This is a genomic window from Thermomonas sp. (assembly GCF_020850895.1).
GTDB lineage: Bacteria > Pseudomonadota > Gammaproteobacteria > Xanthomonadales > Xanthomonadaceae > Thermomonas.
This window is the reverse complement of record NZ_JADZDS010000060.1, coordinates 1-57671: the sequence shown is the minus strand read 5'-3', so window position 1 is coordinate 57671 and position 57671 is coordinate 1. Positions and strand designations below refer to the sequence as shown.

General features: G+C 64.3%; 47 protein-coding genes and 1 pseudogene (1 of these 48 running past the window's edge). 14 read left to right on the top strand and 34 right to left on the bottom strand.

The window, feature by feature from the left end; translation table 11 throughout:
* Positions 1–340: the beginning of an RluA family pseudouridine synthase gene (locus IT472_RS05795; protein ID WP_297179713.1), read on the bottom strand. 620 nt of this gene lie to the left of the window's left edge; 340 of the gene's 960 nt are visible here — the first part of the coding sequence; the start codon lies at positions 338–340; the stop codon falls past the left edge of the window.
* A 458-nt stretch (positions 341–798) separates the two neighbouring features.
* On the opposite strand from IT472_RS05795, the gene IT472_RS05790 reads away from it, so the two are divergent.
* Positions 799–3927: an Rne/Rng family ribonuclease gene (locus IT472_RS05790; RefSeq protein WP_297179752.1), complete on the top strand. Its 3129-nt coding sequence runs from the start codon at positions 799–801 to the stop codon at positions 3925–3927.
* 81 nt (positions 3928–4008) lie between these two features.
* Here IT472_RS05790 and IT472_RS05785 read toward each other — a convergent pair whose 3' ends face one another.
* From IT472_RS05785 to IT472_RS05775, 3 genes are all read right to left on the bottom strand, one after another.
* On the bottom strand, positions 4009–4662 hold the full coding sequence (locus IT472_RS05785) for a response regulator (protein ID WP_297179710.1): 654 nt from the start codon (positions 4660–4662) through the stop codon (positions 4009–4011).
* A gap of 111 nt (positions 4663–4773) precedes the next feature.
* Entirely contained in the window at positions 4774–8118 is a 3345-nt protein-coding gene (locus tag IT472_RS05780; RefSeq protein WP_297179707.1) for a PAS-domain containing protein, read from the bottom strand.
* A 126-nt stretch (positions 8119–8244) separates the two neighbouring features.
* Complete coding sequence (locus IT472_RS05775; protein WP_297179704.1) at positions 8245–10587, bottom strand: TonB-dependent receptor; 2343 nt, start codon at positions 10585–10587, stop codon at positions 8245–8247.
* Positions 10588–10747: 160 nt separating this feature from the next.
* On the opposite strand from IT472_RS05775, the gene IT472_RS05770 reads away from it, so the two are divergent.
* The 4 genes from IT472_RS05770 to IT472_RS05755 all read left to right on the top strand — a co-directional run bounded on the left by IT472_RS05770 (position 10748) and on the right by IT472_RS05755 (position 15928).
* Complete coding sequence (locus tag IT472_RS05770; protein WP_297179702.1) at positions 10748–12151, top strand: GntP family permease; 1404 nt, start codon at positions 10748–10750, stop codon at positions 12149–12151.
* 68 nt (positions 12152–12219) lie between these two features.
* Positions 12220–13494, top strand: coding sequence for a hypothetical protein (locus IT472_RS05765; RefSeq protein ID WP_297179699.1), 1275 nt, complete (start codon positions 12220–12222; stop codon positions 13492–13494).
* Positions 13494–14573 carry a DNA polymerase IV gene (gene dinB, locus IT472_RS05760; protein WP_297179697.1) on the top strand — a complete coding sequence of 360 codons (1080 nt, stop codon included), beginning with the start codon at positions 13494–13496 and terminating at the stop codon, positions 14571–14573. The genes IT472_RS05765 and dinB overlap by 1 nt, the downstream gene beginning before the upstream one ends.
* 56 nt (positions 14574–14629) lie before the next feature.
* Positions 14630–15928 carry an MFS transporter gene (locus IT472_RS05755; protein ID WP_297179693.1) on the top strand — a complete coding sequence of 433 codons (1299 nt, stop codon included), beginning with the start codon at positions 14630–14632 and terminating at the stop codon, positions 15926–15928.
* Between the two features lie 18 nt (positions 15929–15946).
* Here the strand turns inward: IT472_RS05755 and IT472_RS05750 are convergent, their stop codons facing one another.
* From IT472_RS05750 to IT472_RS05740, 3 genes are read right to left on the bottom strand one after another with little or no spacing between them, the layout of a single operon-like run.
* Complete coding sequence (locus tag IT472_RS05750) at positions 15947–17167, bottom strand: hypothetical protein (protein WP_297179690.1); 1221 nt, start codon at positions 17165–17167, stop codon at positions 15947–15949.
* Complete coding sequence (locus tag IT472_RS05745) at positions 17164–19542, bottom strand: EAL domain-containing protein (protein ID WP_297179687.1); 2379 nt, start codon at positions 19540–19542, stop codon at positions 17164–17166. Before IT472_RS05745 ends, IT472_RS05750 begins: the two co-directional genes overlap by 4 nt.
* A gap of 9 nt (positions 19543–19551) precedes the next feature.
* Positions 19552–20208, bottom strand: a complete 657-nt coding sequence (locus IT472_RS05740) for a hypothetical protein (RefSeq protein ID WP_297179684.1) — start codon at positions 20206–20208, stop codon at positions 19552–19554.
* A gap of 183 nt (positions 20209–20391) precedes the next feature.
* On the opposite strand from IT472_RS05740, the gene IT472_RS05735 reads away from it, so the two are divergent.
* Entirely contained in the window at positions 20392–20577 is a 186-nt protein-coding gene (locus tag IT472_RS05735) for an oxidoreductase-like domain-containing protein (RefSeq protein ID WP_297179681.1), read from the top strand.
* Positions 20578–20619: 42 nt separating this feature from the next.
* On the opposite strand, the gene IT472_RS05730 is transcribed toward IT472_RS05735, so the two are convergent.
* The 3 genes from IT472_RS05730 to clpS form a co-directional block, all read right to left on the bottom strand.
* A complete protein-coding gene (locus IT472_RS05730; RefSeq protein ID WP_297179679.1) occupies positions 20620–21300 on the bottom strand; it encodes a 4'-phosphopantetheinyl transferase superfamily protein in 681 nt (226 codons plus the stop codon).
* Between the two features lie 6 nt (positions 21301–21306).
* Complete coding sequence (clpA, locus tag IT472_RS05725; RefSeq protein ID WP_297179677.1) at positions 21307–23586, bottom strand: ATP-dependent Clp protease ATP-binding subunit ClpA; 2280 nt, start codon at positions 23584–23586, stop codon at positions 21307–21309.
* 155 nt (positions 23587–23741) lie between these two features.
* On the bottom strand, positions 23742–24065 hold the full coding sequence (clpS, locus tag IT472_RS05720) for an ATP-dependent Clp protease adapter ClpS (RefSeq protein WP_297179674.1): 324 nt from the start codon (positions 24063–24065) through the stop codon (positions 23742–23744).
* Positions 24066–24122: 57 nt separating this feature from the next.
* On the opposite strand from clpS, the gene IT472_RS05715 reads away from it, so the two are divergent.
* Genes IT472_RS05715 through hflD form a run of 4 tightly spaced genes read left to right on the top strand, consistent with a single transcriptional unit; the run spans position 24123 to position 26853 of the window.
* Positions 24123–24593, top strand: a complete 471-nt coding sequence (locus IT472_RS05715) for a hypothetical protein (RefSeq protein WP_297179671.1) — start codon at positions 24123–24125, stop codon at positions 24591–24593.
* Positions 24594–25124, top strand: a complete 531-nt coding sequence (locus IT472_RS05710; RefSeq protein WP_297179668.1) for an NUDIX hydrolase — start codon at positions 24594–24596, stop codon at positions 25122–25124. It begins immediately after the preceding gene.
* Entirely contained in the window at positions 25121–26242 is a 1122-nt protein-coding gene (gene mnmA, locus IT472_RS05705) for a tRNA 2-thiouridine(34) synthase MnmA (protein WP_297179664.1), read from the top strand. Before IT472_RS05710 ends, mnmA begins: the two co-directional genes overlap by 4 nt.
* Positions 26239–26853, top strand: a complete 615-nt coding sequence (hflD, locus tag IT472_RS05700) for a high frequency lysogenization protein HflD (protein ID WP_297179661.1) — start codon at positions 26239–26241, stop codon at positions 26851–26853. Before mnmA ends, hflD begins: the two co-directional genes overlap by 4 nt.
* A gap of 207 nt (positions 26854–27060) precedes the next feature.
* Here hflD and IT472_RS05695 read toward each other — a convergent pair whose 3' ends face one another.
* The 3 genes from IT472_RS05695 to IT472_RS05685 form a co-directional block, all read right to left on the bottom strand.
* The gene (locus IT472_RS05695; protein WP_297179658.1) at positions 27061–27402 is read right to left on the bottom strand and encodes a hypothetical protein; all 342 of its coding nucleotides are present in this window, start codon (positions 27400–27402) and stop codon (positions 27061–27063) included.
* A gap of 317 nt (positions 27403–27719) precedes the next feature.
* Positions 27720–28130, bottom strand: a complete 411-nt coding sequence (locus IT472_RS05690; protein ID WP_297179655.1) for a type II toxin-antitoxin system VapC family toxin — start codon at positions 28128–28130, stop codon at positions 27720–27722.
* The gene (locus tag IT472_RS05685) at positions 28127–28387 is read right to left on the bottom strand and encodes an AbrB/MazE/SpoVT family DNA-binding domain-containing protein (RefSeq protein ID WP_297179652.1); all 261 of its coding nucleotides are present in this window, start codon (positions 28385–28387) and stop codon (positions 28127–28129) included. The genes IT472_RS05690 and IT472_RS05685 overlap by 4 nt, the downstream gene beginning before the upstream one ends.
* Positions 28388–28541: 154 nt before the next feature.
* Here IT472_RS05685 and acnA point away from each other — a divergent pair, with 154 nt between their 5' ends.
* A complete protein-coding gene (gene acnA, locus IT472_RS05680; protein ID WP_297179649.1) occupies positions 28542–31295 on the top strand; it encodes an aconitate hydratase AcnA in 2754 nt (917 codons plus the stop codon).
* A 105-nt stretch (positions 31296–31400) separates the two neighbouring features.
* Here acnA and IT472_RS05675 read toward each other — a convergent pair whose 3' ends face one another.
* Complete coding sequence (locus IT472_RS05675) at positions 31401–31847, bottom strand: nuclear transport factor 2 family protein (RefSeq protein WP_297179646.1); 447 nt, start codon at positions 31845–31847, stop codon at positions 31401–31403.
* Positions 31848–31976: 129 nt separating this feature from the next.
* Here IT472_RS05675 and IT472_RS05670 point away from each other — a divergent pair, with 129 nt between their 5' ends.
* The gene (locus IT472_RS05670) at positions 31977–33656 is read left to right on the top strand and encodes an AMP-binding protein (protein WP_297179643.1); all 1680 of its coding nucleotides are present in this window, start codon (positions 31977–31979) and stop codon (positions 33654–33656) included.
* A gap of 63 nt (positions 33657–33719) precedes the next feature.
* Here the strand turns inward: IT472_RS05670 and lysS are convergent, their stop codons facing one another.
* Together lysS and prfB are read right to left on the bottom strand one after the other, a co-directional pair.
* A complete protein-coding gene (gene lysS, locus IT472_RS05665) occupies positions 33720–35246 on the bottom strand; it encodes a lysine--tRNA ligase (protein ID WP_297179640.1) in 1527 nt (508 codons plus the stop codon).
* A 54-nt stretch (positions 35247–35300) separates the two neighbouring features.
* A protein-coding gene (gene prfB / locus IT472_RS05660) for a peptide chain release factor 2 (RefSeq protein WP_297179637.1) occupies positions 35301–36429 on the bottom strand; the annotation gives its coding sequence in 2 pieces (ribosomal slippage) (positions 35301–36353 and positions 36355–36429; 1128 coding nt in all).
* A gap of 127 nt (positions 36430–36556) precedes the next feature.
* On the opposite strand from prfB, the gene IT472_RS05655 reads away from it, so the two are divergent.
* On the top strand, positions 36557–36769 hold the full coding sequence (locus IT472_RS05655) for a DUF2945 domain-containing protein (protein WP_343231811.1): 213 nt from the start codon (positions 36557–36559) through the stop codon (positions 36767–36769).
* Between the two features lie 28 nt (positions 36770–36797).
* On the opposite strand, the gene nuoN is transcribed toward IT472_RS05655, so the two are convergent.
* The 18 genes and pseudogenes from nuoN to ald form a co-directional block, all read right to left on the bottom strand.
* The gene (nuoN, locus tag IT472_RS05650) at positions 36798–38258 is read right to left on the bottom strand and encodes an NADH-quinone oxidoreductase subunit NuoN (protein WP_297179634.1); all 1461 of its coding nucleotides are present in this window, start codon (positions 38256–38258) and stop codon (positions 36798–36800) included.
* A 94-nt stretch (positions 38259–38352) separates the two neighbouring features.
* Entirely contained in the window at positions 38353–39867 is a 1515-nt protein-coding gene (locus IT472_RS05645) for an NADH-quinone oxidoreductase subunit M (protein ID WP_297179630.1), read from the bottom strand.
* A gap of 33 nt (positions 39868–39900) precedes the next feature.
* Positions 39901–41967: an NADH-quinone oxidoreductase subunit L gene (gene nuoL / locus IT472_RS05640; RefSeq protein WP_297179627.1), complete on the bottom strand. Its 2067-nt coding sequence runs from the start codon at positions 41965–41967 to the stop codon at positions 39901–39903.
* Between the two features lie 89 nt (positions 41968–42056).
* Positions 42057–42368, bottom strand: coding sequence for an NADH-quinone oxidoreductase subunit NuoK (gene nuoK, locus IT472_RS05635; protein ID WP_297179746.1), 312 nt, complete (start codon positions 42366–42368; stop codon positions 42057–42059).
* An 8-nt stretch (positions 42369–42376) separates the two neighbouring features.
* Entirely contained in the window at positions 42377–43024 is a 648-nt protein-coding gene (locus IT472_RS05630) for an NADH-quinone oxidoreductase subunit J (RefSeq protein ID WP_297179624.1), read from the bottom strand.
* Positions 43025–43035: 11 nt separating this feature from the next.
* Complete coding sequence (gene nuoI, locus IT472_RS05625; protein WP_297179621.1) at positions 43036–43527, bottom strand: NADH-quinone oxidoreductase subunit NuoI; 492 nt, start codon at positions 43525–43527, stop codon at positions 43036–43038.
* A 7-nt stretch (positions 43528–43534) separates the two neighbouring features.
* A complete protein-coding gene (gene nuoH / locus IT472_RS05620) occupies positions 43535–44611 on the bottom strand; it encodes an NADH-quinone oxidoreductase subunit NuoH (protein ID WP_297179618.1) in 1077 nt (358 codons plus the stop codon).
* 23 nt (positions 44612–44634) lie between these two features.
* Positions 44635–46854, bottom strand: a complete 2220-nt coding sequence (nuoG, locus tag IT472_RS05615) for an NADH-quinone oxidoreductase subunit NuoG (RefSeq protein ID WP_297179615.1) — start codon at positions 46852–46854, stop codon at positions 44635–44637.
* The gene (gene nuoF / locus IT472_RS05610) at positions 46851–48218 is read right to left on the bottom strand and encodes an NADH-quinone oxidoreductase subunit NuoF (protein ID WP_297179612.1); all 1368 of its coding nucleotides are present in this window, start codon (positions 48216–48218) and stop codon (positions 46851–46853) included. The genes nuoG and nuoF overlap by 4 nt, the downstream gene beginning before the upstream one ends.
* On the bottom strand, positions 48218–48745 hold the full coding sequence (gene nuoE / locus IT472_RS05605; RefSeq protein ID WP_297179608.1) for an NADH-quinone oxidoreductase subunit NuoE: 528 nt from the start codon (positions 48743–48745) through the stop codon (positions 48218–48220). The genes nuoF and nuoE overlap by 1 nt, the downstream gene beginning before the upstream one ends.
* Before the next feature lie 139 nt (positions 48746–48884).
* The gene (locus IT472_RS05600) at positions 48885–50195 is read right to left on the bottom strand and encodes an NADH-quinone oxidoreductase subunit D (protein WP_297179606.1); all 1311 of its coding nucleotides are present in this window, start codon (positions 50193–50195) and stop codon (positions 48885–48887) included.
* Positions 50192–50953 carry an NADH-quinone oxidoreductase subunit C gene (locus IT472_RS05595; protein ID WP_297179602.1) on the bottom strand — a complete coding sequence of 254 codons (762 nt, stop codon included), beginning with the start codon at positions 50951–50953 and terminating at the stop codon, positions 50192–50194. The genes IT472_RS05600 and IT472_RS05595 overlap by 4 nt, the downstream gene beginning before the upstream one ends.
* The gene (locus IT472_RS05590) at positions 50950–51540 is read right to left on the bottom strand and encodes an NADH-quinone oxidoreductase subunit B (protein ID WP_297179599.1); all 591 of its coding nucleotides are present in this window, start codon (positions 51538–51540) and stop codon (positions 50950–50952) included. The genes IT472_RS05595 and IT472_RS05590 overlap by 4 nt, the downstream gene beginning before the upstream one ends.
* Positions 51537–51893, bottom strand: a complete 357-nt coding sequence (ndhC, locus tag IT472_RS05585; protein ID WP_297179597.1) for an NADH-quinone oxidoreductase subunit A — start codon at positions 51891–51893, stop codon at positions 51537–51539. Before ndhC ends, IT472_RS05590 begins: the two co-directional genes overlap by 4 nt.
* Before the next feature lie 267 nt (positions 51894–52160).
* On the bottom strand, positions 52161–52778 hold the full coding sequence (lolA, locus tag IT472_RS05580; RefSeq protein ID WP_297179595.1) for an outer membrane lipoprotein chaperone LolA: 618 nt from the start codon (positions 52776–52778) through the stop codon (positions 52161–52163).
* Between the two features lie 136 nt (positions 52779–52914).
* A complete protein-coding gene (locus IT472_RS05575; RefSeq protein WP_297179593.1) occupies positions 52915–53379 on the bottom strand; it encodes a hypothetical protein in 465 nt (154 codons plus the stop codon).
* Between the two features lie 77 nt (positions 53380–53456).
* A pseudogene (locus IT472_RS05570) lies at positions 53457–55739 on the bottom strand (DNA translocase FtsK 4TM domain-containing protein); the annotation flags it as partial.
* 129 nt (positions 55740–55868) lie between these two features.
* A complete protein-coding gene (gene ald / locus IT472_RS05565) occupies positions 55869–56942 on the bottom strand; it encodes an alanine dehydrogenase (protein ID WP_297179591.1) in 1074 nt (357 codons plus the stop codon).
* A gap of 168 nt (positions 56943–57110) precedes the next feature.
* Here ald and IT472_RS05560 point away from each other — a divergent pair.
* Positions 57111–57671: FAD-dependent oxidoreductase (locus IT472_RS05560; RefSeq protein WP_297179589.1), on the top strand; the 561-nt coding region annotated here is incomplete at its 3' end.

Genomic DNA, 57671 nt, shown 5'->3' with positions numbered 1-57671 from the left:
CGCCGGAGGGTTTGTCGATGGCAAGCAGGCGCGCATCCTCGAAGACGATCGAAGCATCGAGCGCCTGCAGCAAGCTCTTCGGCGGCGAACGTCCGGCATCGTGCGGCGTTTCGAGCCGAACAGGCGGAATCCTGACCTCATCTCCCGCTTCCAACTTGCGCTCGGCCTTGGCCCGTCCGCCGTTGACCCGCACCTGCCCGCTGCGGACCAACTTGTAGACGAGGCTGCGCGGCGCACCCTTGAGCTGACCGAGCAGGAAGTTGTCGATGCGCTGGCCGGCGCGGTCTTCCGGCACGCGGACGATGCGGACACCGGGATTGGGCGGTTCGGGCTGTGTCATTGGAAGCTGATCTGCTACACTCGGGGGGCGATGCAACGGTTTGATTTCGCGGGAAGTACCGGGCGCAAGGTGCGCCCTTCGGCCGAAAGCCGGCCTTCCCGACGATCCCCGCCGCAGTGAGGTTGCCACCACCCTCGGGGTGGACATGTTAACGACTGCGCGGCAAGCCCGCCCATCACCGGCCTCAGGGTCGTGACTTTGCCGCTGAACAACGTCCCGCGCGACGCGCCCTGCCCAACCGGGCTTGGGCGGCAGTCGCCGGTCCTGCAACATACAACCAAGGAACAAGCGCTCCCGCGGTCCGCCGTGGTGTGGCAGCGCTGGAAAACTGGAAGGCTGTACGGTCCGCGCCTCGCGCGGCCGCTGCCCATGCGGTATCCAGCAGGCGAAAACGCCCGCGGCGTTCCGCTTCCCGTCCCACAGGACGAGGAGCGCCAAGGAACGCAACAATGAAGCGAATGCTCATCAACGCCACGCAGGCGGAAGAACTGCGGGTGGCCATCGTCGATGGCCAGAACCTGTACGACATCGACATCGAACAGCCGTCGAAAGACAACAAGAAATCCAATATCTACAAGGGCCGCATCACCCGGCTCGAACCGTCGCTGGAAGCCGCCTTCGTCGAATACGGCGCGGAACGCCACGGCTTCTTGCCGCTGAAGGAAATCTCCCGCGACTACTTCCAGGCCGGTGTGGACCCGCACAAGGCCAGCCTCAAGGAATTGCTCCGTGAAGGCCAGGAGGTCGTGGTCCAGGTCGACAAGGAAGAGCGCGGCAACAAGGGCGCGGCACTGACCACGTTCATCTCGCTGGCCGGCCGCTACATGGTGCTGATGCCGAACTCGCCGACCGCCGGCGGCGTCTCGCGCCGGATCGAGGGCGATGACCGCGCCGAGCTGAAGAAGGCGATGGACGCGCTGGCCATTCCCGACGACATGGGCGTGATTATCCGCACCGCCGGCGTCGGCCGCGATGCCGAAGAGCTGCAATGGGACCTGGACTACCTGCTGTCGATCTGGCGCGCGATCGCCGAAGCCGCGCTGTCCAAGCCCTCGCCGTTCCTGATCTATCAGGAAAGCCGGCTGATCGTGCGCGCCCTGCGCGACTACATGCGCTCGGACATCGGCGAAATCCTGGTCGATACCCCGGAGATGTACGCCGAGGCGCTGGAATTCGTCGAACAGGTGATGCCGCACAACAAGCGCAAGCTCAAGCACTACACTGACGACACCCCGCTGTTCAACCGCTTCCAGATCGAATCGCAGATCGAATCGGCCTACGAGCGCACGGTTCGGTTGCCGTCCGGTGGCGCGCTGGTAATCGACCAGACCGAAGCGCTGACCGCCATCGACGTCAACTCGGCGCGCGCCACCAAGGGCGGCGACATCGAGGAAACCGCCTTCAACACCAACCTCGAAGCGGCCGAGGAAGTGGCCCGCCAGCTGCGCCTGCGCGACCTCGGCGGGCTGGTGGTGATCGACTTCATCGACATGTCGTCGAACAAGCACCAGCGCGACGTCGAGAACAAGCTGCAGAACGCGCTGAAGTACGACCGCGCGCGCGTGCAGTTGGGCCGGATCAGCCGCTTCGGCCTGATGGAAATGAGTCGCCAGCGCCTGCGCCCCAGCCTCGGCGAAGCCAGCCAAATTGTTTGTCCGACCTGCGAAGGCCACGGCCGCATGCGCAGCATCGAATCGCTGTCGCTGTCGATCATCCGCGTCGCCGAAGAGCATGCGATGAAAGACAACACCGGCCAGGTGCTGGTGCAGGCGCCGGTGGAAATCGCCAATTTCCTGCTCAACGAGAAGCGCAGCGCACTGCGCGAGATCGAGGCGCGCCACGACGCGCCGATCGTGATCGTCGCCGATGAGCAGCTGCACAGCCCGCACTACGAAGTGACGCGGATCCGCAGCAACGAGATGGGCGAGGAAACCAGCAAGCCCAGCTACCAGCGCGGCACCCCACGCAAGCTCAACACGATTGCCCTGACCAAGGGCCAGCTCAACATCCCGCCGCCGGCCGTCACCAAGGTCAAGCCCACCCAGCCGGCGCCGCTGCGCGAGCCCAAGCCGATGCCGGTGATCCAGGAGACGCAGGAGACATCGGTACCGACAACACAGCGCGTCGTGCCGGACACGGCCATCCCCGCCCCTGCTGCTGAAAGCAGTGGCTTCTTCGGGTGGTTGCGCGGCTTGTTCGGCACCACTCCGGAGCAGACCACGGTTGTGGCCGAGGCGCCTTCGAATGCAGCAACATCGCCTTCAGGCGATCGTGACTTGCGCAATGACCCACGCCAGCGTCGCGAAGGCCGTGGCGAAGGCGGAGGAAGGTCACAGCGCCACGCCAGGGATCAGGGGCCGCAGAAACAACAACAGACCGGCCGTCAGGACCGGAAGCAGGATCGACAGGACAAGCCGGCAATGCCCGCAAGGCAAGAACGTGCAGACGCCGCGCCCAAGCAGGAGAAACCAGAGAATCGAGCCAAGCCGCCGCGGCAACATCGCAACGAACGCCCCGGCGTCGCTGGAGATGCTCCCACGACCACAACCGCCCCTGCTTCAGCACCTGTGCCACCCCGCGATGACGTCAGTCGCCAGCCGATTGCCGCCCTTGGCACAGTGGACGCACCCGCCGACGCTTCGCTCGTTGCCGCCACGCCCCCGGTTGCCCATCAACCGGACAATGACGCCAATGCAGCCGGTTCCGAGAGTGCCAACAAGCGCCGTCGTGGTCGTCGCGGTGGCCGGCGCCGTCGGCGCAGCGCGGAGAACGGGGCAGTTGAACACGCCAACGAGCATGACGATGCACTGGAAGTCGTGTTGGATGTGGAAGCTGCCCAACCGGAATTCGAATTCAGCGATCTGGGTGTCGATGCCCCAGTCGACCTCTCGGCAGAATCGCATTCCCAACCCACGAGCGAGCAACCGTTGCAACCCGCCTTCACCCTGCAGGGTGGGCCCGCTGCTGCTTCAGCCTCCGAGTCGACAGACCTGAGCAACGATGCGCATACCGTCGATGCGCATTCCGACCTTCCGACCGCGGAAAACACCCAGGCGGATGCCTTGGGACAGGCCCAGCCAGATCAAGTTCCCTCAGGCCGGGAGCACGCGCTTTCCCCGGCCGAAGCACCCGCTGCAGAAGCCAAGGACAGTGGTGGTGCGAACGCACACGAGGCAGTCACGGAATCTGCCGCGCAATTCGAGACCGCACATGCTGATCCGGATTCCGACAGTCACTCGGCAAATTCCACTGGCAATGGTGTCGTTCCAATCCAAGTCGCGGCGAGCGAACCACGGACAGCGCAGCTGGCGGCAGCGATTGCAACCGTGATCGCCACGACCCCGCCTACCGCGCCATCGGGCCTGCCTGCCGCGAGCGAATCAGAGGCGCCTCTTCCGCTGGCTACCAGTGCGCCATCCGGATCGCAGGACGCAGTTGCGGCAGCCGGACCCATCGACGAGGATGCAGCCCGCCTGCGCGCCGAGCAGCTGCGCATCCTGTTCGAATTGGCGCGACGCCCAGACTCCGCCCCCATTGCGCCGACACCACCGGGGGATACGCCACACTCCCCCGCCCAGGGCAGTTGAGGCAGTTGAGGCAGTTGAGGCAGTTGAGGCACTTGCGACTGCCTCATGCGGGCACCCTTGGTCACGGGGTGCCCGCGGTGGTCAATGCACGGCCCGCGCCGGATCCACCAGCCCGTACTGGGTCGCAAGTCGTGCCAATGCGATGCTGTCGTGGATCCCAAGCTTGTCGAACAGGTGGGTCTTGTGAGTATTGACGGTCTTGGCGCTCAGGTTCAGGCGCTTGGCAATCGCCTCCTGTCGCAACCCCTGGTTCAGCAGCAGGGCAATCTCCAGTTCCCTCGGTGTCAGGTCGTCGAACGGAGACACCGAATCTCCCTGCAATTGCGCTAGCGCCAAGCCCTGCGCCACGGCATTGGTCAGAAAGCGCTTGCCGCGCGCCACGTCGCGCACCGCCCGCAGCAATTCGGCCGCATCGCATCCCTTGCCGACATAGCCCTGTGCGCCCGCGTCCAGCAAGCGGCGCGGCATCGGGCCATCCTCCAGGACTGAAATCGCGATCACCCTGGTCCCGTGATCACCGCGTACGATGCGCTCGGTCAGCTCCAAGCCACTCAAGCCCGGCAAGTGCAGATCGCACAGCACCACCTCCGGCTTCAGGCGCCGGATTTCCGGCAGAGCGGCCTCAGCGCTCTCTGCTTCGCCAATGACCGAGATATCGTTCTCGGCTTCGAGAATCATTCGGAATCCGGCGCGCACCAGCGCATGGTCATCGACGATGTAAACCCTGATCGGCATGCTGCCACCCCCTGATTCCATAGCCATTGCCTAGCGACAAGGTAGCGCGTGTCGCAGGCATGTCCAAGCGGACAATCCCACGAAATCGTCTAGGAAAAATCCGATCGGGGTTCAACCATCGCCGCGTCCACGTGCCGAAAGCATACGGTCGAGCACCGATTTCAATGCCAGTGGCCGCAGCGGCTTGAGCAGCAGCGGTAGCCCGGCTTCCTGTGCCGCGATGCGGACGACCCCGGTCTGGTCTGCGCTCAGGATCAGGCAGGGCGCGAACCCGAATTCCGCGCCGAGGCGTGCACGCAGGGCAACCCCGGTATCCCCTGCATCAAGGTGGAAATCGAAGATCCACAGCTCAACGCAGCCATCGCTCAGGACGGCCCGGGCTTCCTCGCCGTTCACCGCCACCTGCGGTAAACAGCCCCAGCCGAGCAGCAAGGTCGCCAACGCGTTGCCAGCGGCTGCTTCGTTGTCGACGATCAACACCTTCAATCCGGACAGGCCACGCGCCGAATTCCGCGGTTGCTGGGCACTGGCGACGCATGGTGTTGTGATGGAAAAACAGCTGCCGCGCCCCATGACGCTGCGCAGGCCGACTTCGGTGCCCAGCAGTTCGGCGATTCGGCGCGCAATCGCCAACCCGAGGCCGAGCCCTTGTCCGCGTGCGTCATCGCCACGCTGGAATTCCTCGAATATCAGTTCACGCTTCGAAGGTGCGATTCCAGGCCCGGTGTCGTGCACTTCGATGCGCAACGATTCACCGCGCCTGCGCACGCCAAGCAGCACGCTGCCTTGGGCCGTGTAGCGCAGCGCATTGGCCAGGAAGTTCTGCAGCACGCGCCGCAGCAACTGGGGATCGCTGCGCACCCAGGCGCGGGTCGGCACGAACCGCAGGCGCAGGCCGCGCTCTGCGGCCAGCAAACGGAACTGCGTGACAAGGGGATCGAGCACATCGGCCAATGGGAAATCGCGGGGCTCCGGAACCAGCCCGCCCGCTTCCAGGCGCGACATGTCCAGCAGGGTTCCAAGCAAGTCGGTGGTCGAATCCAACGCGCTGCCAACCTGCCTCGCGAGCTCGCGCTGCGGGTCCGGTCCGTGTTGTTGCAGGGTGTCGACCAGCAAGTGCGCCGCATGCAACGGCTGCATCAGGTCGTGGCCGATCGCAGCGAGGAAGCGACTCTTGGCGTCATTGGCATGCTCGGCCTCGCGCTTGGCCGACTCCAGCAGCGCAGTCCGTTCGACCACGCGCCGCTCGAGCGTTTCGTTGCTTTGCTTCAGCTCGCTTTCGGCCTGGCGGAAAGCAGTGACGTCGGTGAACGTGGCCACGAAGCCACCGCCCGGCATCGGGTTGCCGCGGATTTCGACGATGTTGCCGTCCTTGAACACGCGTTCCGAGAGGTGCGGCGTGCCTGCACGCATGTGGTCCAGCCGACGCGAAAGCGCTTCAGTCGCATGATCAGGATCGATGCCGGCAACTTCACGCAAGGCCCAGTGCGACGCATCCGCAATCGGCATGCCCACCTTCAACATGCCAGGCGGATAACCCAGCAATTCCTCGTAACGGCGATTCCATGCCACCAGGCGCAGCTGCGCATCGACCACGCTGATGCCCTGGCTCATGTTTTCCAGCGCCGCCTCCAGCACGCGCTGGTTGAATCGCAGGTCCTGCGATGCTTCATCGACGATCGCCGCCACCGTTTCCAGGTCGGCTCCCTGCGCATCGCGCCGTGCCGCATCCAGCAGCAGGCGCGCCGAGGCGCTGCCAAGGACCGCGGCAAGTTCGTGTTCCAGGCGGGATTCGATGGCCGCCGCAACCGGCCCGACTGCGGGAGCCCCTTGCAACAGGACATCCACGCGTTCAGACGGCAAGAACCGGCGTCCGGCACTGCGTAGTGCAGCCAGGCCAGCGCCACGCATCTCCGATTTCACACGTCCATCCTGACGTGCGGACAACAACAGGGTCACCACGGTTCCGATGAACAAACTGACCCCGACCGCACGTCCAACCCGACTCCATCCGGTCAGGCCAAAGACAGCATCGGGAGCCAACCACTGCTGGCCGAACGGGCCGGCTTGCAGCCAGCCGGGATCTGCTCCTGCGCTGGCTGCCAGCAACGGCACCAACATTACCCACAGCCAAGCCACGAAACTGGCGAGGATGCCGACGCTCGCAGCCAGCGGCGGAGTCCGTGGACGCCAGACAGCGAACCCCAAGGCTGGAATCAGCGTGGCCAAGGCAGAAAAGGAGACCGCTCCGACATCGGCCAAGGCCTCGCTGCCGCTGACGAGTCGGGCATACGCCCAGCCCAGCAACATGATCGCCAGGATGCCGACGCGCCGCAGCAACAGCAGGCTGCTGCGGTGGTCGTCCCCGCCGCGACCGCTTGACCACGCGCTGCGCAACAAGCCAGGAGCAAACCAGTGGTTGCCGATCATCAGGCTCAGGGTCAAGGTCGCCACGATCACCATGCCGGTGGCCGCACTCAGGCCTCCGAGGAACACCAGCAAGGCCATCCCGGCATGGCCCTGCAACAGCGGCAGCGCCAGCGCGAACATATCGGAGGGCACGCGTTCACCCAGCAGCGCCGCACCTGCGCGCGCCGCCGGCAGGGTCGGAAGCGCAATCAGCAGCAGATACAACGGGAACTGCCAGCGTGCGGTGCGCACATCATGTTCGTCGCGACACTCCACCACCGCGACATGGAATTGGTGCGGCATCACGAACATCGCCATCGCACCGAGGATGACCAGCGGGACGAAGCCACCTGCAGCTTGCGTCGTGGGCATCGTCGCCTGCATGGGGACATCGCGTAGGCCGAACCACAGGAATCCACCCAGAGCCAACATCGCCACCAGCTTGAACAGCGAGTCGAACGCCAGTGCCAGCACCAAGCCACGGTTGTGTTCGGCGGCACTGACGCGGCGGGTGCCGAACAGGATTGCAAATGCGGCCATCGCCAGTGCGACGTACAACGCCCCGTCGCGCCAGAGGGGCGGTGCCCCGTCTTCAGCCGCATCAAAACCAATCGTCGCCGCAGTCAGGCTCAGGGTGATCGCCTGCAACTGCAGTGCGATGTAGGGGATCAGGCCAAGGACAGCCACCAGGGTCACCACGGCTGCCAGCCAGGGATCCTTGCCCAAGCGGGTGGCGATCAAGTCAGCAATCGAGGTGGCATTGCTGTCCCGCGCCAGCCGTACCAGCCGCATCATGAAGGCCAGCGCCAGCGTGTAAAACAGGATGGCGCCGATGAACGTCGGCGGCAGCGGCCAACCGTAGCGCGCGGCCTGGGTGACGGTGCCGTAGAAGGTCCACGAGGTGCAATGCACCGCCAGTGACAGCGCATAGACATGGCGCCATTGCCGGGACAGCACGCCCGGATGGCGTTCGGCATACAACGCGGTCCCGAACAACAACGCCAGCCACACCAGCGCCGCCACGACCACGACCGCGATGTTCAGCATCGCACGGGCCTCGGTCTGGAGCGTGGCAGGGCATCGTGTCCGTTCATCCGGGCCGAGGATAACGCGACGGCGGGCAGATGCCCGCCGTCGATTCGGACTGCACCGCGTTGAAGAGGCCGTTCAACCTCAGAAGTTGTAGCGAACCGAGAGGTACCAGTTGCGTGGCCAGCCGAAATACGCGGTCTGGATGTTGCCGACGCTGGAGAACTCCTGGCCTTCGGTCATGTAGGTCTTGTTGGTCAGGTTGCGCACACCGGCGCGCACCTGCCACGCCCCCTGCGGGGAATCCCATACGCCAAACAAGCCGACCAGCGCATAGGCGCTCTGGCGCAAGTTCGGCCGGTTGTCCACCGACAGCCAGGTTTCGCTGCGGTAAGAAACGTCACCGCCGATGCTCAGGATCGAACCATTGCCCATCTCGAAGCCATGTTGCAGCGCAATCTTGCCGGTGAATTCCGGCGAGAACGGCACATGGTCATGGATGTGCGGGTTATAGTCGGGACGCGTGGGATCGGTGACACGCAAGTCAACGAACTGCCGATAGCGAGCATTCATCCAGCTGAGCTGCCCACTCAGCATGGTGGATTTGCCCAGCAAGGTGCTGCCTTCGATCTCGAAGCCATCGATCGTCATGCGCGCTGCATTGAGCACCGGGAAGGCGAAGGTCGGGACGCCGCCACTCTGCACGACCTCGGACACGCGGGCCTGGAAGTCTCGGTAGTTGCTGTGGAACGCCGTGAGGTTGACCATCGACCGGTGGTCGGCCGATTGCACTTTCAGGCCGACCTCGTAGGTCCACACGAATTCCGGATCGAAAATCGGGTTGTTGGATTCGGCCTGGGAATTCGCGCGTCCGTTGAAGCCGCCGGACTTGAAGCCACGATTGGCGGACACATAGCCCATGACGTTGTCGCTGAACCTGTACTTCAGGCTGACCGACGGCGTGACGGCGCTCCAGCTGTGGCGAATGCCGGGAATCACCGCCTGCGGATCGGCACTGAACGCACCCAGTGGCGGCCCGAAGAAGGCGCTGGTGGTGCGGAAGTAGGACTTGCGGTCGCGCGACCAGCGCACGCCGGCGGCCAGCGACCACGCCTCGGTGATATCCCAGTCGATATTGGCGAACAGCGCCGTACTGGTGGTGCGCAGGTCATCGTCGATGGTACGCAGGAACGTGAATGGGACCCCCTTGTAGCGCAGGAGGTCGTCGGCATAGGCCTCCTGATGCGAGGGCAGGCGCTCATTGAGGTAATAGGCGCCGAGGATCGCCTTGATCGAATCACTGTGGTATTGCAGTTGCAGTTCCTGGCTCCATTGACGCTGATGGAGGCCGACGAACACGTCGCCAAGTTCGTACTGCGACGCATCGATATCGATGTACGACGCGGTATCGAGCTTGCGCCAGGCGGTAATGCTCTTGAGCAACCACGCATCATTGATGTTCCAGTTCATGACCAAGGACACACCCTTGTGGGTCATGTCCTGGCCCTTGTCCGGCCCGAACGAGGTGCGTGCGCGGAAGTTGAACCTGCCGGTGGGTGTCAGCAACAGCACATACGGGCCGTACCCTGGCCACATGTCCACCGCGACCAATGGCGCCGTCGGCCGACCGAGGGTCAGCGCTGCATCCTGGTGGGTGTAGTCGAACGAGATCGTTGCATCGAAGGCATCGCTGGGCCGGAACGCGAACTTGGCACGAAGCGCACGGGTGTCGTCGCCGTTGAAGTGGCGCCCGGTGATGGCATCGCGCACAAAGCCGTTGTTGCTGATCCAAGCACCGGCAATGCTGCCGGCCACGGTGTCGCTGAGTCTTCCACCCACGTAGAAACGGCCTTCGGCGCGGCCGTAGTTACCGAACGTTGCCTCGACGCTGCCCCCTTCGTAATCGAACGGGCTCTTGGTGCTCAGCTTGATCGCGCCGCCGGTCGAGTTCTTGCCGTACAGCGTTCCCTGCGGACCGCGCAAGACTTCGATCTGGTCGATGTCGAACAGCGAGAACATGGCGCCGTTGATGCGTGAGTAGTACACGTCGTCGACATACATGCCCACGCCCGGATCGAAGGTCTGCAGTGCATCCGGCTGGCCGATGCCACGAATGAACACGTTGATGCTGTTGGCCGATCCGCGTCCCTGAACGATATTGAGGTTGGGCACCGATCCCTGGATACCGTCAACGCCGGCCGCCTGCATGTCGCGTAATTGGGTTTCCCCGAACGCGGACACCGCCACCGGCACCTCCTGGATGGGCTCCGCGACTCGGCGCGCGGTAACGGTCACCGTCTCCAACTGGGTCGGCGTGGACGGGGCGGTGGCACTGGGCTTGGCGGTTTGGGGTTGGGCTTGCGTCTGCTCCTGCGCCCCGGGTTGACCCTGCGCAGCAACCGGTTCCACAGCCAATGCCGGCGCACCGACCAGCAATGATGCGACCAGCGCACCCTGGATCGCCATGCTCAATTGCTTGCGTTTCATCTGCCACTCCTGCAGGTAGTCGAGTTGGGACGACGCCTTTGCGCCACCATGGCGAGCACGTTAAGTATTCGTTGGCGCCCGCGACATTGGACGTTCGGGCAATGGGAGTGCGCCCTCGATCACACCCACACTGTCGCCGTTCTCCGACCCTGGATCGACGATGGCCTTCCTGATCGTGTTGGCGGCGCTGTGCTTCCTGATGTTGATGGCCTATCGCGGCCACAGCGTGATCCTGTTTGCGCCGGTGGCCGCGTTGGGTGCGGTGTTGTTGACCGATCCGTCACTGGTCGCGCCGATGTTCACTGGCCTGTTCATGGACAAGATGGTCGGCTTCCTCAAGCTCTACTTCCCGGTGTTCCTGCTCGGTGCACTGTTCGGCAAGGTGATCGAAACCTCGGGCTTCTCCAAGGCAATCGTCGCTTCGACCATCAAGGTGGTCGGCGCGCAACGCGCGATTCTCTCCATCGTGCTGGTGTGTGCGCTGCTGACCTACGGCGGTGTGTCACTGTTCGTGGTGGTGTTTGCGGTCTATCCCTTTGCCGCCGAGTTGTTCCGCCAGGGCCATATCCCGAAGCGCCTGATCCCCGGCACGATTGCGCTGGGCGCCTTCACCTTCACCATGGACGCCCTCCCCGGCACGCCGCAGATCCAGAACATCATCCCCACCACCTTCTTCGGCACCAATACCTGGGCGGCGCCGTGGCTGGGCACGCTGGGTGGCGTGTTCATCCTGATCGCCGGCCTTGCCTATCTCGACTGGCGCCGCCGCGTGGCCGCCCGCAACGGCGAGGGCTACGGCGATCCGGCGGCGTTGATCAACGAGCCGATGCCGTTCACGGACTCGAAACTCGCCAATCCACTGGTCGCCATCCTGCCGCTGCTGGTGGTCGGCGTCGTCAACAAACTCCTGACCCTGTGGATCCCGCAGCACTACGGCGACAGCGCCAGCTTCGTCCCCGCGGTGATCGGCAATCCCGCGCCGGTGGTGCAGGAAATCTCCAAGCTGACCGCCATCTGGGCGGTGGAAGGCGCGCTGCTGCTGGGCATCCTCTGCGTGCTGCTGTGCGCGTGGAAGCCGGTCAGCCGAAGCTTCACCGAAGGCAGCAAATCCGCGATCTCCGGCGCCTTGCTTGCCGGCATGAACACGGCATCCGAATATGGCTTCGGCGCGGTGATCGCCGCCCTGCCCGGCTTCCTCGTGGTGGCGCATGGGCTGGCGGCAATTCCCAACCCCTTGGTCAACGAGGCCGTCACCGTGTCCGCATTGGCGGGCATCACCGGCAGTGCTTCCGGTGGCATGAGCATCGCGCTGGCGGCAATGGCCGAGACCTTCATCGCCAATGCCCAGGCCGCCGGGATTCCGATGGAGGTACTGCACCGGGTGGCCGCGATGGCCTCGGGCGGCATGGATACCCTGCCCCATAACGGCGCCGTCATCACCCTGCTGGCGGTCACCGGGCTGACCCACCGCCAAGCCTACAAGGACATCTTCGCCATCACCTGCATCAAGACGCTGGCGGTGTTCGTGGTGATCGGACTGTATTACGCGTTTTCCATCGTCTGACGCCTTCCCGCCATTGCCACGTGGCTGGAGGCTTGCCAGCCCCCGCGATCATCCGCACCATGCGGCGGATGAGCGAAGCCGAAGACCCGCACATCCTGTCCAAGCGCACCACGCCCACCTGGGAGGTCGAGCTGCTGATTTCCGGCGTGGCGGTGTTCGCCATGCTGCAATTGCCGGGTTGGCTGGACGATGCGATGTTGGCGCTGGCACCGCGGCTGGATGAGACCTGGTTGAACGTCGCTCGGCTGGCCTACGTCTACAGCAAGAGCGCGGCGGTGATCCTGGCGGTGACCTTCGTGCTGCATCTACTCCTGCGCGCACGCTGGATCGCCCTCGTCGGCATGCATTCGATCTACCCGCAAGGCGTGCGCTGGGACAGGCTGGGGATGGGCAAGGTGCAACGCGAGGTGGAGCGCAAGCACGAGGCCCCCACCGAGAAGGTCATCGAACAAGCCGACAATCTCGCGACCACGGTGTTTGCGCTCGGCATCATGCTGGCGATGTTATTGGTGGTCATTTCACTGACGGCAACGCTTCTGACGGGAGTATCGACCCTGGTCGCCGGAATCGTCGGCTATCAAGACAGCGCCTTGCCGATCTTGGCGGTTGTACTCGCAGCATGCTTGGTCCCCTATATCGTTGCCTTGGAATTGGATCGCAGGTTCGGGGCCAAGCTCGCCGCGCACGGGCGCCTGCATACAGTGATCCGCTGGACCTTTGGCCAATATGCAAGGTTCGGTGTGCACTCCGGCAACAACCGGATCCGGGCATTGCTGGCCAGCAATGGCAACAGCAAACGACTCAGCGTTCTGATTTTCGCAATCGTGTTCAGCACGGTGTTTGCGGTCATCATCGCGATCAAACTGGAAGCCGATGGCAAGCCGATTGGGAGCTACAGCTACTTCCCGTTCACTGCTCCGCATGTCGCGGCAAGCGCCCACTACGACGACACCCGCAACCCCGCGCGCGATCCGCTGGTGCCGTTCGTGCAATCGAAAGTGGTCGCTGGCGACTATCTGGCGCTGGTCGTGCCGTATTCGCCGCGCCGCGATGGTGCCAAATTGCAACATGACTGCAGCGCGATCGGGCCAAGCCGCGACGCTGCCCTGCTTGCCTGCCTGGCGCGCCTGCACGCGGTGACGCTCGACGGCAAGCCGGTGGCCGGCCTGCACTACGACATCACCAGCGACGCACGCACCAACCGTCCCGCTCTGCTGGCGATGATCGATGTGCGCGCGCTGGCGCGCGGACGCCATGAACTGCGCATCGCCCATCCACCCCAGGTGGATCGGGAACAGGACGAAGGCGATCCCGGCTACGACAGCATCCCGTTCTGGAAGTGATGCAACGCAAGATCATCCACGTCGACATGGACGCCTTCTACGCGTCGGTGGAACAGCGCGACGATTCCGCATTGCGCGGCAGGCCCGTGGTGGTGGCGTGGAAAGGTGCACGTTCGGTGGTGTGTGCCGCCAGTTACGAAGCACGCACTTTCGGCGTGCGTTCGGCGATGCCGGCGCTGCGCGCGGAGAAACTCTGCCCACAAGCGATCTTCGTGCCGCCGGATTTCACCCGCTACAAGGCGGTGTCGCGGCAGGTGCGCGCGATCTTCGCCCGCCATACCGACCTGATCGAGCCGCTGTCGCTGGACGAGGCCTATCTCGACGTCACCGAGCCGATCCAGGACCTTGGCAGCGCCACCGCCATCGCTTCGGACATCCGCGCCGCGATCCTGCAGGAAACCGAGTTGACCGCCTCGGCCGGCATCGCGCCCAACAAGTTCCTGGCCAAGATCGCCAGCGACTGGAACAAGCCGAACGGCCAGTTCGTGGTGAAGCCTTCGATGGTGGACGCCTTCCTCGCGCCGCTGCCGGTGGGCCGCCTTCCCGGCGTCGGCAAGGTCATGGAAGCGAAGCTTGCTGCGCTCGGGATCGCCACCTGCACGGATCTGCGTGCGTTCGGTGCGCACGCACTGGAAGCCCGCTTCGGTCGCTGGGGCCTGCGCCTGCACGAACTGTCGCACGGCATCGACGAGCATCCGGTGCAGCCGGAACGTCCGACCCTGCAGATTTCCTCGGAAGACACCTTCGCCAGCGACCTGCACCTGTCGGAACTGGAGCAGCACATCCAGCGTCTGGCGGCCGATACCTGGCGCGGCTACGCCAAGGAATGGCAACAGCACCCGGGCCGGATCGCCCGCACCGTGGTGCTCAAGCTCAAGACCGCCGATTTCCGCATCCTCACCCGCAGCCTGACCGCGGACGCGCCACCCACCAGTGAAGACGAACTGGCCCGCATTGCATGCGGCCTGCGGGAACGGGTGGGCCTGCCGCCGACCACCCGCTATCGGCTGGTCGGCGTCGGTCTCTCGGGCTTCGTCGAACCCGATGACAGCCCGTTGCAGGAAGATCTGTTCGACTGAGTGTTGCGTATACCTCCGGATATCGCCGGAAGGCGTCTTTCGCATACGCTAAGCGGATGCATTCATCCACATTCGACGCAGAGGCCACAGCCACTGGCCTGAATCGCCAGCAGATCAAGACACTCACGCTGTCCGCACTCGGCGGAGCGCTGGAGTTCTACGACTTCGTCATCTTCGTCTACTTCGCCACCACCATGGGGGCCTTGTTCTTCCCGGCTGACATGCCGCAATGGCTGAAGCTGGTGCAGACCTTCGGCATCTTCGCGGCGGGCTACCTGGCGCGCCCGTTGGGCGGCATCGTCATGGCGCATTTCGGTGACCTGTCCGGGCGCAAGCGCATGTTCATGCTCAGCATCCTGCTGATGGCCTTGCCAACCCTGCTGATGGGCCTGCTGCCGACCTATGCCCAGGTCGGCGTGCTGGCACCGCTCCTGTTGCTGTTGCTGCGCATCCTGCAGGGCGCGGCGATCGGTGGCGAGGCGCCGGGGGCGTGGGTCTTCGTCAGCGAACACGCTGGCCCGCGCCATCGCAATTTCGCCTGCGGCACGCTGTCGATGGGCCTGCTGGCCGGCATCCTGATCGGCTCGCTGGTCGCCTTGCTGGTCAATGCCTTGTTCGACGATCGGCAAATGCTGGCCTGGGGCTGGCGCCTGCCCTTCCTTGTCGGCGGCCTGTTCGGTCTGCTGGCGATGCGCTTGCGCAGGCAGTTGCACGAAACTCCGGTGTTCGCTGAACTGCAGACGCGACGCGCACTCGCCGAAGAACTTCCACTGAAATCCGTGGTCCGCGATCATCGGGGTGCGGTGATGTTAGCCATGCTGCTGACCTGGCTATTGACCGCCGCGGTGGTGGTGACCCTGCTGATGATGCCCACCTTCCTCCAGGGCCACGGCGTGCCGCGCGGTGCCGCGCTGACCGGCAATGCGCTGGCGGTGCTCGCGGCGATGCTTGCCAATCTTGCCGCCGGGGCGCTGGCAGATCGGCTCGGTGCCGGACGCGTGCTCGCGGTGTGGAGCCTGTGGCTGGGCTTGGTGTTCTGCTGGTTCTATGCCGGTGTGCAAGCCGGCCATTACTCGATCCTTGCCTATGCCCTGGCCGGCAGCGCAATCGGCTTGACCGCGATGGTCCCGGCGATCGCGCTCGCCGACTTCCCGGCGCCCGTGCGCTTTTCCGGGTTGTCGTTTTCCTACAACGTTGCCTACGCGATTGCCGGTGGGCTGACGCCGGTGCTGCTTAGCCTGGCGATGAAAAACAATCCCGATGCGCCGATCCAGTACATCGGCGCGATGGCAGTGCTGGGCGTGGTGTTGGGCCTGTGGGTGGCGCGGCGGGAACGCGTCACATCCAGCGATTGACGCGGTATCACCGACAACTCAGAAATACCGACGCAGGCTCAACTGCAGCTGCACATCCACCTGGCGTGGTGACAGGCCTTCCAGCAGCCGCTGACTGCGCACACTGTCGACGCGCAGCACCTCGCCAGTGATGCGCCATTGCGGATTCGGTCGCCAGTTGAGCGCGACCGTCAGCGCATTGCCATGCTCACTGCGCGGATTGCTCAGGGTGTCCGGCAGTTGATGGACCGTGAACCAGTCGATGCGGACCGCCGGTTGCCACGCCCCGCCCGGATTCCAGCCCAGCAGCAGATAGCCGGCGCTGAACTTGCTGTCCAGATACAGGCCCTCGACCGGCTCGAACGCGGTGTTTCCCGTCATCGCCTGCGACAGCAGCTCGACATCGCCCCACAACCAACGCGCACCCAAGCTCCAAAAGCGCGTTCGCCATGCATACAGGCGATGTCCGGCGTTCCAGGTCCATGCGTCCGGGTCGCCACGGTTGTCATAGCGAAGCAAGGCCAGGCGGCTGCCATCGACGCCATCGCGGGCGATGCCGGCATACCAGCCGATGCGGTGGTCGATTTCCAGGAACGGGTCAAAGGCCATCGGGCTGGCAACGCCCAACCGCGCGGCATAGGCATCCGGCTCGCGCACGCGGGCGAACAGACCCGAGCTGGTATCGCCCAATGCCCAGCCCCGCGCCGCCAGCAATTCCCCGGCAGGATCGTTCATGCCATATGCCGAAGCCACCGCACTCCACGTCGCGGATTCGCCGCGGTGTTCGAGCCGCAACTCGACCCCGGTGCTGCGCAATTCCTCACCGACCCAACTGTTGATCGCCGACGGTGTCAACATCCACGGGCTGGTCCAGCCGACGTCATCGTTCTCCAGCGAGACCGGCGGGAAGAACGCGCCGAGCTTCACCGACCAGCGCCACGCAGTGGTGGACGCCGGACGCCAACGGACACTGGCCTCCAGCACGTCCAGCGGCCGTTGCTGGTCGCTCTGCAGTTGCAGGGTGGCCGACGCCAGCACGCTTGGCGTGACCTGCCACGCAATCAAGGCAGCACCACCGAACGCGGTTTGCGAGTCACCACCGAAGCGGGTCTTGCCGAGGCCACCATCGGTCCAGTCCTGTTGCCGGGCCGGGCCAGCAAGGCGCAGGTCAAGATAGCCTTGGGCCGATACCGATTGCGCACACGCGAGCGATGGCGCGCAGGCCAGCAAGGCACTTGCCAGACGCCATGCGCCGTTCATGCCGATGCTGCCCCATTCGATGCCACCGCAGGCCCCGACCACTGGCCGGCGGCGAGGAACGCTTCGAATGCCGCGCCGTCCATCGGCCTTGCGATCAAATACCCCTGTCCGTGATCGCAACCGAATTCGGCCAGCCCATCCAACCCGGCCTGATCTTCCACGCCTTCGGCGGTAATCCGATAACCGAGGTGATGGCCCAGCTCGACGATCGAACGCACGATCAGACGATCCTCGCGTGATGTACCGAGATGGCGGATGAAGGTCTGGTCGATCTTCAATTCACGCACCGGCAGCCGACGCAGATAGGCAAACGAGGATTGACCCACGCCGAAATCGTCGATCGACAGATCCACACCAAGCTCGGCCAACCGCCGCAGCACCGCGATGGCGGCATCGGGCTTGCCCATGATCGCGCTCTCGGTCACCTCCAGCACGATCCCGCCCGGGTTCACCCGATGGATCGTGAGCAATTCGGAGACGCGCCGCGGCAGTTCGTTGTCGTCCAGATCACGCGCGGAGATATTGAGGGACAGGCGTATGGCGAGCCCGGCGTCCTGCCAGCGTCCGGCTTGGGCAATGCCGGTGGCCAGCACCCAGCGGGTCAGCTTGCGGACGTTGCCGCTTTCTTCCGCCAGCGGCACGAAGGTCGCCGGCGAGACCATGCCCAGCCGTGGGTGCCGCCAACGCACTAGGGCCTCAGCGCAGTCGACGCGTCCGCTGCGCAGGTTCAACTTGGGCTGGTAATGCAATTCCAGACCTTGGTCATGCGCGAGCGCCTCGCGCAGGTCGGCCATCAGCGACAGGCGATCCGGCCGATGCGGATCGGTGGCGGGGTCATACACGGCGACCGGCTCATCCGAGCCGCGGGTGGCGATCAGGGCGACCTCGGCACGGCGCAACAAGTCACCGGCATGGGTGCCATGCGCGGGGGCCAGCGCGATCCCGACCGCCGGTGCCAGATCCAGCGTCAGATCATCCTCGTGATAGGGCTCGGACAGCGCTTCGACGATCCGGAACGCGGTTGCGATCGCCGTCTGCCGGTTGGCGTGAGCGAGAAATACCGAAAACTGGCCGTCGGTCGCGCGCGCGATCTCAGCGCCACGGGCCGGCTCCAGCAGGCTCACGCCGGCCTGACGCATGACCCGATCACACACGTCATGGCCGAGGGTCTTGATGATCTCGGGCAACCGCTCCAGCGCGATCATCAACAGCGCTGCCGGGGTATCAGGCTGGCTCGCCAAGGCGTGGTCGATGCGCACTTCCGTCGCAGCACGATTCGCCAGTCCCGTGACCTGGTCGTGACCGGCCTGATGCAGGATGCGCGCCTCACGCTCGCGGATCGCGTCAGACATGCGTGCAAAGGCCGTCGCCAGTTGTGCAAGTTCGTCACGCCCCCCCGGCTCCGCCGAGGCGATATCGGCAAGTGTGTAATCGCCGGCCGCGATCCGCCCTGCTGCATCCGCCAGTCGCTCCACCGGTCGCGAAATGCCACGCGCGATCAGCCAGGCACCGACCAGGCCCACCAGCAAGCCGAGCAGGCTGATTCCGCCCCAGGCAAAAGCCACCTTGCGATAGGGGCGCAGCGCATCATCCACCGAATAACCCAGCAGGGCAGCGACCGGCGCACTGCCCTCGGAGCGATCCAGCCAGAGTCCTTGCACCACGTATTCACGCCCTGCGACCTCGGCGGTTCGCGGCAGGGTCGGCAGCTGCGCACGCGGCGTCAACAGGGTTCGAGTCAGATCCGCCGGTGCATCACCATGCGCCAGCAACTGCCAGCGCCCATCACCGCCACGACTTGCCAACTCGACCTGGCGCGGCAAGGTCGATTGCCCTTGCAACTGCACCAGCAGGCGATTGTCGAGCGGAAGGACGGCGGCAACGAAGCCGACCAGGTTGGGCGCAAATACCGGCACCACCACCATCCATTGCGCGCCGCCCTGCCAGGCCACCACCGCCGAAGCGGGTTGATCGAGCGCATGATCGATCAGGTCCGGATAGGGAAAACGCGCGCCTGCGGCAACTGTTCCCGCGGTATCCGCCTGCACCCTGCCCTCGGCATCGATGGCGAACATCTGCCGCGCACCCACGCGGCGGCCGTGATTGCGCAAGGCCGACAACAAGGTGGCCTCGTCGTGCTGGGCAAAGGCGGAGCGCAGCGCGTAATCCAGCGCCAGCAAGTTGACGCTGTCGGCGACCCGCCGCGACACATCGGTCAATTGCTTCGAAAACGCGGCCGAGGCCACCTGCAATTGCCGCTGTCCCTCTTCGATCAATTGCTGGCGCGCAACCTGGTAGACCAGCAAGGCAGTCAGCCCCTGCACGATCACCAGGACCGCGACGAAGAAGGACGCCAGCCGCAGGCGGAATCCCATGGCCTTCACTCAATAGTGCACATGGCCGGGGCCGGCTCGCAGCCGCGGATCGGGCAGCAGACGCAGCGAAACCGAGACCGTCACCGTGCCGCCGCCGGCATCGACATGCACGCGCTGCGTGGGCAGCGGTGTACCGGGCCGCAGGCGCGGCTGCCATGCCTGCAAATGGTAGTCGCCCGGTGGCAGAGCGGTGATGGCGGCCTTGCCCGATGCATCACTTTGCGCCACCCAGGGCGCATCGGTCACATAGAGGTAGGCGATCATCTGGTCGTGGATATTGCATCCAACGGCAATCGCGCCCGGCTGATCCAGACGAAACGGCGGCGAGCTTTGCGCAGGTGCGAGCACGAACTCGAACTTGCCGGCCGCAGAGAACGAATAGACGTGGTGGCGGGTGCTGTCGCTGTTGCGAAACACCACCTCGTCGCCGGGCCGGAACACTTGCAGATAGGGCTGGAACATCAGCATGCGCTGATCGATCACGTGGCGCGTGTGCTGCTTCGGCGCAGGCGCTTGCTGGCCCGCTGCAGGCCGCAGCAACAACACCGCATCCGCCACCGGCTTGCCCTTGCCGTCGTCGAACTTGACCTCGATGTCTCCGGCCAACGCCGGCATCGCGCCAAGCGTCAGCCACGGGATCAGCATTGCCAGCGCGCGCGTCCGCATGCCCCACCCCCTGCGTGTCGGAAGCAGCCTAACACCGCCGCGAGACAAATCCGAAAAGGCGAAAAGGGGTCAGAGAACATTTCCTGTGCAGGCATGCATCAGGTCAACTCTCAAACGGAAATGTTCTCTGACCCCTTTTCGCCTTTTCGCGTGGCCCAAACCTTCCCGGCGATAATGCCCTGCATGGACTCGCCCTTGCCGATCACGGATCTCGATCCGCGCCCGCAGCCACCGGAAAAACCGCTGCCGCAGGACTGTTGCGACAGTGGCTGCCAGATGTGCGTGAACGACGTATACGCCGCCGAGTTGGAAGGGTATCGATTGGCGCTGGCGCTGTGGCTGAAGCGCCATCCCGAAGCCAGCCCGTGAGCCGGCTCGGCGCACACCGGACCACAGGCGAGCCTGCTCACATCAGGTGTAACGCCAATAGGCAGGTTCACCCGGCGTCTCACCGATGAACTCCACCGGCATGCCAGGCGTGGTGGCCAAGGCCACCGCCCCGTCGCGGAATCGCCAGCTCAGGCCTTGTGCGGATTCCCTGCCACACGCTTGAAGACGGAAGGTGCGGCTCGTCCCTGGCTGCATGCCCTCTCCGCTGCGTTTGCCGCGGGCTTCATGCAAGGCCCACAACTCGAAAAACGCAGGTGCTCTCTCCTCGGCTGCCATCGCCTGCAGGCGGTGCTGATCGGCGGGTGAAAACACGGATCGCGCCAGCGCGTCCAGATCACGGCTGCGCCGGGGCAGCTCGACGTCGATCCCCACCGCCACCTCGCCCAGCGCCAGTGCCAGCCACTCGCCGCTGTGCGACAGCGAAAGCGAGAGCGGCACCGGTTTGCCATCGCATTGAACTGCCGGTCGGCCATCGGCGAAATTTCCCAAGGCGATCCGCGCGGCCTTCACGCCGAGCCAGCGTGCCGCCAGTTTGCGTGCTTGCCAGTGCCCGGCGAGGAAGCTGTCGCGCCGCGCCTGCGAACGCATGCCCTGCAGACGCCGCGACTCGGCTTCGGTCAGCCACGCTTGACCATTGACTACGGCGGTGGCGGCCAGTCTGCCGATGGGTGCAAGCTGCACCTGGACCCGAGCCAGCGCCACGTTGGGTCAGACGATGGTCGCCGGCAGCAGCTTTTCCGGCTCCGCCTGCACGTCCAGCACCAGCTCGCCATTGACCGCATCCAACGCAACACGCCCGCCATTGGCCAGCTTTCCGAACAGCAACTCGTCGGCCAGTGGGCGCTTGACCTTTTCCTGGATCAGCCGCGCCATCGGTCGCGCACCCATCTGCGGGTCGAAGCCGTGTTGGCCCAGCCACTCGCGTGCAGTCGGGGTTGCGGTCAAGGTGACGCCCTTCTCATGCAGCAGCACTTCCAACTCAATCAGGAATTTGTCGACCACGCGCAGGATGTGGTCCAAGCCCAGCGGCTGGAATTGCACCACCGCATCGAGGCGGTTGCGGAACTCGGGCGTAAACGCGCGCCGGATTGCCTCCATCGCGTCGGTGCTGTGGTCCTGGAGGGTGAAACCAATGCTGCGACGCGCCGCCTGCACCGCACCGGCATTGGTGGTCATCACCAGGATGACGTTGCGGAAATTCGCCTCGCGGCCATTGGTGTCGGTCAGGGTGCCGTGGTCCATCACCTGCAGCAGGATGTTGAACACGTCCGGATGCGCCTTCTCGATCTCATCGAGCAGCAACACGCAATGCGGCGTCTTGACGATCTTCTCGGTCAGCACACCGCCTTGGTCGAAACCGACGTAGCCGGGCGGCGCGCCGATCAGGCGCGACACCGAATGCGGCTCCATGTACTCGGACATGTCGAAGCGGATCAGCTCGATCCCGAGTTGCAGCGCCAGCTGGCGAGTCAATTCGGTCTTGCCGACACCGGTGGGGCCGGCGAACAGGAAATTACCGATCGGCTTGTCGACCTCGCCCAAACCCGAGCGCGCCAACCGGATCGCCGAGGTCAGCGTGCCGATCGCTTCGTCCTGCCCGAAGATCACCATCTTCAGGTTGCGGTCGAGGTGCTGCAGGACGTCACGGTCGGAGGCCGACACCTGCTTGGCGGGGATACGCGCCATCTTGGCAACGATCATTTCAATCTCGGCCACGTCGATCACCTGCTTGCGCGACTCCGGCAGCAACAGCCGCTGGCGTGCTCCGGCTTCGTCGATCACGTCGATCGCCTTGTCAGGCAACAGGCGATCGCCAATGTGCTTGACCGACAGGTCCACCGCGGCGCGGATCGCTTCGTCCGCATAGCGCACCTCGTGGTGCTGCTCGTACTTCGGCTTCAGGCCCTGCAGGATCTCGACCGTTTCCGCGACGGTCGGTTCGACGATGTCGATCTTCTGGAAGCGACGAGCCAATGCACGGTCTTTCTCGAAGATCCCGCGGTATTCCTGGAAGGTGGTCGAACCGATGCAGCGCAACTCGCCGTTGGCCAGCACCGGCTTGATCAGGTTGGACGCATCCATGGTGCCGCCGCTGGCGGAACCGGCACCGATGATGGTGTGGATCTCATCGATGAACAGGATCGCACCCGGCACCTTGCGCAGCGCCGCCAGTACGCCCTTGAGGCGCTTCTCGAAGTCACCACGGTACTTGGTCCCGGCCACCAACGCGCCGAGATCCAGTGCGTAGATCACCGCATCGTCCAGCACTTCGGGCACCTCACCATCGACGATGCGCTTGGCCAGGCCTTCGGCAATCGCGGTCTTGCCGACGCCGGATTCGCCGACGTAGAGCGGATTGTTCTTGCGGCGGCGGCACAGCACCTGGATGGTGCGCTCGATCTCGTCGGCACGCCCGACCAGCGGGTCGATCTTGCCGGCATGCGCCTGCTCATTGAGATTGACCGCGAATTCCTGCAGTGGATCGCCCTTGGGTTCGCCCTCCACGGTGTCGGCCTTGCCCTCGCCTTCGGAGGGTGGTTGCGGAGCTTCGTCACCCTGCTTGGCGATGCCATGCGAGATGTAATTGACCACATCGAGCCGGCGCACGTCCTGCTGGCCGAGGAAATACACCGCATGCGAATCCTTCTCACCGAAGATCGCCACCAGCACATTGGCACCGGTGACTTCCTTGTTGCCGGAGGATTGGACGTGGTAGACCGCACGCTGCAGCACCCGCTGGAAGCCGAGGGTCGGCTGGGTGTCACGCGCATCGCCATCGGGCAGGCGCGCAACCGAGGCTTCGACCGCATTCTCCAGTTCATTGCGCAGGCGGTCGATGTCCGCGCCGACCGCGCGCAGCACCGCCTCCGCCGATGGATTGTCGAGCAACGCCAGCAGCAGGTGCTCGACGGTCATGTACTCGTAGCGCGACTCGCGGGTGCGTTTGTAGCACTGGCCAATGCTTTGCTCGAGATCCTTGCTGAACATGGTGAACCCTTGCCTTGCCGAAACGTCTGCTCCCTATGTAAGGCGCAAATGGTCGGTGGGCAAGCCCCCGGTGTGATCGCGTTCACATTGCCGCAATCCGACGGCGGGAATCGGGATGCGGAGACTGGTATGCGGAACAGGGTCGATCGCGCCGTTCAGGCTTTTTCCATCGTGCACAGGAGCGGGTGCTGGTTCAGCCGTGCATATTCATTGACCTGGGCAACCTTGGACTCGGCGATTTCCCGCGTGTACAGCCCACAGACGCCACGACCGCGCGTGTGCACATGCAGCATCACTTGAGTGGCGCGCTCCAGCCCCATCGAAAAGAACTGCATCAACACGTCAACCACGAAGTCCATCGGCGTGTAGTCGTCGTTGAGCAGCAGGACTGTATACATCGGTGGTCGAGCCAGATCGGGGCGCGCCGGGGCAACCACGACCCCGCGTTCACCCCGAGACTTGTCAGACTGCTGTGGCATCGGCAAAGTATAAGCCGCGCCGGATGACCGGCCGTCCCACAGCAACCGGAGCCATCCATGCGCCTGCTCGCCCTCTCCCTCGCTTGCCTGCTTCCGCTGGCCTCGCTTCCGGCCAATGCCGGTGACGCCGCGGTGGAAGCCCGCCTGACCGCCCGTGGCCTCAAGTTCACCATCGATGACGATGGGGACTACAAGGTGGTACTGAATTTCACCAGCGAAAACCGCACCCAGTTGGTCTATGTTTCCGGCGGAACCGAGGAGAGCGGTGGCATGAGCGTGCGCGAAGTGTTCGCGCCCGCGGCAAACATCAAGACCGACCACGTCACCCCGGAAATGGCGCTTGAGCTATTGCGTGAAAGCCGCACCAAGAAGATCGGTGCCTGGGAAATCGCCGGCGACTACCTGTATTACGTGATCAAGCTGCCCGACAGCGTCGACGCTGCACAGCTGGGTGAGGCGATCCGGATCGCCGGCTCGATTGCAGACGACAAGGAAATCGAGCTCTCCGGCGACACCGACGATCTTTGAATGGCGGCTTGCGGCAGCGGACCGCGCCTCGCACAGGATGTCACCGTCGCGGTCGTCACTGTCCGTGACGGGCGGCTCCTGTGCGTCGAAGAACATGTCGATGACGGACGGAGTTCCGGTGGGAGGGCAATCCCGCCGGCGACTGTCGACCCTGCCGATACCGGAAAGCGACTGGTCCTGAACCAGCCCGCCGGCCATCTGGAACCCGGCGAAAGCCTGATCGAGGCCGCGGTCCGGGAAACCCGGGAAGAAAGCGGCTGGAACGTTTGCATCACCGCCTTGGTCGGCATCCATCAGTGGACCTCACCCACCCGTAGCGTCCACTACCTGCGGTTTGCTTTTGCAGCTGAAGCGCTCGATCCGATCCCGGGTGCTGTGCTCGACCAGGGAATCGAACGCGCACTCTGGATGCTTCCGGAAGAGCTGCGGTCACAATCCCACCGTCACCGCAGCCCGCTGGTCTGGCGCGCCGTGGCTGATTTCCTTGGCGGCAGCCGGTACCCGCTGTCGCTGCTGCACGCCTTCCCATGAGCGGGGAACGGGTCGTCGTCGGCATGTCCGGCGGGGTGGATTCCTCGGTTGCCGCACTGTTGCTGCGTGATGCCGGCCATGAGGTGGTCGGAGTGTTCATGAGCAACTGGGCCGACGATGGCAGCGGCGAGTGCCGCGCCGAAGAGGATCGGCGCGACGCAGTGGCCGTGTGCGGTCAATTGGGCATCCCGATCCGGTTCCGGGATTTTTCCAGGGAATACCGCAACGAGGTGTTCCGGCAGTTCCTGTCCGAATACGCGGCCGGGCGCACACCCAACCCGGATATCGCCTGCAACCGCGAAATCAAATTCAAGCACTTCCTCGCCGCTGCCCGCGAACTCGGCGCCCCGACCATCGCCACCGGCCACTATGCCCGCGTGGAACGGGTTGGAAGCGGCTATCGCCTGCGCAAGGCCGTGGATGCCAACAAGGACCAGAGCTACTTCCTACACCAGCTTGGCCAGGAACAACTTGCCGCCACTTGCTTCCCGTTGGGTGATCTGGACAAGGCGCAAGTGCGTGCGATCGCCGCAGGGCACGGCCTTGGCACGGCAAGCAAACGCGATTCCACCGGGATCTGCTTCATCGGCGAACGTGATTTTCGCGAATTCCTGGCGCGCTTCCTCCCCAGTCAGGACGGCGAGATCCGCACCCCCGAAGGCGCCTGCATCGGTCACCACCCCGGGGTCTGCTATTTCACGCTCGGCCAGCGCGAGGGCCTGCAGATCGGCGGCGTGCGCGGACGCGCCCAAGCCCCTTGGTTCGTGATCGGCAAGGATGTGGCGCGCAACATCCTGTACGTCGACCAAGGCCACGCCAGTCCTTGGCTGCTTTCCCGCAACCTGCGCACCCGGTTTGCTCACTGGATCGCCGGGGCGCCGCCTGCAACCCGTTTTGCATGCGTCGCCCAAACCCGCTACCGGCAACCAGACCAAGCCTGCGACGTGGTCGTCGATGACGACGGCACGCTTGCAGTGCACTTTGCCGCCCCCCAGCGCGCGGTGACGCCAGGCCAGTCGCTGGTGCTTTATTCCGGAGATAATTGTCTCGGCGGTGCAGTGATCGCGTCCACCGATGCGCCCATGCCCGGAGTCGCCGAAGGAACCGACGCACCATGAATTCGAGCATCGACGACCGTGTCCTTGCCTTGGCAGGCCTGCTGCAAGCACTGACCCAAGTCCGGCGTATCGCCGATACCGGGCATGGCGAGGGGCACCAGATCGAGACTGCGATCAACAGCGTGTTCATGATCGATGCCGCCGACGCCGAAACGGTCTACGGCGGTGTCGACAATCTTCGCAGCGGCCTGCGCCAGTTGCGCGATTACCTTGCCAACGGCAACAAGGACGAAGCCATGGGCAAACTGGTGCTTGCCGTGCTGCAGCTTGAACGTCGTTTCATCCGCGACAAGAAAATGATCGACGACATCCAAGCCGGACTGGGCGGCATCTCGCCCGCCGAGGATCAGCCACCCGCCGTAATCGACAGCGAAACGCTTGCAGAACTTGGCAAGCTCTATTCCGACACCATCAGCACCCTGCGCCCGCGGGTGATGGTCCAAGGCAATCCGCACTACCTCGGTCAGATTGATGTGGTGGCGGAAATCCGCGCGTTGCTGCTTGCCGCGCTTCGGTCAGCCGTGCTGTGGCGGCAGATGGGCGGCAGCCTGTGGGATTTCGTGTTTCAGCGGCGCGCAATGGCCAGTGCGATCGATGCAAGGATGGCGTGATTGGAACGACTCGGCGCTGCCGGATGCCCGGCACCGATCGTCGCCGCGGCAATTCCGGCCCATCGCCTAGCGCCTACTTTGCCGGAGTTTCGCCAACCGTCAGACGCACGACACCCCGCCAGCGCGTTGAAGCGCTGCCGGGGTGCGTTCCATCAACAACCCAATGAGGCGATCCCGGTTCATCACGCCGTGACCGCCTGCCATGGCTCAGTCGGTATAGGTGTACTCGCCGATCTCGCAGACGTTGATCTTGCCGCGGGTGGCTTCGTTGCCGTTGCTGAACACGGCCTTGAAATCGAAGAGGCAGGCACCGGTGCCGTCGTCGATGTTGATCCGCACCGAACCGCCCGAACGCACCACGCTGTCGCCAAGAATGTCTTCTTCCCAATCGGAAGTCGACGAACGCGAGGCGTAAAAGCGCACCATCGTGTAGCTGGTCTTGTTGATGATCCGGACGTGACGATCAGCGGCACTGGCCTGACTCGTCGCACCGAGGGCGAACAGGCCGGCCACGCAGGCGGCCACGATCGAAGTACGAATGGAAAACATGGGTTGTCACTCCGCAAATTGATTATGGGTGGGACCTTGGAATCGACCGAACATTCGGCCACCAGACCAAGCCCGAGCGACCTCGTCTGCCGCCCGTGCATCACTCTCCAATCTCGGAGATCGTATTGGAACCCCCCAAACGCGGGATCGTCCCTCCCCGTTCCCCGAGATTTCAGCCTAGCACAAGGAAAAACGTTGCCAAGGGGTCTGGCAGGACATTGCGCTTCAACTGGTCTTCAGGTTTCGTGACCCGCCCGACCGCGGCCGGGGAATTCGGCCAGCGCTGAGTCCGCATCGGGATCCGATAGCGTCCTCAATCAACCCGTTCCCGCGGGGATGATCAGCCTCAGGCCCTTGAAATAGTCGCGGAAAAACACGGCATCGCGGGTGATCAGGGCATCGCATTGCAGCATCGCGTGGGCGCCGATCAGGAAATCCGCCACCAGCCGTTCACGGCCACCGCCGCGGGCGCGGAAGCGCTTGAGCATGTAGCCGGCGCGCATCGCGGCGCTCTCACTGGTCGCAAGATGGCGGATGCCCAGCGTGGCCAGCGGCTCCATCAGGCCGACCGACGATTCCAGCACGGCTTGGACTTCGGCGATCACCGCATCGCAGACCACCACGTCGTCGCGGCCCAGCGCGTCACCGATGCAGGCCTCGGCGGCCTCGGCGTGGCGCGGGTCGCCCACCAGCAGATCGATCAGGACCGGCGAATCCAGCGCGATCACCCGCGATCACCCTGGTCGTCGCCGTCGAGAGGCGCGCGCCCACGCAACTCACGCATGGCGGCATCGGTCGACGCCAACCCGTCGGCCAGCCGGAACTTGCCACGCACCTTGCGCAGCGCCTCGCTGGCATCCTTGCGCAGGACGATCCGGCCGCCGTCAAGTTCGACCTTGAGCACACTGCCCTTGGCCAAGCCCAGCGCATCGCGCACCGGCTTGGGCAGGGTCACCTGACCGCGCTCCCCAACGATGACGTCCACGGCGATCCTCCATGCAACCGAAGTACGCATGAAGCATACATACTTTTTTTGGCATATCATACCCGTGCCCACGCACAGCCGATCCGCCCCCGACGTCACCACGGGGTCACGACGGCACCCCTACACTTTCGGCGTCCCGCCACGGAGCAGTCCCATGCACGATTCCTTCGCCAGCCACGACCAGCTTTCGCTCAACGGCACGTCCTATCGCTACGCCAGCCTCACCAAACTCGGCCAGCGCTTCGACATCGCCCGCCTGCCGTATTCGATGAAGATCCTGCTGGAAAACCTGCTGCGCCACGAAGACGGCGTGACCGTGAATCCCTCGCACATCGAAGCAGTGGCGACGTGGAACCCGGCGGCGGAGCCCGATACCGAAATCGCCTTCATGCCAGCGCGGGTGATCCTGCAGGACTTCACCGGCGTGCCCTGCGTGGTGGACCTGGCAGCGATGCGCGATGCGGTGGTCAAGCTCGGCGGCCGCCCCGAGCAGATCAACCCGCAGATCCCGTCGGAACTGGTGATCGACCACTCGGTGCAGGTGGACGTGTTCGCGACCCCGAGCGCGCTGGACGCCAACGGCCAGATCGAGTTCGAGCGCAACGGCGAGCGTTACGGCTTCCTGCGTTGGGGCCAGAAGGCCTTCAGTGATTTCAAGGTGGTGCCGCCCAACACCGGCATCGTGCACCAGGTCAACCTCGAATACCTGGCGCGGGTGGTGATGACCCGCGAGATCGGTGGCGACACTTGGGCGTTCCCGGACACCCTGTTCGGCACCGACAGCCACACCACCATGGTCAACGGCATCGGCATCCTCGGCTGGGGCGTCGGCGGGATCGAGGCCGAGGCCGCGATGCTGGGCCAGCCCTCGTCGATGCTGATCCCGCAGGTGGTCGGCTTCAAGCTCACCGGCAAACTGCCGGAAGGCGCCACCGCCACCGACCTGGTGCTGACCGTCACCGAAATGCTGCGCAAGCACGGCGTGGTCGGCAAGTTCGTGGAGTTCTTCGGCGAAGGCTTGCAGCACTTGCCGCTGGCCGACCGCGCCACGATCGGCAATATGTCGCCGGAATACGGCGCCACCTGCGCGATTTTCCCGATCGATGCCGAATCCCTGCACTACCTGCGCCTGTCTGGCCGCAGCGACGAACAAATCGCACTGGTCGAGGCCTATGCCAAGGCGCAGGGCCTGTGGCACGACGCGCAGACGCCGGCTGCCTCCTACAGCTCCACCTTGGAACTGGACATGGGAACGGTGCAGCCGTCGCTGGCCGGCCCCAAGCGCCCGCAGGACCGCGTGCTGCTGTCCGACATGAAGGATTCGACCCGCAAGGCCATCCGCACCCTCACCACGGCGCGCGACCAGCGCAACGGCGACGTATCGGCCTTCGTCGCCGAAGGCGGTGGCGCCGCAGTCGGCAATGAACAGCACGGCAAGGGCCAGGCCGATATCGCGATCGATGGCCAGCACATGCGGATCAAGGATGGCGCCGTGGTGATCGCCGCAATCACCTCCTGCACCAACACCTCCAACCCGGCGGTGATGATCGCCGCCGGCCTGCTGGCCCGCAACGCCGCGGCCCGCGGCTTGAATCGCAAGCCCTGGGTCAAGACCTCGCTGGCCCCCGGTTCGCGCGTGGTCACCGACTATCTGGAAAAGGCCGGCCTGCAGAAGGAGCTGGAGAAGGTCGGTTTCTACACCGTCGGCTACGGCTGCACCACCTGCATCGGCAACTCCGGCCCGCTGCCGGTCGAAGTCAGCGCCGGGATTGCGGCCGGCGACCTGTGTGTGGTGTCGGTGCTCTCGGGCAACCGCAACTTCGAAGGCCGCATCCACGCCGAAGTGAAGATGAACTACCTCGCCAGCCCCCCGCTGGTGGTGGCCTATGCGCTGGCTGGCGACACCGGCATCGACCTTGCGAATGATCCGCTCGGCACCGGCAGCGACGGCCAGCCGGTCTACCTGAAGGACATCTGGCCGACCAGCAAGGAAGTGCGCGACACCATCGCCGCGACCATCGGGCCGGAGATGTTCCGCAAGAACTACGGCGACGTGTTCAAGGGCGACGCCCGCTGGAATGCGGTCGATTCACCCGATGGCGATCTGTATGCGTGGAGCGATGCCTCCACCTACATCAAGAACCCGCCCTACTTCGACGGGATGACGATGGCGGTTGGTTCGATCAACGACATCCACGGCGCGCGCGTGCTCGGCCTGTTCGGCGATTCGATCACCACCGACCACATCTCGCCGGCCGGCAGCATCAAGAAGGATTCGCCCGCGGGCCGTTACCTGATCGAGCGCGGCGTGGCACCGGCCGAGTTCAACAGCTACGGCAGCCGTCGCGGCAACGACGATGTGATGGTGCGCGGCACCTTCGCCAACATCCGCATCAAGAACGGCTTCTTCGGTGGCGAGGAAGGTGGCAATACCCTGTACTTCGGTGCCCAGCCGCCGGAAAAGATGGCGATCTTCGACGCGGCGATGAAATACAAGGCCGACGGCACCCCGCTGATCGTGATTGCCGGCAAGGAATACGGCACCGGCTCCTCGCGCGACTGGGCCGCCAAGGGCACCATCCTGCTGGGCGTCAAGGCGGTGATCGCCGAGAGCTTCGAGCGCATCCACCGCAGCAACCTGGTCGGCATGGGCGTGCTGCCGCTGCAGTTCAAGGGTGGCGAGAATGCCGCTTCGCTGGGGCTGGACGGCACCGAAACCTTTGCCGTGTCCGGCCTCGCCGACGGCGCCGCGAAGACCGCCACCGTCACCGCGACCCACGGCAACGGCAGCAGCAAACAGTTCACCGTCGATGTCCTGCTGCTGACCCCGAAGGAAGTGGAGTACTACCGCCACGGCGGCATCCTGCAATACGTCTTGCGCGAACTGGCGGGCAAGAAAGCCGGCTGATGCGCTGATCGCATCCAGCAGACACGCGACAAGGCCGGGGCATGCCAGGCCTTGTTGTTTTCATTGTGCCCGATATGGATTCTGACTCGGACGTCGTCGACCCACCTACAACTTCGGCTTCCAGTTCGCGCTACGCAGCAGCCAGTCGCGGCCCTCGCGGTGCCAGCCGGTTTCCACCTCGAACACCTGCCCATCCTGCGGCACCAGCCCGCCACTGCCGGCGGTCGCCAACACGGTGAAGCGGGCGATGGCATCGTCCTCGCCACGCAGTTCGACCTGGATCGGCCCGATCCGGCCGGTGACATTGCGGTACTGCAGGAAAATCCCGGCTGCCATCCGCCGCGCGCCGCGCTTGTCCATGCCGTCGTTGCCGACGAAATCCTCGGCCAGCAGGTCGGACACCTTGCCAGCATCCTTGCCGTCGATGGCGGCCTGCATCGCCGTGAGCTGCGCGCGCACCGCCTGCTCCGGTGGCGGCCCGCCGCATCCGGCCAGCACCAGCATGCAAACCAGCGCCCACTGTCCCCCGAATCGTCTCCACAGCACCCCCATTTCCAGCCCTCCCGAATGCCGTTGCAGCGAAGCATCGCCATGTCCGTCGCAAAAGGCTATGCTCAGTCCAGATTGGGTACCATACGCAAGCGCATTGACCGTTCACACCATGATCCCGGGGAGCAGAGCATGAATTCCGAACGTCCTTGGTTGGCCCACTACCCCGCCGGCGTGCCGGCCGAAATCGACCTCGACGAGTTTGCGTCGATCACCGACGTGTTCGACTCCGCCCTGAAGACCTACCGCGATCGCACCGCCTTCATCAACATGGGAAAGGGCATCAGCTACGACCAGCTGGACCGCCTCAGCCGGGACTTCGCTGGCTACCTGCTCGGAGAGCTCAAACTCAAGAAGGGCGACCGCGTCGCGGTGATGATGCCCAACTGCCTTCAATACCCGATCGCCGTGTTCGGCGTGCTTCGCGCCGGGCTGATCGTGGTCAACGTCAACCCAATGTACACCGCGCGCGAGCTCAAGCACCAGTTGGCCGACTCCGGCGCCAGCGTCCTGCTGGTGCTCGACAACTTCGGCAACGTGGCGCAGGAAGTGCTGGCGCAGATGCCTCAGGTGAAGGCAATCACCACAGGGCTCGGCGACATGTTGGGCTTCCCCAAGGGCCTGATCGTCAACTTCGTGCTCAAGCACGTGAAGAAGATGGTCCCGTACTACGACATCCCGGGAGCGAAGCGCTTCCGCGACACACTCACCCTCGGCCGCATGCATTCCTTGCCCGAGGTGCGCAACGCACCAGAGGACATTGCCTTCCTGCAATACACCGGTGGCACCACCGGCGTGTCCAAGGGCGCGATGCTCACCCACCGCAACCTCGTTGCCAACATGCAGCAGGCCTCGGCCTGGGTGAAATCCAATGTCCGCCCCGGCGAAGAACTGATCGTCACCGCGTTGCCGCTGTACCACATCTTCGCGCTGACGGCGAACTGCCTGATCTTCCTCAAGCTCGGCAGCACCAACCTGCTGATCACCAATCCGCGCGACATGCCCGGCTTCATCAAGGAGATCAAGGACTCCGGCTTCACCGCGATCACCGGCGTCAACACGCTGTTCAATGGCCTCCTCAATACCCCCGGCTTCAGCAACATCGACTTTTCCAAGCTGCGCCTGACCCTCGGCGGTGGCATGGCCGTGCAGCGTGCGGTGGCCGACAAGTGGAAGTCCGTCACCGGCACCACCCTCGCCGAGGCCTATGGCCTGACCGAAACCTCGCCGGCGGTATGCATCAATCCGCTCGACCTGCGCGAATACAACGGTTCGATCGGCATGCCGGTGCCTTCCACCGATGTCTGCATCAAGGATGACAACGGCAATCTGCTGCCGCCGGGCGAAGTCGGCGAGTTGTGCGTCAAGGGCCCGCAGGTGATGAAGGGCTACTGGCAACGCCCTGAGGAAACCGCCAAGGTCATGGATGCCGACGGCTGGTTGCACACCGGCGACATGGCGAAGATGGACGCACAGGGCTATTTCTACATCGTCGACCGCAAGAAGGACATGATCCTGGTGTCTGGCTTCAACGTGTACCCGAACGAAGTCGAAGACGTGATCGCGATGATGCCTGAGGTGCTGGAAGTCGCCGCGATCGGCGTACCCGATGACAAGTCCGGCGAAGCGGTGAAAGTGTTCGTCGTCAAGAAGGATCCAGCCCTCACCGCCGACCAGGTCAAGGCGTTCTGTACGGACAACATGACCGGCTACAAGCGTCCGAAGTTCGTCGAATTTCGCAGCGAATTGCCCAAGAGCCCAGTCGGCAAGATCCTGCGCAAGGAGTTGCGGGAACCGGCGAAAACGGCCTGATCAAAGGCTACCCCAGAGAATAAGGCCGACGTTGTCGGCCTTATTCATGACGTACGGTGCAGCTCACGCTTCCGGCCGCATGTACGGGAACAGCAGCACGTCGCGAATCGAACTGCTGCCGGTCAGCAGCATCACGAAGCGGTCGATGCCCACGCCGAGGCCACCGGTGGGCGCCAGGCCGACTTCCAGTGCGCGGATGTAATCGGCATCGTAGTGCATGGCCTCGTCGTCACCCGAGGCCTTGGCCTCGACCTGTGCCTTGAAGCGCGCGGCCTGGTCTTCCGGATCGTTCAATTCCGAGAAGCCATTGGCGAGTTCCTTTCCTCCGATGAAGAGTTCAAAGCGGTCGGTGATGCCCGGCTCGCTGTCCGATTCCCGCGCCAACGGCGAGACTTCCACCGGGTAGTGGGTGATGAAGGTCGGCTGCACCAGCCCGCCTTCCACGGTCTTCTCGAAGATTTCCAGCAACAGCTTTCCCCAGCCGTAGCCGGGTTTGACGTAGATGCCGAGGCGCGCTGCGTGCTTCGCCAGCGCCTCGCGATCGCGGCAATCCGCCACCGAAATTTCCGGATTCAATTCACGCACCGCCTCTTCCAGCTTCCAGCGACGGAAGGCCGGCCCGAGATCGATCGAATACCCATCCCACTCGAACGCCGTGGTGCCCATCGCCTCGACCGCGACATCGCGCATCATCGCTTCGGTCAGGTCCATCACCTCGATGTAGGTGGCGTAGGCCTCGTACAACTCGAGCATGGTGAATTCCGGGTTGTGCCGGGTGGACACGCCCTCGTTGCGGAAGTTGCGGTTGATTTCGTAGACACGTTCCAGCCCGCCGACCACGAGGCGCTTGAGGTAGAGCTCCGGCGCGACGCGCAGGAACAGGTCGAGATCCAGCGCGTTGTGGTGGGTGGTGAAGGGCTTGGCCGTCGCACCGCCGGCGAGGTAATGCATCATCGGCGTTTCCACCTCGAGGAAACGCCGTGCATCCAGCCAACGCCGCATGCAGGAGACGATTCGCGAACGCGCGATGAACACCTCGCGTGCTTCCGGGGTGACGATCAGGTCGACGTAGCGCTGGCGATAACGCTGCTCGACATCGGCAAGACCGTGGAATTTGTCCGGCAGCGGCCGCAGCGACTTCACCAGCAGGCGCAGGGACGCCACCTTCACCGACAGCTCGCCGGTCTTGGTTCGCATCAGCGAACCTTCGGCAGCGACGATGTCGCCGATATCCCAGCCCTTGAACGCATCATAGGTGTCGCCCAAGGCGGTCGCTTGCAGGAACAGCTGGATCCGCCCACTCATGTCCTGCACGGTGGCGAACGCGGCCTTGCCCATCACCCGCTTGGCCAGCAGGCGGCCGGCGATGGCAACCTGCCGACCCGTGGCTTCCAGTGCTTCGCCCGTCCACTGCGCGGCATCGGCGTACTCGGTCTGCAGGTCGCCGGCGAAGTCGTTGCGCTTGGCGTCGTTGGGAAACGCAATGCCCTGCCCGCGCAGCGCGGCCAGCTTGGCGCGGCGCTCCGCGACGAGCCTGTTTTCATCAGGGTGGTTTTCATCAAGGACAGGCTGGGGATTGGCGTCGGTCATGGGAGGCGTTTCGCTATTCGGAGGGATCGGGGCTGGGCGAAGGTCGACGCAGCCTCAGGCCGCGTCGCTGCGTTTCGCCCCGGCCTCCAGCCCGGATTTCAGGCTGGCCTCGACGAATTCGTCGAGATCACCGTCCAGCACCTTCTGCGTATCGCTGCGCTCGATGCCGGTGCGCAGGTCCTTGATCCGGCTTTGATCCAACACGTAATTGCGGATCTGGCTGCCCCAGCCGATGTCGGACTTGGTGGCCTCCAGCGCATCCTTCTCGGCGTTGCGCTTCTGGATTTCGATCTCGTACAGTTTGGCCTTCAGCATCTTCATCGCGCGGTCGCGGTTGGCGTGCTGGCTGCGCTCGGTCTGGCAGGCGACCACCACCCCGCTGGGGACATGGGTGATGCGCACCGCCGATTCGGTCTTGTTGACGTGCTGGCCACCGGCGCCGGAGCTGCGATAGACATCGGTCTTGAGGTCGGCCGGGTTGATCTCGATGTCGATGTCGTCATCCACTTCCGGCGACACGAACACGCTGGTGAAACTGGTGTGGCGGCGGTTGTCGGAATCGAACGGCGACTTGCGCACCAGTCGGTGCACGCCGATCTCGGTCTTCAGCCAGCCGTAGGCATAGTCACCCTCGATCCGGAAGGTGGCGGACTTGATCCCGGCCACGTCGCCGCCGGAAACTTCCATCAATTCCGCCTTCCAGCCACGCGATTCCGCCCAGCGCAGGTACATGCGCAGCAGCATTTCCGCCCAGTCCTGTGCCTCGGTGCCACCGGCACCGGCCTGGATATCGACGAAGGCATTGCAACCGTCCATCTTGCCGGAGAACATGCGTTGGAACTCGATCGCCTCCACGCCCTTCTGGTAGCGGTCGACGTCATCGATCACCGCCAGCGCGGTGTCCTCGTCGGCCTCCATTTCGGCCAGGTCGAGCAATTCGCCCGAGCCGTCCAGCCCATCCTTCAGTTCGCGGATACCGTTGACGACCTTGTCCAGCAAGGAGCGCTCGCGGCCCAGCGCCTGCGCCCGCGCGGGGTCGTTCCAGACATCCGGATGTTCCAGTTCGCGTTCGACTTCTTCCAGGCGCTCGCGCTTGGCATCGTAGTCAAAGATACCCCCGGAGCGCATCGAGCCGACCGGACAGGTCGGCGATGCGGGCTCGGATGGGATTGAGCTCGATCATGGGACAGTGCATCTTGGGATGAATCGCCCATTTTAGCAGCGCATGGCCCCGCGCCGCGGATCGACATGCGCACGCCGGCATTCCGATATCCAGACCAGACTTTCGCCGGGAGGATTCGGAGCAGACCATGTCCAGGCTGGAACACTTCAATGTCGTCGACCACGTGCGCTGGAACTCGGAAGCTGGCCAGGTCAGTGTGCGGATCGTGGACGTTCATGTGGCCGCATTCGACTACAAGGGCCACCGCGCCTCGCCCGCCAATCCACAGTATGAGATCAAGTTCGACAGGACCGACCACATCGCCGCGCATGACGGCACGGCGTTGACGAAGAGCGAATGATCGTGGTCCGACCCTGAAAGTGCCGACATCAGGCGAACGCGGCCTTGCACCAGGTCATGATCGGGTTCCAGAACACGCCGAGCACCAGCAATGCCAGTGCGTTCACGGAGAACACGAAACGCATCACACCGTTGTCGCGGGCCGCGATGGGCTCGCCCACCGGCTCATCGAAATACATGACCTTGATGACGTGCAGGTAGTAGTACGCGCCGATCACCGCGAACACGACACCCACGATGGCCAGCCACAGGACGTTGCCGTCGATGGCAGCGCGCAGTACGGCGAGCTTGGCCCAGAAACCGAGGAACGGCGGTACGCCGGCCATCGATGCCATCACGCACAGCACCATCGCCGCACTCCACGGATCACGCGCACTCAGCCCCTTGTAGTCGGCGACCTGGTCAGCTTCGAAACCGCGGCGTGCCATCAACACGATCGCGCCGAACGCAGCCGTGGCCATCAGTGCATAAGCAATCACATAGAACATCGCCGCGGCATAGCCCTCGGCACCGCCACCGGCGAACCCGAGGAAGACGAAGCCCACGTGCGAAACCGTCGAATAGGCCAACATGCGCTTGAGGTTGGCTTGCACCAGCGCGATCACGTTGCCGACCACCAACGACAGCGTGGCCAGCACAGCCATCAGTGGCTGCCACTGTTCGGCCAGCGACCCGGTGCCGAACCCGAACAGGCGCACGACCATGGCAAACGCGGCAAGCTTGGGCGCCGAACTGATGAACAGCGTGATCGGCGTCGGCGACCCGTGGTAGACGTCCGGCAGCCACATATGGAACGGCACGGCGCCAAATTTGAAGGCCACGCCTGCGGTCATGAACACGACGCCGGTCAACAGCATCGGGGAATCGATGCCCATCGCCGCGTTGCGGATCGCGGCCAGGTCGAGGCTGCCGGTGGCACCGTAGACCAACGACATGCCGTACAGCAACAATCCGGACGCCAGTGCACCCAACACGAAATACTTGATCGCCGCTTCAGAGGCCAGCGGGTTGTCGCGATCGATCGCCACCAGCGCGTAGGAGCTCAGCGCCAACAGCTCCAGGCCAAGGTAAACCATCACCAGGCTGCCGGCCGAGATCAGCAGCATCATGCCAAGCACCGCAAACAGCACCAGTACCGACACCTCGCCCTTGTAGATTCCACGTTCGCGCAGATCCGGCCAGACGAACAGCAGCGCGATGGCCGATACCACGCACACGCCAACCTTGAGGACGTCGGCCATGGTGTCGCGCACGAACATCCCGGACAGGACCGAGGCTTCGTCACCGGCGCCGACGCCCAGCACGACCATGGCAGCGACCAGCAGCAGGATCGCCACCGACAGGACGTGGGTGATGCCCCGGCGGGCATCGCTCACAAACAGGTCAAGCATCAGCAGCAGGAAGCCGAGACCGGCGAGCGACAGCTCCGGAATCAGGGGCACCAGCTCGTTGGGGGCCGGCATGGCAAGGGTGGCCTGCATCGTCGTCATGTCCTGGAAACCTGCTCAAGAGCCCGCCACTGCTGTCGCACAGCAAGCAGGCACACGCCATTCGGAATCGCGCAGTGGGGGGTGGAAGTGTCCGTCATGGCAGCTTGGTCGCGGCAATCTGGTCGACCAAATGGGAAATGCTGGGACCCATCAAGTCGGTCAGTGGTTGCGGCCACACGCCAATGACCAGGGTACCGAGGGCGAACACGCCGAGCACGGTCCATTCGCGCAAGCTGATGTCTTTCATCGTCAGCACCGGCGCATTGGTCACGTCGCCCCAGATGATCCGTTTGGTCAGCCACAGCGAATAACCGGCACCGATGATCAAGGTCAGTGCCGCGGCGAGGCCAATCAGCGGATGCGCCTGGAAGCTGGCCAGCACCACCACGAACTCACCGACGAAGCCGCTGGTGCCCGGCAAGCCGCAATTGGCCATCGCGAACAACACCCAGAACATCGCAAACCACGGCATCACCCGCGCCACGCCGCCGTAATCCTTGATCTGGCGCGTGTGCAGGCGGTCGTAGAGGACGCCAACGCAGGAGAACATCGCGCCGGAAATGAAACCGTGCGAAATCATCTGCACCATCGCGCCCTGCAGGCCGAACACGGCGGCGTCAGTCGAGCCCGACACGCGCACCAGTTGGAAGGCAATGAAGGTACCGAGGACGACGAAGCCCATGTGTGCGACCGAGGAATAGGCCACCAGCTTCTTCATGTCCGACTGCACCAGCGCGACCATGCCGACGTAGACGATCGCGATCAGGCTGAAGGCGATCATCAGCCACGCCCACTCCTGCCCCGCATCCGGAACCACCGGCAAGGTGAAGCGCAGGAAGCCGTAGCCGCCAATCTTCAGCATGATCGCCGCCAGCACCACCGAACCACCGGTCGGCGCCTCGACGTGCGCATCCGGCAACCAGGTGTGGACCGGGAACATCGGCACCTTGACCGCGAACGCACCGAAGAAGGCGAAGAACAGCCAGGTCTGCTCGGTCATGCCCAGCGGCATCGCGGCGAGATCGGCGATCTGCCAGCTGCCGCCCTTCATGTACAGGTAGATCAACCCGACCAGCATGAACACCGAGCCGAGGAAGGTGTACAGGAAGAACTTCATCGCCGCGTAGATCCGGCGCGGCCCGCCCCAGATGCCGATCACCAGGAACATCGGGATCAGCATCGCCTCGAAGAACACATAGAACAGCATCGAATCGAGCGCGCAGAACACGCCGATCATCACGCCTTCGAGGAACATCAGGTTGGCGAAGTACTGGGCGACGCGCTTGTTCACCGAGCCCCAGGCGCCGATCAACACCAGCACGCCGACCAGGGTGGTCAGGCCGATCAGGGGCACCGACAGGCCGTCGACACCGAGGTGGTACTGGATGTTGAAGGCCGGGATCCATGCGTGCTGTTCGACGAACTGCATGTCCGTCGTCGCTGGATCGAAGCCCAGGAACAACGGCACCGTCAGCACCAGCGCGATGATGGCAAAGACCAGCGATGTCCATCGCGCCGCATCCGGCCGGCGATCGCCGACGATGAGCGAGAGGACGCCGCCGAGGATCGGCAACCAGATCAGCAGACTAAGCAGGGGCCAGTGGGTCACGCTTGCGGTATCCATCGAGTGTCGGTTGCCGGCTTACGCCCAGAAGTGGTGGATCATGGCAAGCAGGGCCACGAGTCCAACGATCATTGCGAAGGCGTAGTGGTAGAGGTAGCCGGACTGCACCTTGCGGGAAATCGCGGCCACCACGCCGATCAAGTTGACGCTGCCATTGACGAACAGGCCATCGATCACGCGGCTGTCGGCCAGGTTCGATGCCTTGCCGAGCTGCACGCTACCGCCGGCGAATCCATTGATCCACAGGTCGTCCATGTAGTACTTGCGATCAAGCAGGCGGATCGGGGCGGCCAGCGCACGGGTGATGCCGGTGCGCAGCCCGGGCTTGACCAAGTACAGCAAGGTCGCTGCCGCGAATCCGAGGAAGGCCAAGCCGAACGGGAGCGTCGTGAAGCCATGCAGTGCGAAGGCAACAGGCCCGTGGAATTCCTCGGCAACCTTGGCCACCATGTCGTTCTGCTGCAGCACCTGGATCGCACCGGCGAAGAACGGTGTTTGCTGCACATGGCCCAGGATGTCGGTGCCGAACAGCATCGGCCCGGCGGTGAAGAACCCGATCACGAGCGAGGCGACCGCCAGCACCACCAGCGGCAGGGTGACCACCCAAGGCGACTCGTGCGGCTCGTGCGGACCGTGGTGGCCGTGCGCGTGGTCATCGTGGTGCGCATCGTTCGCATGATCATCGTGCCCATGGGCCACGCGGAAGCGCTCCTCGCCAAAGAAGGTGAGGTACAGCAGGCGGAAACTGTAGAAACTGGTGACGAACGCGCCCAGGATCACCGCCCATTGGCCGTATTGCGCGATCAGATCGCCTGGGTGCGCCGCCGCGTGCATCTCTGCAGCAACGATGATGGTGTCCTTGGAGTAGTAACCGCTGAAGAACGGCATCGCCACCAGCGCCAGCGTGCCGATCCACATGGTAATGTGGGTGATCGGCATGTACTTGCGCAGGCCGCCCATCTTGCGCATGTCCTGCTCGTGGTGCATGCCGATGATGACCGAGCCGGCACCAAGGAACAGCAGCGCCTTGAAGAAGGCATGGGTCATCAGGTGGTAGACCGCCGCCGAATAGGCCGACACGCCCAACGCCACCGTCATGTAGCCCAGCTGCGACAGCGTGGAGTACGCCACCACCCGCTTGATGTCGTTCTGCACCATGCCGATCAGTCCGGTCCAGAACGCCGTGGTCGCGCCGATGAACAAAACGAAGTTGAGCGCGGTCTGCGACAGCTCGAACAGCGGCGACATCCGCGCCACCATGAAGATGCCCGCGGTCACCATGGTCGCGGCATGGATCAGCGCCGAAATGGGCGTCGGACCTTCCATCGAATCCGGCAACCAGACGTGCAACGGCACCTGTGCCGACTTGCCCATCGCACCGATGAACAGGCAGATGCAGATCACGGTGGCGATCGACCAAGCATGGCCCGGCAGGATCTCCACGGTGGCGCCGCGGATCGCATCCGCATGCGAAAACACGGTGCCGTAGTCGAGAGAACCGATCCACAGCAGCACGCCGGAGATGCCGAGCAGGAAGCCGAAGTCACCGACGCGGTTGACCAGGAACGCCTTGAGGTTGGCGAATACCGCGGTCGGCTTCTTGTACCAGAAGCCGATCAGCAGGTAGGACACCAGGCCCACCGCCTCCCAGCCGAAGAACAGCTGCATGAAGTTGTTGCTCATCACCAGCATCAGCATGCTGAAGGTGAACAGCGAGATGTAGCTGAAGAAGCGCGTGTAACCCTCGTCCTCGGCCATGTAGCCGATGGTGTAGATGTGCACCAGCAGCGAGACGAAGGTGACGACCACCATCATCATCGCGCTGAGCTTGTCGATCATGAAACCGACGTTCACCGAAATGCTGCCGGCCTGCAGCCAACCGTAGACGTCCTCGTTGAACGTCGGTGCGCCCTGCAACAGCTGCCACAGCACGTGGCAGGACAGCGCGCAGCTGGCGGCGACGCCAAGAATGGTCACCGTGTGCGCGCCCGCGCGCCCGACGAAGCGACCGAACAGGCCCGCGATCAGCGCGCCCAGCAGCGGCAGCAGGACGATCAGGACGAGATGGGTTTGCGAAATGGCCATTGGGTCGTCTTGTCTGGTTCTTGTCTTGCGTGTTGTATGGAACCGCGTACGTCGCTTCGATCCTCCGACCCGGCCGGAGGAACTTCAACTCACCCTTTCAGCGTGTCGATATCCGCCACGTCGATGCTGCGGCGGTTGCGGAACAGGGTCACCAAGATCGCGAGGCCGATCGCCGCTTCCGCGGCTGCCACGGTCAGGATGAAGAACACGAACACCTGCCCCGCGGCATCGCCCATGGCGCGAGAGAAGGCCACGAAGTTGATGTTGACCGACAGCAAGATCAGCTCCAGGGACACCAGCAGCATGATCACGTTCTTGCGGTTCAGGAACAGGCCAGCCACGCTGATGCAGAACAGCACCGCGCCCAGCGCGAGGTAATGGCCAAGGGAGAGCCCTGTCAGGAGAGCGTTCACGGCTTGGCCTCCTCGCTGGACGCAGGTTCTTGGGCCACCTTGCGCACGGCCTGCATCTTCACCATCCGCAGGCGGTCGGAAGGACGGGCCCGTACCTGCTCGGACGGATTCTGGTGTCGGGTACCCTCGCGTCGGCGCAGGGTCAACATCACCGCCGCCACCACAGCCACGGTCAGGATCACCGCCGCCACTTCGAACGGCAGCAGGAAGTTGGTGAACAGCGTATGCGCCAGCCACTGGGCATTGGACGTGCCTGCGGCTGCCGCCGGATCCGCCGGCAGCGGGATTTCGACGGCACTGCGCACGCCGACCAGCACCAGCATTTGCGCCAACATCACCGCAGCGACCACCAAGCCAACCGGCAAGTAGCGCACGAAGCCCTCTCGCAGTGGCACCCGGTCCATGTCCAGCATCATCACCACGAACAGGAACAGCACCATCACCGCGCCGACGTAGACCAGCACCAGCATCAGGCCAAGGAACTCGGCATTGCCGACGATCCAGGTGCAGGCCACCGAGACGAAGGTCAACACCAGCCACAGCACGGCGTGGACCGTGTTGCGGGCGCTGATCGCGGCCAGCGCAGCCACGGTCGCAACCGCCGCCGAGCACAGGAAGGACAGGGTTGGATAGTCGAAGTCCATGCGTGCCTGCTTCAGCGATACGGGGCGTCGGCGCCGCGGCGCTGCGCGATTTCGGTTTCGAGGCGGTCACCGATCGCCAGCAGCTTGGGCTTGGTCAGGATGTTCTCGCCGCGGTGTTCGAAGTGATATTCGTGGACGTGGGTCTCGACGATCGAGTCGGTCGGGCAGGACTCCTCGCAAAACCCGCAGAAGATGCACTTGAAGAGATCGATCTCGTAACGTGTGGTACGGCGGGTGCCATCGTCGGCGCGGGGGCCAGCTTCGATGGTGATCGCCAGCGCCGGACACACCGCCTCGCACAGCTTGCAGGCGATGCAGCGCTCTTCACCGTTGGCGTAGCGGCGCAGCGCATGGATGCCGCGGAAACGCGGCGACATCGGGGTCTTTTCCATCGGGTACATCAGCGTGTACTTCGGACGGAACAGGTACTTCAGGGTCAGCCACAGGCCACCGATCAGTTCCAGCAGCAACAGGCTCTTGAAGTAGGAAACAACCTTGCTCATCGCGCCCTCACTGCCCGGCCACGAGAATGCCGAAATACACCAGCAGCGCGGTCACGAAAATCCACGCGATGGTGATCGGGATGAACACCTTCCAGCCCAGCCGCATGATCTGGTCGTAGCGGTAGCGCGGGAACGCGGCACGGAACCAGATGAAGCAGCTGGCGAAGAAGAACATCTTGGCCATCAGCCACCACCAGCCGTCGCCGAGCACGGTGGACAGCACCGGCACATCGGGAATCCACGCCGCCGGAATGGGAGACAGCCAGCCGCCAAGGAAGAAGATCGGGGTCAGGATGCTGACCAGGATCATGTTGGCGTATTCGGCCAGGAAGAACAGCGCGAACTGCGAACCGGAATATTCGACCATGTGGCCGGCGACGATTTCCGACTCGCCTTCGACCACGTCGAACGGCAGGCGGTTGGTCTCGGCAATGCCGGAGACGAAGTAAATGACGAACAGTGGCGCCAGCGGGATCCAGAACCACTCGGTGAAACCGCCGTTGCCCGACTGCGCCATCACGATCTCGCTCAGGTTCAGGCTGCCGGCCGCGACCAGCACGCCAACCAGGGCGAAGCCGGCGGCGATTTCGTAGCTGATCATCTGCGCCGATGCGCGCATCGCGCCGAGGAAGGCGTACTTCGAGTTGCTGGCCCAGCCGGCGATGATCACGCCGTAGATGCCCAAGGATGTCATCACCAACAGGTACAGCACGCCGGCGTTGGCGTTGGACAGCACCACCCGTGCATCGAACGGAACCACCGCCCAGGCCGCGAACGCCGGCACCAGCATCAGCATCGGGGCAAGCCGGAACAGCACGCGGTGGGCCACGCTGGGCTGCACCACTTCCTTGAACAGCAACTTGAACACATCGGCAAACGCCTGCAGCACGCCCCAACCGACGTACATCGGCCCGTGGCGCACGTGCATCCAGCCGATCAGCTTGCGCTCCCAGACCACGTAGAACGCCACGGAAATGATCACCGGCACCGCAATCACGAGGATCTTGACGATGATCCATGCCAGCGCACCGAGAGTCCCAAAGCCCAGCAGCGCGTCGCGCAGCGGGTCGATGGCGTAGGTCATCAGTGGATTGAAGGTCGCGGAAATCATGGGCGGGCAAGGCTCACATTGGACACGGCCGCGAGCGGCGCGGTAGCGACATGGCCGGATTCGATCCACACGCAGCCGCGGGCCACCCGGGCATCGCGCATGACCGGCAGCGTGGCGGCGCCCAAGCGCCCCATTGCATCATGCAGCACACCCACGGCAGCGGCTGTCTCCGGATGCACGCTGGCGCACGGACCCTTGGTCAGCGGATGCGATTGCAGTGCCTCGCTGCGGCGGACCACCGCATCGCTGCGATAGATGGCGCGGGTCACGGCAACCTCCAGGCCACTGCCGACTTGCGGCGCCGCGCCCCTAGCCACGGTGACGGTCCTGGAAGCCAGACTGCCGCGCAGTTCATCGAGGGTCGTGAATTCGAAACCGGGCACGGCCATGTCTCCACCCAGCGCCCGCAGCACGCGCCAGCCAGAGTGCGCCGCGCCCGGCAGCTTGCCGGCAGGGAGCGCCTGTTGCTCGATGCCTTCGAGGTTGGTCAGGCTGGCCTCGGTCTCAGGGAACGCGCCGATTGGCAGCAGCACGTCGGCCACGGCCTTGAGCGATTCGCTGGCATAGGCGTTCAGCGCGATGACCTTGGCGGCGCCCAGCGCTTCCATCGTCGCGCGTGGGTCCACCACGTCCAGCGCCGGCTCGATGCCATGCACGAGGTAGGCGCCGCGGCGTTCACGGAGCATGTCCCGCGCACCGCGCTTGGTCGGCAACACGCCGAGGCGCGACAGGCCCACGGCATTGGCACCCTGCGGGATCCGGCACAGCTTGGCACCAACGCGCCGGGCGAATGCGACGGCGGCGGCCCGGATGGCAGCCGCATACGGCCCATTTTCCGCCACTTCGCCGATCAGGACCGCGGCACGGGCGGCCTCGCCGATGTCGAGCTCGGCCAGCGCAGCAGCGAGCTTCGAGGGCGGCACGATCTGCTTGCCGGCGCTGCCGAAGGTGAAATCGAAATCCACCGGATTGACCACGAACACCCGCGCACCCGCCTTCCATGCCTTGCGGATGCGCTGGTGCAACAGTGGCACCTCGTGGCGCAGGTTGCTGCCGATGATGATGATCGCGTCGGCCGTGTCGATCTCCGCCACCCGCATGGCAAATGGCTCGGCCACGGCGCCGTCGGACAGGTCGAGCTGGGCGATGCGGTGGTCGATGTTGCCGCAGCCCAGGCCTTCGGCCAGGCGCGCCAGCAGCTCACCCTCCTCGTTCGAGGTCGCCGGGTGCACCAGCATGCCAAGGTCGTCGCCACGGTGGTCGCTGAGGATCTGCACGGCGCGCGCCAGCGCTTCGTCCCAACTGGCTTCACGCAGCTGGTCGCCCTCGCGCACCATCGGCGCCACGGCACGGTCGTCGCTGTACAGCCCGGCGCGGGCGTAGCGGTCGCGGTCGGACAGCCAGCATTCGTTGACCGCTTCGTTGCCGCGCGGCACGCAGCGCAGGACCTCGCCCCGGCGGGTGTGCAGGAACAGGTTGCTGCCGAGCGCGTCGTGGTAGCCCAGCGACGGCCGCGCAATCAGCTCCCACGGCCGCGCCTTGAACCGATACACCTTGTCGGTCAGCGCGCCGACCGGACAGACATCGATCACGTTGCCGGACAGCTCGGTGGTCAAGGGCTTGCCATCAAAGGTGCCGATCTGCAGGTTTTCGCCACGGTACATCCCGCCCAGTTCGTAGGTGCCGGCGATTTCGGCCGTCACCCGGATGCAGCGGGTGCAGTGGATGCAGCGGGTCATGTCGCTGGACACCAAGGGACCGAGGTTCTCGTCGGCCACCGATCGCTTGCTCTCGACGAAGCGGTTGACCGAACGCCCGTAGCCCAGCGCCAGATCCTGCAGCTCGCATTCGCCGCCCTGATCGCAGACCGGGCAGTCCAGCGGGTGGTTGATGAGCAGGAATTCCATCACGTTGCGCTGTGCCTGCATGGCCTTGGCGTTGTGCGTGAAGATCTTCATGCCGTCCATCACCGGCGTGGCGCAGGCTGGCGACGGCTTGGGCGCTGGGCGACCACCGACTTCGGTATCGACCATGCACATGCGGCAGTTGGCCGCGATCGGCAACTTGGGGTGGTAGCAGAAGCGTGGGATCGGAATCCCGGCCTTGTCAGCGGCCTGGATGATCATCGAGCCCTTCGGTGCAGCTAGCTCGATCCCGTCGATGAAGACGGTGACCTGGTCCGGTGGCAGGCTCGGGTTGACGGGATCAACCATCACGCCACCCCCTGCACGGGCTTGGCCAAGGTGCCTGCACGTTCGTCGTCGACATAGAACCGCTTGTTCACGATGGCGTATTCGAATTCGTGCCAGTAATGCCGCAGGAAGCCCTGCACCGGCCACGCCGCGGCCTCGCCGAAGGCGCAAATGGTGTGGCCTTCGATCTGTCCGGCCGCCGCGCGAAGCATCTTGAGGTCATCGAGGTTGGCCTGGAAGTTGGCGATGCGGTTGAGCATGCGGTTCATCCAGCCGGTGCCTTCGCGGCAGGGCGTGCACTGGCCACAGCTCTCGTTTTTGTAGAAGCGGCTGATGCGTTGGCAGGCGCGCACCATGCAGGTGGTCTCGTCCATCACGATCACCGCGCCAGAACCCAGCCCCGATCCGGCGTTCTTGATGCTGTCGTAATCCATGGTCAGGCCCATCATCACCTCGCCCGGCAGCACCGGCATCGAGGACCCACCCGGAATCACGGCCTTGAGCTTGTGGCCATTGCGCACGCCGCCGCACAATGCAAGCAGGTCCTTGAACGGGATGCCCATCTTCACTTCGTGATTGCCGGGGTTGTTGACGTGCCCCGACACCGAGAAGATCTTGCAGCCCCCGCTGTTGGCGATGCCCTGGGCCATGAACCACTCGGGACCATTGCGGATGATCGCCGGCACCGAGGCGTAGGTTTCGGTGTTGTTGATCGTGGTCGGCTTGCCGTACAGCCCGAAGTTGGCCGGGAACGGCGGCTTGTAGCGCGGCTGGCCCTTCTTGCCTTCCAGCGACTCCATCAGCGCGGTTTCCTCGCCGCAGATGTACGCGCCCGCGCCGAGTGCGTTGTAGATGTCGATATCGATGCCGGAATCGAGGATGTTCTTGCCCAGCCAGCCGTGCTTGTAGGCCTCGGCCAGCGCCTCTTCGATATGCTCGAACGGCTCCAGATGGAACTCACCGCGCATGTAGTTGTAGGCCGCGCGGGTGTTGGTGGCGTAGCAGGCGATCGCCAGGCCCTCGATCACCGAATGCGGGTTGTAGCGCAGGATGTCGCGGTCCTTGCAGGTGCCCGGCTCGGATTCGTCGGAATTGCACAGGATGTACTTCTCGCCTTCATGCTTGGGCATGAAGCTCCACTTCAGCCCGGTCGGGAAACCCGCGCCACCGCGACCGCGGAGGCCCGAGGCCTTGACGATATCGATCACCTGCGCCGGCGGGATTTTCTCGGTCAGGAGCTTGCGCAATGCCTGGTAACCGCCGGTCTTGAGGTAATTCTCGTACGACCACGGGCGATCGAAATGCAGCGTGGTGTAAACCGCCTGATGTTCTTTCGGCGCCGGACCGACCGGGCCCGTGGCTTCCGAGTAGTAGGTGTGTCCGATCATTACTTCAGCCCGTCCAGCAGCGCGTCGACCGTCTGCGGCGTGAGTTTCTCGTGGTAGTGGCCGTTGACCACCGCCACCGGTGCGCCACAGCACCCGGCCACGCACTCTTCCTCGCAGCGCAGGTACACCCGACCATCCGCCGTGGTCTCGCCCAACTTCACGCCAAGTTTCTTTTCGGCATGGGCGACCAAGTCTTCGGCACCGTTGAGCCAACAGCTGATGTTGGTGCAGAACGAGACGCTGTTGCGCCCGACCGGTTCCAGTTCGAACATCGAATAGAAGCTCGCGACCTCGTAGGCCCAGACCGGAGGAATGCCGAGGTACTTGGCCACCGCTGCGATCAATTCATCGGTCAGCCAACCGCCGTTTTGCTCTTGCGCGGCAAACAGGCCCTGCAGCACCGCCGAACGCTTCTGCTGGGCCGGGAACTTGGTCAGCCAATGGTCGATGTGGCCGCGGGTGGCGTCCGACAGCGCCACCATCGGGTCGACGCTGCGGCAGGCTTCGAAATTGCCGGTGGCCTTCATCGGGAAACCTCCTCCTGCGTCGCCACAGCGATGCCAGCGCTAGGCGTGCGGTGCCGTGGCGACCGGGGTTTGCCCGGGTGCAAATGCGGATCGACGCGGTGCCGCGCAACAACGCGATGGCAAGCAGGGGCACGCAGGCTCATCGATCCACCTCACCAAATACCAGGTCATACGTGCCGATCATCGCCACCACGTCGGAGAGCATGTGGCCCTTCACGATCTCATCCATCGAGGACAGATGGGCGAAGCCCGGCGCGCGCAGGTGCACGCGGAACGGCTTGTTGGCGCCATCGCTGACCAGATAGCAACCGAACTCGCCCTTGGGCGCTTCCACCGCGGCGTAGGTCTCGCCGGCCGGCACGCAATAGCCTTCCGAGAACAGCTTGAAGTGGTGGATCAGCGCTTCCATGCTGTGCTTCATTTCGGTGCGGCTGGGCGGCGCGACCTTGTAGTTGTTGACCATCACCGGGCCGGGGTTGGCCTTCAGCCACTTCACGCACTGGGCGATGATGCGGTTGGACTGGCGCATCTCGGCCACCCGCACCAGGTAGCGGTCATAGCAGTCGCCGTTGACGCCCACCGGGATGTCGAAATCGACCTCGGCGTACTTCGCGTAGGGCTGCTTCTTGCGCAGGTCCCATTCGATCCCGGAGCCGCGCAGCATCGGACCACTCATGCCCCAGGCCTTGGCCTGCTCGGGGGTGACGACGCCAATGCCGACCGTGCGCTGCTTCCAGATGCGGTTCTCGGTCAACAGGGTTTCGTATTCGTCGATGCGGTCCGGGAAGGTTTCGGTGAATCGCTGCAGGTAATCCAGCAGCGAGCCTTCACGCGCTTCGTTGAAGCGCTTGAGCTTGCTGCCCTTGTGCCAGGGCGATTCCTTGTACTTGGGCATGTGGTCCGGCAGGTCGCGGTAGACCCCGCCCGGGCGGTAGTAGGCCGCGTGCATGCGCGCGCCGGAGACCGCCTCGTAGGTGTCCATCAACTCTTCGCGCTCGCGGAAGGTGTAAAGGAACACCGCCATTGCGCCGAGATCCAACCCGTTCGAACCCAACCACATCAGATGGTTGAGGATGCGGGTGATCTCATCGAACATCGTGCGGATCCACTGCCCGCGCTCGGGCACCTCGATCCCCACCAGGGTTTCGATGGCGCGCACGTAAGCGTGCTCGTTGCACATCATCGAGACGTAATCGAGCCGGTCCATGTACGGAATCGACTGGTTGAACGGCTTGGATTCGGCCAGCTTCTCGGTGCCACGATGCAGAAGGCCGACGTGCGGATCGGCCCGGCGCACCACTTCGCCGTCCATTTCCAGGATCAGGCGCAGCACGCCGTGCGCGGCCGGGTGCTGGGGGCCGAAGTTCAGGGTGTAGTTGCGGATTTCCTGACGCGCTTCGGCGGGATTGCTCGCAAACGGCTCCGGGCTCGGGGAAACGGGCGCGTTCATCGGCGGGTCTCCCGGTCGAGGATGCGATGCGTGGCTTCCTCTTCCGCGGTCGGGAAGCGGCTGTCGTCGCGGATCACGCGGGCCACGCCCACCCGCGGGGACACGCTGGTGACCGGCGCGTAGACCACGCGCTTGCGCTCGGCATCGTAGTGCACCTCGACGTTTCCGATCAGCGGGAAGTCCTTGCGGAACGGATGGCCGATGAAGCCATAGTCGGTAAGGATCCGGCGCAGATCCGGATGGCCATCGAAAATCACGCCATACAGGTCGAAGGCCTCGCGCTCGAACCAGTCCGCGCCGCGCCAGATGCCGGTGACCGAAGGCACCACGGGAAGGCCGTCGTCAGGAGCAAAGCAACGCAGGGTCAAGCGCTGGTTGTTCCTGATCGACAACAGTTGGAGCACGACCGCGAAACGCCGGGTCGGACGTTGGTCGGGGGCGATGCCTATCGTTGTCGATGCCTGATGGCTGGGCTCTTCACCCCAATTGAAGCGGCCTGGGCCGTAGCCTTCCGCGCCGCGCCCGAAGCCGTGCCATGATGCCTCGGTGCTGTCCCACTCGTCGTTGCCGTAGCCAAGGTAGTCCACCCCGCACAGGTCGATGAAGGTGTCGAAACCGAAGCTGTCGCGGAGTTCGGTGGCCGCCGACAACCAGCCATCCGGGGACAGGTCCAGCGTCACCTCACCGCGCGGCTGCGCGACCTTGACCGCATCAACGCCGAATCGCGCACCCAGCGCTTCCACCAGGGACGCGCTCATGCCCGCGTGCCCTCGGCCTTGGGCGCCTTCGAGAAGGGATTTTGCTCAAGGCGACGGATTTTCTTCTGCAGTTGCAGGATGCCGTAGACCAGCGCTTCAGCGGTCGGCGGGCACCCCGGCACGTAGACATCCACCGGTACCACACGGTCACAGCCGCGCACCACCGAATAGGAATAGTGGTAATAGCCGCCACCGTTGGCGCAGCTGCCCATCGAGATCACCCACTTGGGGTCGGGCATCTGGTCATAGACCTTGCGCAGCGCCGGCGCCATCTTGTTGACCAAGGTGCCGGCCACGATCATCACGTCGGACTGGCGCGGCGACGGCCGGAACACGACGCCGTAGCGGTCAAGATCGAGGCGCGCCGCACCGGCGTGCATCATTTCCACCGCGCAGCAAGCCAGGCCGAAGGTCATCGGCCACATCGAGCCGGTACGCGCCCAGTTCCAGAGGGCGTCCATGCTGGTGGTGACGAAGCCATTCTGCTGCAGCGGATTGCCATCGCCCACCCGCAGGATGTCATCCAGTCGCCCCTCGGGCAGCGGATTGTTGGCAAGATCCAGTACGCCTTGGACGAGGTTGCTCATTCCCACTCCAGCGCGCCGCGCTTCCACACGTACGCGAAACCGATCACCAGCAACACGAGGAAGGTGCCCATCTCGACGAGGCCGAATACCCCGAGTTCGCGGAACACCAGCGCCCACGGGAACACGAAGGCGATTTCCAGATCGAACACGACGAACAGGATCGCGACCAAGTAGTAGCGCACGTCGAACGGCATGCGCGCGTTCTCGAATGCTTCGAAGCCGCACTCGTAGGGCGAGAGCTTCTCGGGACTCGGGCGCTTGGTGCCCAGCACGTTGCCGATGATGATCAGCGCGATGCCGATCCCGGTGGCGACGATCAGAAACAGCAGGGGGGGCAGATACTCGGCCAGCACGCTTGCCTCATGCGGAGTTCGATGGCCCGACGACAACCGGAGCGTCGGTCAACAGCCGCGTATTCTACCCGCCGTGATGCGGCGCGGGCCAGACCCGCACCATGTTTTCAGCCCAGACTTTGACTTGACGCAAATACACCCCCCACTTGTCGAGAACGGTTCGCATTGCATCGGCAATGCGGTCGATCCGGCTGCCCGCTGAGTGCAGGGAAGAGGTTGGCCGGAGCGTCCATCGGGTCCGGAACATGCCCGGACCCGACTCGGGAATCAGCCCCCGATCACGTCCACGCCCGCCGGCGGCTTGAAGCTGAAGGTGCCAGCAGCAAAGGTCGGGTTGCGCTTCCAACCGCTGAACTGGATCTCGGTACGCTGCCCGAGCGCATCTTCGTATTCCATCCGCAGCAACTGATTGCGGATGAAACCGATCCGCGCGCTGCGGAAACCGGCCTCGGCGGAGCGCGGCCTGATCGTCATCCAATCGATGCCATCGGCATCACCGCCTTCCTGGACGATGAAATCGCGATCGAGGCGAGTCGGGTCGAGCAGGATGGCGAGCGGACTGCTGGCCTCCTCCACGCCTTGCGGGCGACGACTGACTTGCTTCAGGTCGGGATCGAACACCCACACGGTCTTGCCATCGGCGACGATCAACTGCACATACGGCTGCCGGTATTCCCAGCGGAACAGGTTCGGCGTGGACATGGCAACCCGCCCGGAACTGGTGTCCTTCTTGCGCCCCTGCGGGTCGAACACGTCCTGCTTGAACTGTCCGTCCAGACCGCGCAGGCCGGCAGAAAATGCCTTCAGATCATCGCGCGCACCGGCGTGTGCGAACCCGGAGCAAAGCAACAAACCGGCAACAGCAGCGGAAGCAAGCATGTTCATGGTGCGTAATCCGACGTGATTGCGACCAGTGTGCGGGATGGTCGCTGAATCAAGCGAGAGCGCGCCACGGCATGTGCGTGGCAGTTGGCGATTCCATGCAGCCCGAACGTGCGACGACACATGCGTGGCGAAACGATCACTTGGCCACTGAATCCTTCGGTGCACCTAAGGATTCCACCAACTTAGGCAGATCGATGAAATGGGTGAAATTCATCGCACCCGTGGTCACGGCGGGCGAGTCGAAAATCTGCTGCCCCGCAACCTCGCCGAGCATCTTGAATGCATCGCTGAACGCCGTGCCGCCCTCGTAGCGGAATGCCTTGCCGGCTTCGTCCCTGCAATAATCCGTCAGCAGCTTCTCCACCAGGGACGCCATCCGGGAGTCGATCTGCGCATGCTGGTCAGAGCTCATCCGCGCGTACTGGCTGATCTGCGGGTTGTAGGCCAAGGCCGAGAAGATCCATTCCACGAGTTCCTGCTTGTCCGCATCGGTCGAGCGCTCGACCATGCACTTTCCGAGCGCCTCGCCGTAGGGCCCCGCAGTTGCCGCAGGGGCAACTGCGCAGAGCAGCAGTGCGATGCACAACGCGCGCTTCTTCATGATCGGTCTCGTGCTTGAAATCAGGGCGGCCGCATTATGCACTGCATACGCGCCGTGGGCCGCAGGCTCGCGACACTTCAACGCGGCGGCGGCGCCAGCACGGCGCGATCGCCGTTGTGCTCGGGTGCGCTGACCACGCCGGCGGCTTCCATCGCCTCCATCAACCGTGCCGCCCGGTTGTAGCCGATCTTGAGCCGACGCTGCACGCCGGAAATCGACGCGCGGCGGGATTCGGTGACGATCTGCACGGCTTGGTCGTAGAGCGGGTCGCCTTCCGGATCGCCGCTGGCCGGCGCCTCCGGCAAGCCACCGGCACCGACGCTGCTGCCGTCGTACATCGTCTGTGACTCTTCCAGCACGCCTTCGATGTAATCCGGGCCGGTACTGCCCTGCTTGAGATGCTCGACCACGCGATGCACTTCCTCGTCGGAGACGAATGCACCGTGCACGCGCTCGGGCAATGCGGTGCCGGGCGGCAGGTAGAGCATGTCGCCATTGCCCAGCAGGGTCTCGGCGCCGGACTGATCGAGGATGGTGCGGCTATCGATCTTGCTGCTGACCTGGAATGCAATCCGGGTGGGGATATTGGCCTTGATCAGGCCGGTGATCACGTCCACCGACGGCCGTTGGGTGGCGAGGATCAGGTGGATGCCGGACGCACGCGCCTTCTGCGCGAGACGGGCGATGAGTTCCTCGACCTTCTTGCCGACGATCATCATCATGTCGGCAAATTCGTCGATGAAGACAACGATGAAGGGCAACGGCTCCAACGTCGGCGGTGCCATGCCCGCATCCGGATCGCCCTTGAACAACGGGTCCAGCATGGGCTGGCCGGCGTTGATGGCGTCCTTCACCTTCTTGTTGAACCCGGCGAGGTTGCGCACGCCCACCGCGCTCATCAATTTGTAACGACGCTCCATTTCCGCCACGCACCAGCGCAGGCCGTTGGCAGCTTCCTTCATGTCGGTGACGACAGGTGCCAGCAAGTGCGGAATGCCTTGGTAGACCGACAATTCCAGCATCTTCGGGTCGATCATCAGCATCCTCAGGTCTTTCGAGGAGGCCTTGAACAACAGGCTGAGCACCATCGCATTGACTGCCACCGACTTGCCGGAGCCGGTCGTGCCCGCCACCAGCAGATGCGGCATGCGCGCCAGGTCCGCCACCACCGGCTGGCCGCTGATGCCCTTGCCCAGCGCCAATGTCAGCGGGCTGGACGATTTGTCGTATTCGTTGGAGTCGAGCAATTCCGACAGGTAAATCATTTCACGGCGGGAGTTCGGGATCTCGATCCCGATCACCGACTTGCCGGGAATCACGTCGACCACGCGCACCGATTTCACCGACAGGCCGCGCGCAATATCCTTGTCCAGCGAAGAAATCTGGCTGACCTTCACGCCCGGCGCCGGCTGCACTTCGAAGCGGGTGATCACCGGGCCCGGTTGGGCTTCCTTCACCTCGACATCGATGCGGAAATCCTTGAGCTTGAATTCGATCTGCCGCGACAGCGTTTCAAGCGTCTCGGCGTCGTAGCCCTTGGGCTGCAGCTTGGGCGGATCGAGCAAGGACAACGACAGGCGATCCGAGCCCGTACTGCCACCGGAAAACAGTGGGATCTGCTGTTCGCGCTTGGCACGATCACTCTTTTCAACCACCGGCGTCGCCGGCGGCTCGATCTTGACCTTGTCACGCTTGGCGCGCAGTTCGCTGTCGGCGCGACGCGCCTCCTCGCGCTCCTCGCGCAACGTGCGTGCTTCGTTCCACTCGCTCGCGGTCTTCGCGCCCTGCCGCGCGCTGCGATCCAGCAGACTCGGAAGGGCCAGAATCCAGGCACCGATCCGATCCATCACCAGCAGCCACGACAAGCCGGTTGCCAGGGTGACCGATATCAGGAACAAGGTGACCAGGAACAGGTTCGCCCCGACCGGCCCGAAACCATGCAGCAGCGAGCGCCCGGTGAGGGTGCCGAGGATGCCGCCGGGGCCTGCGGAATAGTCATTGGCAGCCACGTCGCGCAGGAACAGCAGGCCGCAACTGGCGACCAGGAAACCGACGATGCCGACCAAGCGCAACGCCGGCCCGAGATCGGCATGGCCATCGCCATCACTGTCCATGCCGAACAGCGCAATCCACGCGATCACGCCGAGCACGACCGGCAACAGGAAGGCGACATAGCCTGCCAGGAACAGCAGGAAGCTCGCAATCCACGCCCCAGCGATTCCGCCGAGGTTGTGGACCGGCAACAACAGGCTGCCGCCGCGGTCCCAGCCGGGATCCGCAGGCGTGTAGGTCACCAGGCTGACCAGCAGATACAGCAACAGCGGCGCAATCGCGATCAGCGCAAGGTCACGCCACAGTCTGGACGGTGACGATGGTCGATCGTCGCCGCCTCGCGGCGGCGCTTTTCGACCGGGTTTGCGAACGTCGGCTGCCGCTTTCGCCACCTGCTATCTGACCTCAGGAATACTTCGCACCTGATTGATAATACGTCAAAGTTCCATGCCATGCAGCGCCGGATGGACGATCTTCCCGGCTTCCACATTGATCCCCTTCAACAAGGCCGCATTGCTGCGCCATGCATCGCCGGAAGCAGCCAGCCGGTTGACCCACGGCAGGATCGCCGCGCAGATCGCCTGTGACGAGGTCTGCGGCACTGCGCCCGGCATATTGGTCACGCAGAAATGGGTCACGCCCTCCTCAACATAGGTTGGCTCCTTCCAGTTGGTCGGACGCGAGGTTTCGAAGCAACCGCCTTGGTCAATCGCAATATCCACCACCACGCTGCCTGGCTCCATGCCGGCGATCATTTCTCGACTGAGTACGTGTGGTGCACGCGCGCCGGTCACCAGCACCGCGCCCACCACCAAGTCGGCCGAGGCCACTTCGCTGGCGACAAGGTCATGGTACGGATACAGCGCGGTCACGTTGTTGCCGAGGCGGCGCATCTCGTCCATGCGGTCGTGGCGCATTTCGAACACGGTGACATTGGCTCCGGCGGCGGCGGCGAGCGCGGCGGATGCACCACCGGCCTTGCCGGCACCGAACACCACCACCTTGCCGCGCTCGGTCGCGGCCAAGCCTCCCAGCATCTTGCCCTTGCCGCCCATCGGCTGGTGCAGCAGATGGGTGCCGACCTGGGTCGCCAGGGTGCCGGCGATCACCGACATCGGCGCCAGCAGCGGCAGTTCGCCGTCGGCCAGTTCCACCGTCTCGAAGGCAACACCAGTCAGGCCGATTTCAAGCAAGCGCTTGGTCAAGGCCGGTTCAGCGGCCAAGTGCAGATAGCAGAACAGCAGGTGATCCTTTCGCAGGAGTTGCAGGTCGCCGGCGATCGGCTCCTTGACCTTGACGATCATCTCGCCCTTCTCATACAGGGCCGCGGCATCCGGCGCGATCTTCACGCCGAGACGGGTGTATTGCTCGTCGACGAAGCCGGACTGTATGCCCGCACCCTGCTCCAGCCACACCTCGTGGCCACGCTTGACCAAATCGCCGGCAGCAGCCGGAACGAGCGCAACGCGCCCTTCCAAAGTCTTGGTTTCCTTCGGTACGCCGATACGCATGTCCTGCTCCTGTCGATGTCTGGTGTTGTTGCGAGGGTGAATCTGTTCCAGCCGCAGACGGCTGTATTGCGCCGGGCATGCCTTGTAAGGTGGCGCAGCGGCCGCCAAGCTAAGGGCAGACCGTAAAATCCGTGAATCCCGTCAATTATAGGAACATTGCACCCCGCCATGAGCACCCGTCGCCACCTTCGCCTGTTGATCCTCGGCTCCGGCCCCGCCGGCTGGACCGCCGCGGTCTACGCCGCCCGCGCCAACCTCAAGCCGGTGGTCATCACCGGCATGCAGATGGGTGGCCAGCTGACCACCACCACCGAGGTCGACAACTGGCCCGGCGACGCCCACGGCCTGATGGGGCCCGCGCTGATGGAACGCATGCAGGCGCATGCCGAGCGCTTCGAAACCGAAGTGGTGTTCGACCACATCCACACCGCCGACCTGTCGCAGCGGCCCTTCCTGCTGGTCGGTGATTCCGGCGAATACACCTGCGACGCACTGATCATCGCCACCGGCGCCACCGCGCGCTACCTCGGCCTGCCTTCCGAAGAGGCCTACAAGGGCCGCGGTGTCTCCGCCTGCGCGACCTGCGACGGCTTCTTCTACAGGGATCAGGACGTGGCGGTGATCGGCGGCGGCAACACCGCGGTCGAAGAAGCACTGTACCTGTCCAACATCGCCCGCAAGGTCTACCTGGTCCATCGCCGCGACACCCTGCGCGCGGAAAAGATCATG

Bases quoted from the DNA above. Each gene is read 5' to 3' on its own strand.
- IT472_RS05790 (WP_297179752.1), top strand. From the start codon at position 799: ATGCTCATCAACGCCACGCAGGCGGAAGAACTGCGGGTGGCCATCGTC.
- IT472_RS05785 (WP_297179710.1), bottom strand. From the start codon at position 4,662: ATGCCGATCAGGGTTTACATCGTCGATGACCATGCGCTGGTGCGCGCC.
- IT472_RS05780 (WP_297179707.1), bottom strand. From the start codon at position 8,118: ATGCTGAACATCGCGGTCGTGGTCGTGGCGGCGCTGGTGTGGCTGGCG.
- IT472_RS05775 (WP_297179704.1), bottom strand. From the start codon at position 10,587: ATGAAACGCAAGCAATTGAGCATGGCGATCCAGGGTGCGCTGGTCGCA.
- IT472_RS05770 (WP_297179702.1), top strand. From the start codon at position 10,748: ATGGCCTTCCTGATCGTGTTGGCGGCGCTGTGCTTCCTGATGTTGATG.
- IT472_RS05765 (WP_297179699.1), top strand. From the start codon at position 12,220: ATGAGCGAAGCCGAAGACCCGCACATCCTGTCCAAGCGCACCACGCCC.
- dinB (WP_297179697.1), top strand. From the start codon at position 13,494: ATGCAACGCAAGATCATCCACGTCGACATGGACGCCTTCTACGCGTCG.
- IT472_RS05755 (WP_297179693.1), top strand. From the start codon at position 14,630: ATGCATTCATCCACATTCGACGCAGAGGCCACAGCCACTGGCCTGAAT.
- IT472_RS05750 (WP_297179690.1), bottom strand. From the start codon at position 17,167: ATGAACGGCGCATGGCGTCTGGCAAGTGCCTTGCTGGCCTGCGCGCCA.
- IT472_RS05745 (WP_297179687.1), bottom strand. From the start codon at position 19,542: ATGGGATTCCGCCTGCGGCTGGCGTCCTTCTTCGTCGCGGTCCTGGTG.
- IT472_RS05740 (WP_297179684.1), bottom strand. From the start codon at position 20,208: ATGCGGACGCGCGCGCTGGCAATGCTGATCCCGTGGCTGACGCTTGGC.
- IT472_RS05735 (WP_297179681.1), top strand. From the start codon at position 20,392: ATGGACTCGCCCTTGCCGATCACGGATCTCGATCCGCGCCCGCAGCCA.
- clpA (WP_297179677.1), bottom strand. From the start codon at position 23,586: ATGTTCAGCAAGGATCTCGAGCAAAGCATTGGCCAGTGCTACAAACGC.
- clpS (WP_297179674.1), bottom strand. From the start codon at position 24,065: ATGCCACAGCAGTCTGACAAGTCTCGGGGTGAACGCGGGGTCGTGGTT.
- IT472_RS05715 (WP_297179671.1), top strand. From the start codon at position 24,123: ATGCGCCTGCTCGCCCTCTCCCTCGCTTGCCTGCTTCCGCTGGCCTCG.
- IT472_RS05710 (WP_297179668.1), top strand. From the start codon at position 24,594: ATGGCGGCTTGCGGCAGCGGACCGCGCCTCGCACAGGATGTCACCGTC.
- mnmA (WP_297179664.1), top strand. From the start codon at position 25,121: ATGAGCGGGGAACGGGTCGTCGTCGGCATGTCCGGCGGGGTGGATTCC.
- hflD (WP_297179661.1), top strand. From the start codon at position 26,239: ATGAATTCGAGCATCGACGACCGTGTCCTTGCCTTGGCAGGCCTGCTG.
- IT472_RS05695 (WP_297179658.1), bottom strand. From the start codon at position 27,402: ATGTTTTCCATTCGTACTTCGATCGTGGCCGCCTGCGTGGCCGGCCTG.
- acnA (WP_297179649.1), top strand. From the start codon at position 28,542: ATGCACGATTCCTTCGCCAGCCACGACCAGCTTTCGCTCAACGGCACG.
- IT472_RS05675 (WP_297179646.1), bottom strand. From the start codon at position 31,847: ATGGGGGTGCTGTGGAGACGATTCGGGGGACAGTGGGCGCTGGTTTGC.
- IT472_RS05670 (WP_297179643.1), top strand. From the start codon at position 31,977: ATGAATTCCGAACGTCCTTGGTTGGCCCACTACCCCGCCGGCGTGCCG.
- lysS (WP_297179640.1), bottom strand. From the start codon at position 35,246: ATGACCGACGCCAATCCCCAGCCTGTCCTTGATGAAAACCACCCTGAT.
- IT472_RS05655 (WP_343231811.1), top strand. From the start codon at position 36,557: ATGTCCAGGCTGGAACACTTCAATGTCGTCGACCACGTGCGCTGGAAC.
- nuoN (WP_297179634.1), bottom strand. From the start codon at position 38,258: ATGACGACGATGCAGGCCACCCTTGCCATGCCGGCCCCCAACGAGCTG.
- nuoL (WP_297179627.1), bottom strand. From the start codon at position 41,967: ATGGCCATTTCGCAAACCCATCTCGTCCTGATCGTCCTGCTGCCGCTG.
- IT472_RS05630 (WP_297179624.1), bottom strand. From the start codon at position 43,024: ATGGACTTCGACTATCCAACCCTGTCCTTCCTGTGCTCGGCGGCGGTT.
- nuoI (WP_297179621.1), bottom strand. From the start codon at position 43,527: ATGAGCAAGGTTGTTTCCTACTTCAAGAGCCTGTTGCTGCTGGAACTG.
- nuoH (WP_297179618.1), bottom strand. From the start codon at position 44,611: ATGACCTACGCCATCGACCCGCTGCGCGACGCGCTGCTGGGCTTTGGG.
- nuoF (WP_297179612.1), bottom strand. From the start codon at position 48,218: ATGATCGGACACACCTACTACTCGGAAGCCACGGGCCCGGTCGGTCCG.
- nuoE (WP_297179608.1), bottom strand. From the start codon at position 48,745: ATGAAGGCCACCGGCAATTTCGAAGCCTGCCGCAGCGTCGACCCGATG.
- IT472_RS05600 (WP_297179606.1), bottom strand. From the start codon at position 50,195: ATGAACGCGCCCGTTTCCCCGAGCCCGGAGCCGTTTGCGAGCAATCCC.
- IT472_RS05595 (WP_297179602.1), bottom strand. From the start codon at position 50,953: ATGAGCGCGTCCCTGGTGGAAGCGCTGGGTGCGCGATTCGGCGTTGAT.
- IT472_RS05590 (WP_297179599.1), bottom strand. From the start codon at position 51,540: ATGAGCAACCTCGTCCAAGGCGTACTGGATCTTGCCAACAATCCGCTG.
- lolA (WP_297179595.1), bottom strand. From the start codon at position 52,778: ATGAACATGCTTGCTTCCGCTGCTGTTGCCGGTTTGTTGCTTTGCTCC.
- IT472_RS05575 (WP_297179593.1), bottom strand. From the start codon at position 53,379: ATGAAGAAGCGCGCGTTGTGCATCGCACTGCTGCTCTGCGCAGTTGCC.
- ald (WP_297179591.1), bottom strand. From the start codon at position 56,942: ATGCGTATCGGCGTACCGAAGGAAACCAAGACTTTGGAAGGGCGCGTT.